Source organism: Bacillus sp. B25(2016b) (assembly GCF_001679765.1).
GTDB classification, from domain to species: Bacteria; Bacillota; Bacilli; order Bacillales; family Bacillaceae_G; genus Bacillus_A; species Bacillus_A thuringiensis_K.
Map to the genome: position 1 here is coordinate 3141951 of NZ_CP016285.1, position 57671 is coordinate 3199621.

Below are 57671 nucleotides of genomic sequence, written 5' to 3' on the forward strand. Positions count from 1 at the left end.
CATTCCCATTATTTCCTTGTTGAGGTCCTCTTCCGTTGTTTCCTTGCTCATTCCCATTATTTCCTTGTTGAGCTTCTCTACTGTTATTCTCCTGTTGATTCCTTCTATTTTCTTGCTGAGATCCTCTTCCATTGTTTTCTTTTATTTGCTTCGATGGCTGTTCCTCTGTTTTCTTTTGTTCTTTATGCTCTTGCTTCTCATACTTTTTTTCTTGTACGGGAGACAAATCCATTGTTGCATCAGGAGATGACTCCGGTTGCGATTGCACCTCTTCTTCGTTTTCCACCGGATTAGACGGCGTGGCAGGAGGCGTAAGCGATTTGTTCTTCTCATTCTCTTGCTTTATATAGACACCTGTGCCAATTCCAGCTTTTCTAGCATTCTCTCGTACTTGCATTGTGCTACTTTGATATTCAACTGTAATATGTTTTAGCTCATATTCTTTCTTTAATTCTTTCATTGCCTTTTCCAAAAGTGGTTCTAGTGCCTTGTCCTTTGCAACAGCTGTTAGCATAACTTGCTTATCATTCGTTAAATACTTATCCTCTTGACTTTGCTTTATAATAGTACGTATTACTTCTTGCAATTGTTTATTTTCCCATTGCTTCAATTCTTTTAAAATACGCCTTCCATCATCATTACAAGCCTGCAAATCTATAACACGAAAATCCTTTGTTACGCTCACCTCTAAACTTGGATTTATATCAACTGAGACGTAAGCAAATACTTTTTCTTCTGGTTGGTTGTAGAAAAACAGCACTGCAAATAGAAAACAAGCAACAAGTATTGATGCAGGCTTTAAAAAGGAAGGGATTGAAAAATACGATGCTTTTTGTTCTTGCTCATCAAATGAGATTTCTTCCCCGATTATGCAAGAATCCCCTTTTCTTTTACACGTAATAAACTCTCCATTTGGAGTTAAAACAACTACGCTATGCTTTTTTATATCCATCACAATTCCTTTATTCATCATGCTTCCCTCCCTTTATATAATCAAGAATGTATGTATAGTTGTTTGCAAAGATAATACACATTGCAATGATATATTTTCTATGACGCTCCAATGTTTTGCGACTTACCCTAACACGCGGTTCAATATGTTTAAGCGGTAACTTTTTCTTTCGGAACAGCTCTTCCATCATTTCCTCTTCTTTTATAATAATTTTCACAATTTCTATTAAGTGCTCACGTGTATCACGATGCTTAGGAGATTCTTTAGCAAGCTCTGAGAATGTGATTTTAAACTCAGCTAGCACACTTTGAAAATGAAGAATTTCCTCCTTACGGTTACTATTTTCCATCTCTTTCATATACTCCGTAAGCGACACTTGCATTTCTAACATTTCCTCTTGCTCATCTTCTTTTAAAAAGACAAAGTTATGTTTAGACTCCTTACGTATATAGTCAATTACATCTCTTTTTATAAGAAGATCAGCAAACGCTAAAAAGGATTTTCCTTTTGTATATGAATACTGTTCAATTGCTTCGTTAAACGCAAACAATCCAATGCTATATTCATCATCCTGTTCTGTAATATATCGGCGGCAGACAGATGAAATTGATTTTCTAATAAAAGGCTGATACTGTACGATAAACGCTTCTTTATCTTCTTCGTTGTTTTGTATGTTACATACGATATCTTCTATTTTCGGTTTTCTTAAGATCTTCATTACTAAACTCAACACTTGTAATCTCCCAGCCTCCTTCAAATAGCAAAATGGCTACTGCACAAGTGACCATTTAACCAGATTTTCTTGGTACTTTTCTTCGGTCTTGTTTTCTTGCTGTTAATTATATTTTTCGAGTCTAACTTTTCCCAACGTTTTCTTAATGATTTTCCTTTTCTCTCAGCACTAAAGTTAAGGTTGTATTTTTATCTACTTTCTTATTTTCTACCGTTCGTTTTGCTTATTCTTTTTCTATTTTATCTGCAATTCTTGAATAACTCTCCTCTATACCATTGGTAATTTCATCCTTTTTTTTGGATGCCCACTTAATCTAGTAATTTTATTAATACTTCTATATTCTTTCATAGTCATTTTTCTTCTATTTATTTTCTTCACTATACATATTCGGAGGAATACATAGTTTTATGGGGGTCAAAAAATATTTTTATAAAAAATACATATTTATTTCAAAAATAAAAACCATCAATTTGAAAAAGGATAATCAAATTGATGGTTTTCTTATAATATCTATTAAATTAAGTTGGATTCTCATCATATCTAAAAAAAGTACTAGCTATCCTCTGCCGCTTTTCTCCACTTTTATCTTTCTTGGTTATCATAATATGTCTTATCTGCGTATTTTCTATCATTTCCTTTTAGATAAGCTAAAATTACTTTTGGATTTTTAAATAAAGTCCAGTCTCCATATGTATCAAATCTTCTGCATGAAGTTATCATTCCATTTTTAATAGTACCGAATTTCTTATTATTTTTCTTTCCCCACTCTTTTAAACGTTTTGCGAAATCTGCATCTTCTGCCATAAGCATGTTTTCATTAAATCCATTGATTGCCATAAAGTCTTTTCTATAGCACCAAAAAATCCCTACAGATATAGCTCCGTACTTAAAAAGTAAAGGGATTATGATTAACATTGCGGAGAGAAATATTCCTAAAGATATTCTTTCAAACTTCCCATTCACCCCACCACCAATGTATTTACCTGAAGCTAAATATTTATCTACATTAGACAACATAGACTCTGTCATTATCGTATCAGCGTCTATAGTAACGATTATTTCTCCACTGGCTATTTTAGCCCCTGCATTTCGAATTTTAGATAAGTTTTTATCGTTATTTTTCAATGTAATACAATTATAAGATTTTGCTATTTCCTCTGTTTTATCTGTACAACGATTTAAAACAACTATAACTTCCGTTTGCTCTTTATATGCCTCTGATGCCTTTGCAATTGAATCTAAACATTTTCTAATGTACTTTTCTTCATTGTGTGCAGGAATTATAATAGAAAACTTCATATCTTTTTTCAAATTGACTCCTGAAGATTCATTTGTCTCAGTCATAATATTCCCCCCTTATTTTATAAGGTTAATATCTACTATACATAAATTATATTAATATTTATTAGGTTATATTATAGAAACTGAAGGTAAAGAGGCTCTTACTGTCGACGTTCAAAAGCAAGACGTACAGCAAGCACCGTTAAAACACTTGCCATAAGCCAACGCTGTACTCGTAGCCACGTCGGGCGTGTGCCAAACCATTTTGCAATTTTACTTGCTGTACATACAATTACAAGGTTAACTATAAAGCTAACAGTGATTTGCGTAAGCCCCAAAACTTCACCTTGAAAAAGCAGCAATCCCTTCTCTGGATCTTAAAATTGAGGTAGAAGTGATACACACAAAATGGAAATATTTAGATTCAAAAGTAACCTATCCGTAGAGCTACTAAAACTACTACGAATAAAGCAAAGCAACATGTAATATTTCGAATCCACTTTTGTATATCACCAAAATACCTTTCTATAAATATAGCGTTGATAGTAAGCATAAGAAATAAAACAAAGAAAGGCAGCGAGGTATAGGTCCATTTTTATCTTCATGGCTGGAATTATACTCCTTACCAAATTTCTAAATGAAATGTATAGCTGAGTAGTTACCTTATTTTTCAAAAAGACATTCTGGTTATTTCTTTTTCACTTCTTCTACAAATTCCCATGTCTCTCCGTTATCTTTTGATTGATAAAGTGCACTACTATCGCCATTGTAGTCTCCATCTGCCCCTTGTCCAACTAACATATTAAAAACCCCATCTTTCTCATATGGCATACTAGGAGAATCAAAAGGACTTATTGTGGACTGTGTATGATCTAATTTCACTTCATGCGGCGGATATTCTACCTTTTTGAAAGATACTCCCCCATCATCTGTACGATATAACTCTCCTTCATTACCAGAAGGCCTGATTGCTCCTAAAAACCCAAGTTTATCATTTATAAAAGTGATTCCTGATACACTACCAATCCCCCCATTAAATGGGTCTGGATTGATAACCTCCCATGTTTTCCCTTCATCACTAGTCTTGCTTAATGAATAAAAGGCGCTCCCTAATGCTTTATCTGTCATATTTAGTTTATAACCAACTTCTTTCGATAGGAAAAACTGTTCTTTTTCATTCTTTAAATCTTGTTGTTCCTTCTCTTTAAGCCTATCTTCTTTTGGAGGCGTCTTTGATTTACTCCAACTTGCGTCACTTATTAAATTATATCTAGCAGGGACTAGCTCTTTCTCTTTTCCAGGGACAAATATAGATACAGTATATCCAATGATATCAGAAGCTGCTTCTTTAAGACTCTGCTCCTTACCATCCTCAGTAATATTAATAATTCCCTCTGTATTGGATCCCCAATTTCTTTTTCCATAATAAATCAACCCATACTTACTTTCATTCCATTTTTTGACCGTTTGCTTAACTGGGATCGCCTTAACCGTTTTAATTAAAGGTTCTACTAATTTATCATCATTATAATCAGGCTTTGCGTATCCATCTCGTATTATAGTAATATCTTCTGATTTCTTCTTATTATAAGAGATTAAATAAGTTTCTTCTTTCCCATCAACATTTTTCCCATAAACAAATGTATCAAACGCTGTGATTGTTCCATCTGAATGAAACGTAAGATCAAAATCAGTTGCCATATACAATTTCTTTGGCAAAGGATATTTTTTATTTATATCTTCAAAAATACCTTCTACTCCAGATTTATATATATTATTATGTTTAAGTTTAACTGACCTTTCATGTTTTAACTTTTCTATAAACCATGCCAATTTGCCATTGTAATTTATTGCACTTTTATAAATCTGCATCCCATAAAATGATGTAATTGCAACAATAACGATAATAGAAATGGATCTCCATGCCATTGAATTTGTTAATTTTTTAGATTTATATTCTCTATTTTTTATCACCCGCATTGTAGTAAATGTAGTTATGGATATAAAAAGTACTATACATAATAACAAAATGTAAATATTATAATTCATTCTTCCGTACTTACAGTATAAGGCCAACTCATAACAAAAAATCCCGTATACAATTATTAGTATTGGATTTGTTACTAATGACAGAAGTATCCTTTTTGTATTTTCTCTAAATATAGAAACCACTCCTAATTATATGAATTACTGATATTAAGTATACTTTATTGTAAAGTAACAAAAAAGCTATTTAATCTTGTCGCAAAAAATACAATAGACATATGAATATTATATTCATGTTAAAAAGGCCAACAATCCAAGATTGTTAGCCTCTACTTCCCATATTCGTATCTTTTATCACTTTACTTCCTTACAACTGGAATCCACATTTCACCAAACACTAAGCCGTTTCTTTTCCCCATCTCAACCGTCGTATTTGGTCCACCAACATAAGCAAACTCATTTGCATCTGGTAAAGCTTGACCGAAGGCGATGCCAGTCAACTTATTACTTAACTCTTCAGCTGTTTTGTCTTCCCCTTTTACTACTAAGTATTCTCCCCTCGGAAACTGAATCACTCTAGATTCTTCTTCTATTTGTGCTTCTGTCATGACACCCGCATAATACATCATTTTGTTATTCACCGCTTCGCTCACAGAAAAAATGTATTCATTTGTCGCTAAAGCTTTTAAAGTGTCCAGCCTTCCATCTTCTTTAACAGCCGACCAAAAGTCTTCCTTTTCTTTATTTATTCCAGCAAAGTCTGTGTACTCACTCTTAATTTCAGTTCCAATACCTAACACAATAAAGCTATCTTTTTCTTCTATAGTATAATTTTTCATATACAAAACCTGCCTCTTTTTTTATTAATCAAACGATTTATCTTTTCATCTGATACGTTTATAATATCTTTAAACCATGTCAAAAAATGATACTGTTTAGGAGACCAAAATGAAAAAAGTTGAACGGATCAATACAATTATGCGATATATTAACAACCGCTCTCACTTTACAATTTCTGAAATCATACGAGAATTTAACATATCACGATCGACAGCTATTAGAGACATTAGAGAAATTGAAGCTATGGGAATGCCACTTGTCGCTGAAGTTGGGAGAACGGGTGGATATTTTGTTATGCATAATTCTATCCTGCCCGTTGTTCGCTTTACTGATAATGAAGTGAAAGCTCTTTTTATTGCCTTTATGGCTACGAGGAATCAACAACTTCCCTATCTAAAAAGTCGTCAATCTTTAGCTGAAAAACTACTAGGACTCATCTCAGAAACCCAGCAAGATGACCTCGTTCTTTTAAATCAACTCTTGCTGTTCCAAGGAACTAATCCTCATAATCCCGATCTACTTGAGCTTTCTGATCTCCCCCATCCTATGTTAGAAAAACTCATTCAAATCCTTCTTTTAGATAACCATTTATTGATTACTATCAAAGAAGATGAAGAAATCAAGTCTTATCCAATTTATCTATTGCACCTTTATCAAGAAAAAAGCCATTGGATCATTGAAGGATTTGACTTAAAAGAAGAAAAGAAGTTAATGTTTCCTGTCGATGCTCTCATCAATATCGAACCGTACACGACGAATAAAAGGCTCAATAAGAAAAAGATTTTAGAAAAACTAAGTAAGAAGGCTGAAGCAATTAACCTTGTACTTGAACTTGGTCCGACAGCAATTGCCCAGTTCAAAAAATACCATCCTTTAAAAATTTCAATATCTTATACTAATCCTTACCAATCCACAGCCATTTTAAAAACTTTTATCAATGTTAACAATCCCGATGAAGTGACGGAAATAATAAATTGGCTGCTTTTTCTAGGGAAGGATATTAAAATCAAAGAAATACCCGATGAAGTATTAGCAGATTTACAAAAACGAGTGTGCTTATACATTCCATAAGCAGTGAGCCTCAAATATTAAGCTTTATCACTGGATAATTATCCTATTTTTAAATACCATTTCATTTACTACAATGAGAGCATGATAAATAATAAAAGCACGGAAAATCTCCCGTGCTTTTCTAAATATATATTATTCCTGAAGGTTTCGTTTATCTCGTTTCTTACCCTAACTGACGTTTAAATGCTTTACTGGCGAAAAAGTAAGAGATGACCATTATACCTACGCACCAAGCGAGTGCAATCCAAATATCGTTACCCACAGTTCCTTCATATAAAAGAGCACGAATCGCATTCACGATTGAAGTTACAGGCTGATTCTCTGCAAACGCACGAACAATTTTTGGCATCGTTTCGGTAGGCACAAAGGCCGAACTAATAAATGGAAGAAAAACTAGCGGGTACGAGTAAGCAGTCGCCCCTTCCATAGACTTCGCTTTCAATCCTGGAATGATAGCTAGCCATGTTAGCGCCAGCGTAAACATCCCAAGTATTCCAGCTACCGCGAGCCACTCTAGAATATTAGCACTGGAACGGAAACCCATTAATAATGCAACAAGAATAACCACCACGATAGTAAGTACATTAGCAACAAGAGAGGTTAAAACATGAGCCCACAATATCGATGAACGCTTAATTGGCATCGTAATGAAACGTGCCATCAGCCCACTCTTTACATCCGTAAAGAGTCGCACAGAAGTGTAAGCTACACCGGATGCGATAGCCATTAGCAAAATTCCCGGCAATAAATAATTGACGTAGTTATCTGTTCCTGTCTTTATAGCCCCGCCAAATACGTAAACAAATAATAGCATCATCATAATCGGCGTAATCGCTACTGTAATAATTGTATCCGGGCTGCGCATAATGTTACGCATTAAACGACCTAATAATACACCTGTTTTACTTTTCATTTACATCTCCTCCTTTTTGCCAATGATCGCAAGGAATATTTCTTCCAATGTCGGTTGCTTTTCGATATACTCCACTTTTGCCGGTGGGAACATCTCTTTCAGTTCAGCAAGAGTACCTGTCGTAATAATTTTTCCGCCATGCAAAATAGCGATACGGTCTGCCAGTTGTTCTGCTTCCTCCAAGTACTGAGTCGTAAGCAAAATAGTTGTACCGCTACCGGCAAGTTCCTTTACTGTATCCCACACTTCGATCCGCGCTTCTGGATCAAGTCCGGTCGTTGGTTCGTCGAGAAAAATAACTGCTGGCGCCCCAATCAAACTCATTGCGATATCAATCCGGCGCTTCATCCCTCCTGAATACTGATCTGCCCTCTGGTTGGCCGCATCAGTCAGGCTAAATCTTGCAAGTAGATTATCAGCAACTTGTGCGGGATTGGAAACACCACGTAACTTAGCGATCATTATCAAGTTTTCTTTCCCCGTCAACATGCCGTCTAAAGCTGCAAACTGTCCTGTCAAACTGATACTTTGACGAACTTGATCTGGTTGGCGCTGTACATCAAATCCACAAATGCTTACCTCACCGCCATCTTGCTTCATTAGCGTCGAAAGGATATTGACCGTTGTCGTCTTTCCCGCTCCATTTGAGCCTAGCAGCGCGAAAATTTCTCCACGCTGTACATCAAAATCCACTCCCTTTAACACTTCTTTGTCTTTAAAAAATTTTTTTAATCCTTTTACAGAAATCGCTGCATTGCTCATGCTTTTTCCCCCTTACAAAAATAAATTACCTATACCCTCTATTTAGTACCACTGATATTCTGTAACACTTAGTACTGAGTTAAAAATATAACTGAATAGCGATGGCGGTAGTTCACATTTATGACCAGCTAATCAGTCGGTATTACGTATTGCATTTATTTTTTTCTCAATTTCTTCATAATACTTTCATTCAAATCTTCACGATATTTGGAGACATACGTTTTAGCGTTTGCCACTAGTTCGTCAGCAAAAGATGCCACATCTTCCCCAGTAATATCTAGCACTTGTCTACCTTCCGCTGCACCGGCTTCAAACAAATCGATTAATTCGTACTGAATGTGCAGCATATCCATCCCGTTTCCGGTCGAAAAATTCCACATATAGTTTTGAATTTTCTTAAACACAAACTGATAGTCCTCTGGCAGTGCTGCAACACGTGCCATCATCATTCTGTACTCTTTTTTATCACCGATTAATTTTTTGAATATTTCCAACATGTTATTTTCCTCCTTTTTATAAAGCAGAACAAGAAACTCTCCAAATATGAGCCGAAACATTTTATATTATGAGGCTAGTTTGACTTCAAGACGTTAATTTTTGACGATACAAAATCCCATTTTCTCCAAAATAATTCAAGCTCCTGACGACCAGCTTCATTTAATGAATAAAACTTACGAGGCGGCCCCATATCTGATGGTTTCTTTTCAATATTCACAAGCTTTTTCTTCTCTAGTCGTACGAGAATGGTATACACCGTTCCTTCCACGACTTCGGTAAACCCAAGATCATTCAAGTGGCGAGTAATCTCATAACCATACGTTTCACGGCGGCTAATGATTTCCAACACACACCCTTCCAGTGAACCTTTCAACATTTCAGTTAAATTTTCCATGTTCTGATCCTCCTTTACCCCCTATTCTGTCTGACTTATATTCAGTATTACAGAGTACTAAGGCGAATTTTTCACTGAACAGTTTTTGTGAATTCGAACTATTCAGTATCACTTATTACATCTACATTGTATGACTAAGTAGCGATAGAAGTCAACTGATTTTCAAATTTTTTCTAAAATCCGCTATTACCTATTGTCTGCTGAAAATATTTTGAGAAACAACACTACTCAGTATTGCTTATTACAAGTACATTGTATGACTGAGTAGCGATGAATGTCAACTCGATTTTTATATTTTTTTCTAAAATCAACTATTACCTATTCGATACAGTCTGTTTTCTTTTTTTTAATTTCCCCATACCTATCCCACTAAGAAAAGAAAATACCCCAAAATAAAAATTCTACATTTTTGTTTTGGGGCGCTATACTATACCAAAGTTAATGAATATGGCTAGCTCTTCTTATTTAATAAGACAGATCATTTTTTGTTACGATAACATCATAGCCATATCTTCTGCTACATTTGTAATTAGTTTTAAACCAAATGTTTCTTGTAATACATCAAGCACGCCAGCTGAAATAAATTCAGGAGCCTTTGGACCGATGCGAATATCTTGAATCCCAAGACTAAATAGCCCTAGTAAAATGGCAACCGCTTTTTGTTCAAACCATGATAGGACAATACTTACTGGCAATTCATTCACTTCACATTGAAAAGCATCAGCTAAAGCAGCCGCTATTTTCACTGTAGAAATTGAATTATTGCACTGTCCTAAATCAATGTAACGCGGAATTTCCGTACCAGGTACAACACCGTAATCCACATCATTAAAGCGGAATTTCCCGCAAGAAGTTGTTAAAATAACCGTTTCTGGCGGAAGTGACGTTGCTAATTCACGATAATATTCTCCGCCTTTTCCCGGTGCATCACAACCGGCGATAACAAAGAAACGCTTTATTTTCCCTTTTTTTACTGCGTCAATAATTTCTGGAGCTAATGATAATACTGTATTATGATGAAACCCTGTCACTAACTGTTCATCCGACTCCATATGTACTTCTGGAAGTTCTAGCGTTTTTTGAATTAACGTTGTAAAATCATCATTTTCAATTTTTTGTACACCTTCTAAACCTGCAATGTCATATGAAAAGAATCGATCAGAGTACGAGCCTTTAATTGGCATAACACAGTTCGTTGTAGCTAATATGGCACCAGTAAATTTTTCAAAAAGGCGTCTTTGATCATACCATGCCTTACCGATGTTTCCTTTTAAATGTTTATATTTTTTCAGCTGCGGGTATCCGTGTGCTGGTAGCATTTCAGAATGCGTATAAATATTAATGTCTTTTCCTTCTGTTTGCTTTAATAGTTCTTCTAATGCAAATAAATTATGGCCCGTAACTACAATTGCTTTACCTTCTACACGATTTTGTGTAATTTGTACAGGTTCTGGCACACCAAAATGATTCGTATGTGCCTCATCCAATAACTCCATCACCCGTAAAGCTGATTTCCCAACTTTCATAGCCATATCAATATGCTCTTGTTCGTTAAAATTAGAATTTGTTAATGTCATATATAAAGCTTCTTGTGTTGTAGCATCTACAAATGCATCCGTATACCCTAGCTGAGCAGCATGTGTGCGATAAGCTGCAATTCCTTTTAGCCCAAACACAATCGTATCTTGTAAACTCGCAATCGTTTCATTCTTACCACAAACACCCATCACTTTACATCCGCCTGTTGGCGTTTGTTCACATTGATAACAAAACATATCATCCCACCCTCTCCCAATCATTCATTACACCTTAAGCATAATACCCATTGAAAAAAAGTGATGTGATATCAATCACAATAATATATAAAGATTTGTGACAGTTCATATTGTTGACATAATATTTTTATTGACACTAAAAAATGTACATTAGTGTGCACACATCTTTCGATACTTTTAAATAGCTAAATAATTAATTTGGAGAAATATATACAACGAAAATTTTTTGAATCCTTATACAAATAGTTGCAATTCATCACATATGAAAATAGACATACAAAAACGCCATCCTTTTCTATCATTCAATAGAAAGAATAGCGTATTTTTTATTTTAAGAAACTATCATTTTTTATTAAAGCCTTTATTGTAAAGCTTTTTATTTACAATACATTTACACTATCTTAACATTACTTACATTATTTATATGATATATTTATATAGAAACTACTTAAGAAATTTCATATACATTTTATCTTTATGATCTCTTATCTAATCAATAAAAAGATCATGTTATATTTTTATAACAGGGGTGAATTAGAATGACTGAAACTTTAAAAACACTTATAATGCTTGATGCTACTTACGTTGTTATAGCAATTATGACAGTTCTAGTATTTGTATACTTGGAATTAAAATCTCAGTAATACATGCTGGCGTAATCGACAGATTCAGCATTTAAATATAGTTAGAAGAAAGAGAGGAGAAAATTATTTCTCCTCTCTTTTGTATTTCTACAATTTCTTATTTTAATAAATCCAATGTATGTAAAAGTAATCCTCTGTCTCCTACTTCTCCATGACCAGGTACTACCGAATTTATATTTCCATATCGCTTCAGCACATTCTCAATCGATGTAGACCATTCATTTACATAAGCATCCGCAACGTTTCCTAAATCTTTCGCGGACGTAGATTTCACTAAACAGCCTCCAACTAAAATATTGTATTGCGGTAACCATACGACAATATTATCTTCTGTATGCCCTTTCCCTGGATAAAATGTTTCTACTTTCATATTTCCAAACTTCAAATTTGTAACGGTTTGTAAATCTCCAAATGGCTCTTCATATCCACTTTTCTTTGCTAGTTCTGCGGTTAATGCTGTACTATGCGCTTTAATTCCTCTTTCTTTCAACGTTTTTATTCCGCCAATTCGATCAGCGTGCGCATGTGTAATAATGACATCCGTTACACGCTTCTGAAATTTCTTTTCTACCATTTCTATTAGTTCCTTCGTTAATTTGTCATCCCAAGAAGAATCCACAAGTACTAACCCTTTAGAAGTATTAAGAACTAGACCGTTCGAAGGAACTGCTTCTCCATTAAAAGAACCTAACTCCGTATGAACCCATACATTGTTGTTTAACTGAGATATTGAAATAGTTCCTGTCTCATTTTTTATAGCTTTATGCTCTAGCTTTTGTTCCGCTTTCACAGAAGAAACTGTACTAACAAATTGAGTTACTCCTAGTAAACTAACACATACCCCTAATTTTAATAATGTATTTTTCATTTTCTCCACCCTTTCTTTCAAACGAAATAGTTATTACCTATATTAGACAATTCACCTTAACAGTTTGTTCCATCTTTTTTTGCATATTTTTCATACCATTAATAAAAAGCGCACAAATTTTGTACGCTTTAATTTTGTTAAATTATAACATTCATACTATAATTTATTTATAACCCTTTAACGGAGGTGTTTTCAATGACTCTCTTTGCTTCCCCCTCATTATTCATACTAGCAATTATTTCATTTGCACTAACCTATTTCATCGGAGTTAAACAATACACTTGGCTCTTATCAGGATTCAATGAACGCCGTGTGCCAGATAAAGTTAGGTTATCAAAAATAGTTGGTCTTTATAATTTAACTGCTGGTATTATCGCCACAATTGGTAGTGTCTTCACTACTCCTAATGTCAAAATCTTATTTCCTATCATTATAATTGGCCACGTTATAATCGCTGCTTATGTAAATACACGCATGGTGCATTGAAAAAAGATCACCCAAATGGATGATCTTTTTTATAATTTATCAACATATTGCTTCGCTTCTAATAAGGAAAAACCAAAAGCCTCTCTTACTCTCTTAACTGCTGTAACTGTTTTTCCTTCTTCCATAAGCTGACGTAACTCTTTATTAATTTCAGGTTCTCTATCTACAATTCCCATTTCTTTCGAAATTAGCTGTAATCTATCTTCCATCCTCTTTAAACGTGCATCCGTTTTCTTTTCGATTCTATTTAATTTTTCAATGATATAAATAAACCCAAGGACCGCTATCGGTATGATCATCCAAAATTCCATGACTATCCCTCCTTATTAGCTTTCATTTGTTTTATTTCACTAACTTGTGTAAATTTTACCACTAAACACATTTAATGTATAATAGTAATATACAACACTGTTAATAAAACCTTTTATTTTAGGGGGACACATTATGAAAAGATTTTTTAAGACGTTACTACAATTTATAGTTCTTTCATTTGCACTACATTTATTATTTGATATCGTTGGCTGGCTTGTTTTCAATGCGCCAATTAAAAATAAACAAATGATTATTTCCTTACTAACAACCTCATGGCTTATGTACATGTACCGAGACAAATTTTTTAAAACATTCACTTCGAATTAACTAAAAAAACTTCATCGATAAAAGATGAAGTTTTTTCTTTTTCTCTCTATTTACTACTGTATAATAGAACTAACATTCTGTCTTTTTAAGAAAGGAGCCACTATGAACTTAAAAAGTAACAATATATACGAAAAAATGAACCAATATTCCGTTGCAGGTTTAAGCCTTGCTATTATACGTGATGGCAAACTAGACGAAACGATTGCCTTTGGAACGCTTGAATCTGGAACAACTAGAACTGTCACTACGAATTCTATATTCAACTCTTGTTCAATTAGTAAATTCATCACTACAACGCTCGTACTAACGTTATCAGATCAAGAAATCATACATTTAGATGAAGACATAAATGATAGACTCACATCTTGGAACATACCTACCAACCTATTTACCTCACAGAAAAAAGTCACCCTGCGAAATTTATTAAGTCACCAATCTGGAATTATTGATCCTCCTAATAGTTTTGGACATTATACATTTGCACAAGGGCGACCAAACATGTCTGAACTCCTTGCCGGTAAAACATCCTATTGCCCAGTACCGATAGAAATAACTTATAAACCAGAAAACGAATTTCACTACTCCGATGCAAACTTTTGTATTATTGAACTACTACTTGAAGATATTACAGGAAGATCATTTAGTCAGTTATTAGAAGAACACATCTTCCAGCCACTACAAATGAAAAATAGTACACTTTTCTCTCCAAAAGACATAGATAAAAGCGATGTTTTTGCTTGCGGACATAATAAAGATAGAACTGTAACAAATGAGAAGTATCCATTTTATCCATTCGCAGCTGCTTCAGGTATTTGGACAACACCAACTGACTTGCCAGCTTTAGTTATTGAAATCATTCATTCCTTACAAGGAAAGGGTAAACTAAAACTTTCTCAAAAATTAGTAATAGACATGATTTCTCCTCAAGGTTGCTCAAAATGGACTGGATTAGGTGTTTTTCTAGATGATTCTAATGAAGAATTACAGGTTTATTCACTCGGATGGGGCGTTGGATTTCAATGTATGATGGTTTGTTATCCATACTGCTGGAATGGTGCTGTTATTATGACCAATTCCGATTTAGGTGTTCATCAAATGGAAGGGATCATTGGTGAAGTTGTAAAAACGTTACCCTTATAATGAAAATAAAGAAGCTGTTCCTTCCAGCTTCTTTATCTATATAACATTTTTCGCAACAATTTTTATATGTTCTGGTGCGATAATTTCCGTTATGCTTTCTTGGAAATCTTCCCCCAACATTTCTTCCAAATGTTCTAACTGCACTTCAACATGAGTGCATTCTAAATTATGTATATTTAACAGTGCATAATGATCTTTTTTCTTAATTACTAAATATTGATTTTCCTCTGTCACAAGTACAGAACCTAATCGGACTCCTAATAAGCGTTGATCATCAAACTTCATAATTACTTCTCCTTCCCTCATATAAACGAAACTACAATGAAAATAATTACATTTATGGAAAAACACGCTTATTTAGACTATATCATAATTTACTAAAATAGAAATATCTTTTTCTGTTTCAATAAAAATCCCTATTTTTTCATATATTTCGATACAAAAAACTTTCTCAACATGAAATTAGAATTTTCAGTTTTTAATTCTATGAAAATCTATTATAATAAATTTAATAAATGTTTGACCTCTCCTAATTCATGTACATATGGATGATCAGTAGTTATCACTACTGATCTATTTTTTTGATTTCAGAAAGCAAATATGCTGCATCCTTTCCTACACCACAAATAAGTGCGGAACCCCTTTGAGATTGCCACGGTAATCCGATATAATACAATCCTTTTACTGGACTGATTCCCCTTATATGATTAGGAAATCCTTTCTCATTCACTGCCTGTTCAATTTTAATCCAATTATAATTTTGAACAAAACCAGTTGACCATATAACGCTTTCTGCACTATAAATATCACCATTCTGAAACATAATGTTATTTCCTGATGCACTTACTGCTTTTTCTTGCAGTTTAATTGCTCCATTACGAATAAGTTTCTTACCTTCAAAACCGAAAATAGGGTCCTTTCTCTTCTGAAACCATCTTCCCCTCTTTGTATTTATTTCAGCGTACAATAAACCCACTTTTTCTAGCAGATTAAAAATACTTTTTCCGAAAAGTTGTAACGGTAAAAACGTTAAAGGATGACTAATAGACACCGTAACTTCATGCGTTTTTGCAAGTTCTACTGCTATTTGCATCCCTGGATTTCCGCCACCTACTACAAGTACCTTTCCCTGTGGAATTTGCGATGATGATTTATATTGTGATGAATGTATTTGAAAAATATGTGATGATAGATTTGCTGAAACTGAGGGAATAAATGGTTGCTGAAAACCACCTGATGCGATAATAACTTTTTTCGTTTGTAAAATTTCTGTAGGAGTATGTAATTCAAATATTTCTTTTTCTTTCTTTATTTTTAGAACTTCCGTTTGTAATTGTACCGGTAATTGAAAATGTCTTGCATATTCTTCTAAATAAGTTGCAATTTCATCTTTACATGGAAATTCATTGTTTTCACCTATTAACGTCATACCCGGCAAGCTACTGTAAGACCTTGGGGTAAAAAGCTTCAAAGAATCATATCGATTTCTCCATGAATCACCAACTCGTTTTCCTGCCTCAAGTAATAAAAAATTATACCCTTCTTGCTTCAAGTAATATCCCATTATTAATCCAGCTTGACCCGCTCCGATAATAATTAGGTCTTTCATTCTAATCCCTCCTTCTTTTACATATGAATATTTGTTCATATATTCATATGTTTCCATAATCATAACATTTTATTTTTATATAATTCAATATCTACTCAAAATAAAAAAGAGCAGTTTACCATAAAGTAAACTCCCCTTCATTCTATCTTCCCAGTCTTTAGCGCCTGTGCCCAGTCATATCTCTCTTGTTGAACAGCCAATCCAGCAGCTTCTTCCCAATTATAAGGAACTGAAATTTGTTCAATTGTCCATTCTCCCAAAACCTTTTCTATCACTACATATTTTGCATGCGGAGTTCCTGATTCCATTTTATGCATAACAGGTAACTCATCTTTGTATGCTGGAAGTCCTACACTTCCTGGATTTATAATGATCTTTCCGTTCGCTAAATAAACAACTCTAGGAATATGTGTATGACCACATACTATTATTTTTTGTTCTATATTTTGGAGTTGATCCATTATATTTTTTTCATTCTTTAATATTGCACCATTCTCATTCATCTCTTCTAACAAATACACTTCATCTGAAGTTGGCGTACCGTGACAACATAACATATCGTCTACAATAAATTGTGAAGGATGTTGTTTTAACCAACCTATATGATAATTTGTTAATTGATTTTGAACAAAAGTTAGTGTAGCAGATTGCTCTTGTATAGGTTCCCAAAGCATGCGATCACAATTGCCTTTAATATGTATCATCTCGCTACTCATTAATATTTCAATTGTCTCTAAAGGATTTAACGGCCCATACACACTATCTCCTAAATTTATTATCATTTCGACCTTGCGACGTGTAATATCTTTTAATACCGATTTTAAAGCGTGACTATTTCCGTGGATATCTGAAATTATAGCTATTTTCATCTTAATCCCTACTTTAATATATTATTTATAAACATCTGCAGCTAATTCCCTCAAAACTTCTACATTCACTACTTCAAAACAACCATTGTTTTTCTTGATTATATTTTTATCACAAAAGAGATTCAAAGTACGTAATAAATGCCGATAACTCGTTCCTAACAACTCCGCTATTTCCGTTAAATTCCCACTAAACACAATTCTATTTTCATGCTGAACTGCTCGTTCTCCTGCTGCTAACATGTAACTCGCAAGTCTATTTTCAAGTGGATATAGTAAATTAATTGTACTATTTTTTGAAAGTCGATTTAACTTATGTGCTAACGATCCACAAATACATCTTAAAAATTTCGCATCATGAAATAGCTGATTTCTCACTTTCCCTAAAGGTAAAGCAACACAATATGAATCTGCCATTACTTGTACGTTTGAAGCAGTCTTTTGAGAATGAATTAACTCCACATCTCCTAACAGCTGCAAACTATCATAGAAACATAGCAATACAGATTTCCCGTTACTTAATGTATTAAACGCTTTCGCTTTTCCTTCAACGAAGAAAAATAAATACTCTATTTCTTCATTCTCTCTACAAATAAACTCATTCTTTTTAAAAAATATAAGTTCCATATACGGCTTCATATCATGACTAAAAAATGAATCAATATTATTTTGCTTCATATACTCTGCTAGTTTAATAGAATTACATACTTTCTTCATAGTCCCCCACCTTTACAACTCATCCCCATTGTAATCAAAATTTTCTTCTTCCACTATGACATATGTCATAGTAATACACAATTTCAGCATGATACAGTCATTACAAATATGAAAATTAAAGGGGATATTACATTGTATAACTTTCTTTCTGTCTTTATTGGTGTGCTCATCGCCGTTATGCTTCCACTGAATGGGATTTTATCTGAGTTAATTGGGAAGTATACAGCAAGCGTTGTCATTCACCTTGTCGGTTTAATTGCAGTTATCTTCATTTTAATCATAAACAAAAATAAAATTCATTTTGATAAAAGTATTCCACTTTTTCTATATAGTGCTGGTGCGATTGGAGTATTCACTGTCCTTTTTAATAATATAAGTTTCTCCGTCCTTGGTGCTTCTATTACGATTGCATTAAGTTTACTCGGTCAATCTATCGCTTCCATCGTTATTGATCATTTCGGCTTATTAGGAATGAAAGTTGCAAAGTTTGAAAAGAAAAAACTAATTGGATTATGTTTCATCTCTTCCGGAATTATAATCATGACAATTTATTAATGGAGGCAAAAAAATGTTATATATTACGATCGCTATTTTAGCTGGTGTTTCTATCGTTGTTGCTAGAATTATAAACGCGAATTTAGCAGCAAAAATTGGAAATTGGGAAGGCACGTTTTTCAATTATATTACTGGATTATTTTTCTCTATGTTATTTTTAATTTTCAGTTCAGATTCATTGTATATTCCAATGCAGACGTTACAATCTATTCCCATCGCTGTGTACTTAGGCGGATTAGTAGGCGTTATCGTCATTTCACTATCGAACTATATCACTCCTAAAATATCAGCATTTTATTTAACATTACTCATCTTTATCGGACAATTATTTGCGGGGACTATCATTGATTTCATTTTGTCGCATAAACTCTCAATGGGCAAAGTTATCGGTGGCATTTTCGTACTAATTGGTCTCACTTACAATTTACTCGTAGATCGCCCTGTAAAAACTGTGAAGCATAACCAAGTTCAACTATAATACTTTGCGCCTCCCTATCATATATTAATAGAAAAGCTCTTCATACGAAGTAATAGAGAGGAGAATATTCTATTAAGAAAATCATTTTACTGCTCGGTAGCGTATTAATTATTTCTGGAATTGTATGGTTTGTAAACTCGGGAAAATCTATTCAAGATCTGTATACTGCAAATAAGCCGAAAAAGAAAGCTACTATTATTTCAAGCTCGCGAGATCCAAATGAGCCTCCTGTTTTTTTAGGAAAACAGGAAATAAAAGATATACATGTCGAATCAATTAAAACAAAAAAGAATATCTTTCTCACAAAAACAGATGAATTAAAAACGTTTATTAACAGTATGAATACCGCAAAAAAAGGCAAATTAACATTAGATGAAGAAGGATCAGACTTAATAGATTGTGATATGTGGATTACTTTCGAAGATGGAACTTATAAAAAATATTTCATATGGGTAGTTGATCATCACAGCAGCGAAGTGATGATTGCTCAGCAAGATACTCCTGATGATATAAACCTTACGTACTATCAGTTAAACGAAGATAGTTCAAAAAAAGTTTATAATTTATTTAAAAAAATTATTTAAACGAAAAAGTCATGAGCACGCGAACTCATGACTTTTTGCACTATATATACTCCGGGAACACTCTACAACCCTTTTCCTGCTCTATATCATGACCAAAGAAAACAATTGGTTTCTCTTTCGCCACAACTCCTTTTAAACGTTTAATTGAAGATAAAGCTAATTCTGGATCAAATCCTGCGAACGGCACTTCATCTTCAAAATTCTCTTTCGTGTACGATGCATCAATCGTTAATAAAACTGAACCGGATTGCTCCGTCTCAATGAATAGCGACTGATGGCCTGGAGAATGACCTGGCGTATACAATAATTGAACACCTGGTACCACTTCATAATCCCCTTCAATAATTTTGTAGTTCAAATGCGGTAATATACATTCTTTCATATATTCTTCTCTATGAAGTGCTGCCTCATATTCCGTTCGCTGCACAATAATCGGTGTATTTGTAAAAGCACCGTTTCCTCCTGCATGATCAAAATGTAAGTGAGAGCTAATAATATATAAAAGGTCGTCTGGCTCATACCCTACACGCTTTAATATATTCACGATTCTATCTTCTTCAGTCATTTTCGGTAAAATCTGTCCTTCAACAAATGTACCGTTAAAAAGCCCTTCATTATTAACTGCACTTTCTGGCATACCTGTGTCTACTAAAATAGGACCTTCTTCCGTCTCCAGAAGATAACACCACACCGGCAAGTTTAATAGTTTCCCTGGTGCTAACGCACTGTTAACAGACGAATGATCCAACATGCAACGACCTGCTGAGATGAAATAAAGTTTCTTTACTGTCATTATGTATCCACCTTTACATTTAGTTTTGGATAAAGTAATACCGTAAAAAATTCTTCTTTTTAGAAATAAACTCCTTCTAGACTATCAGTACAGCTTACATAAAAAAGAGGGTATTTTTTTACATAGCAGTATTTCACCATCTATAATATAGAGGTAAATGATTCTTACTTTAATGGAGGGATTACAAATGAAAGCAATTGGTTTACATGAATACTTACCTATTGAAGAAGAAAACAGTTTAATTAATCTGGAAATTGAAAAACCTGTTGCCACAGGAAGAGATATACTCGTGAAAATTAACGCTATTTCCGTTAACCCAGTTGATACAAAGGTCCGCTCTCCGAAAGATAAAAAAGAAGATGCACCAAAAATACTTGGCTGGGATGCTAGTGGTGTTGTTGTACAAACTGGCGAAAGTTGTACATTATTTAAAGAAGGAGACGAAGTATTTTACGCTGGAAGCATTACGAGACAAGGTACATATAGTGAATATCATTTAGTTGATGAAAGAATTGTCGGTAAGAAACCAAAAACGTTACATGATGCTGAATCCGCCGCAATTCCTTTAACAGCGATTACAGCATGGGAAGGTTTATTTGAACGTTTAGGCATTGATCATACTAAAAAAGATACGAACTCATTTAAAAACATTTTAATTATCGGCGGAGCTGGTGGTGTCGGTTCAATCGCAATTCAACTTGCGAAATGGGCTGGACTAAATGTAATCGCAACTGCTTCCCGCGGCGAAACGATAGACTGGGTTAAAAAGCTTGGAGCTGACCATACAATTGACCATCATACCCCTTTAAAAGAGCAATTACAAAGCCTTGGATTCAGCGATGTAGATTATATTTTCTGCTTAAACAATACAGATCAACATTGGCAAGCAATATGTGACCTTATTAAACCACAAGGCAAAATTTGCTCTATCGTAGAAAATGAACACCCTCTTGAAATGGGTATTTTAAAAAGTAAAAGTGCTACACTCGTTTGGGAGTTTATGTTTACAAAAGCGATGTATGAAACTGGCGATATGATTACGCAGCACGAACTATTAAATAAAGTAAGCGAACTACTAGATGAAGGCATTTTAAAGACTACTTTAAATGAAACATTCACACCAATTAACGCTGAAAACTTAAAGAAAGCACATGCACTACTTGAAAGCGGGCACACCATAGGGAAAATCGTATTAGAGAAATTTTAATCATGATAGTGACAGATAGTATGTGAAATTATATTAACGATTTTTCGAATATATCTATCATAACGTACAATATATCAACGATTTTTCAAATATATCTATCATAACGTACAATATATCAACGATTTTTCAAATATATCTATCACAAATCAAATTATATCAACAATAAGAAAAGGCTGTTCCAGATGAACAGCCTTTTCTTTATTTACTTGAAATCTCTTTATTGTTTTGAACGTCTAACGGAGCTCGCTTCCCTATTCCAAAAGCATAGAAACTAATTGTAACGATAGCTAAGAAAATAATACCTACAACTAGTGAAATACGAGTATCATCGTTAAACCACATTCCGATTAATACCATAATTAAAAAGGCAATCGTTAAATAGTTTGTAACAGGAGCAAACGGCATTTTGAACGGATGATCTTTCATCTCTGCTCCCTTTTCTTTCCTAAAACGAATTTGACTAATTAAAATGACGAACCATGGTACCATACCAGGAAGTACACTTGCGCTGTATACATATACGAATAAGTTTTTCGGTGCGATATAACTTAATACAACACCAACCGCCAAACCAATAATTACACCAACTGTACCGAATAAAGGTACACCATTTCCAGAAAGTTTTGTGAAATATTTTGGTGCTTGTCCATTTATCCCTAACGTATAAAGCATACGTCCAGCACTATAAATACCACTATTACAACCAGACATTGCCGCTGTAATTACAACGAAGTTAATAAGTCCAGCTGCTGCCGTAATACCAACTTTCGCAAAAGTCGCTACGAACGGGCTACCAATTGTACTTAATTGATCCCACGGATACACAGTTACAATAACGAAAATAGCACCAATATAGAATATTAAAATACGCCAAATTGTACTTTGAATTGCTCTTGTAAGTGTCTTCTTCGGATTTTTCGCTTCACCAGCAGTAATCCCGATTAATTCCACACCTTGATATGCTCCAACTACAAGTGATAATGCAAAGAAGAATCCTGAAAAACCACCTGTAAAGAAACCGCCATTTGACCAAAGATTAGATATACCAATCGCTTCTCCACCGTTACCAATTCCGAAGAAAATAAGACCAAATCCCGCAATAATCATTAATAGAATCGTAACGATTTTAATCATCGCGAACCAAAATTCGAATTCACCAAATGACTTAACTGAAATTAAGTTGGCTGCACCAAGAATAACCATTGCAATTATACCTGGTATCCAAGCTGGTAAATCTGGGAACCAATATTGCATATACGCTCCAACCGCGATAATTTCTGACATCCCAACGATAACCCACTGGAACCAGTTACTCCACGCTGTCATATAACCAGCTAGTGGATGAATATACTTATGACCGAATGTCGCAAATGAGCCTGTACTTGGCTCCATATACAACATTTCTCCCATGGCACGCATGATGAAGAAGATGAAAATACCTGCAATTGCATAAGCAAGCATTACTGACGGACCTGTCCATTTAATCGTGCTGGCTGAACCCATAAACAAACCAACACCAATTGTTCCGCCTAAAGCAATCATTTGAATATGACGTGCTTCTAAACCTCTTTTCAATTCTTTGTTTGCCACTTCACTTCCCCCTCTTAGATGATTCATAGTCGTCGCATTTTAAAACAAGATGCTTTCCCCTAATTCCCTTTGGCCCTGAAAATGATGAAGCAAACGTCATTTTACACTAGCTTTAAAGCTATCCTAAAATCGTTTTGCGCTCCTAATAAAATTCTCAAAACCTTTCATCTTCCAATATTCTATAAATCTTAAAATTACTTACCTTATATTAATTCATTAATCTGAAAAATTCAATTATTTTTTCAATAAATTATTATACATAAGTCTGATTAATTTTTAACTAAATTAACAATAAAATACATCTATTCAATATGATTCCGGCATGTATATTATTACAATATAAATAACCGAGGAGAACATTTTTTCCTTAGTTTCATATCTTAAATACTTCAGCCTTTATTGTTAATAACGTAATTTCCCACACATTCAATTTATATACCAATGAGAAATTTAATATATTAATAAACTACTAACTTCTTTACCCCAGCCAAATTTTGAGGCAGAAACCTTTCTGCCTCAAAACAACGGAATAAAATATAAAAGAATCTCATTAAAAAATGAGACTCTTTTATGATTTCATATTTAAATCGATTTCGAAGTTTGCTTACCAAAGATAAACACCCTAGTAAACACTGCCATTATAACTACAATAACCAGAAAATAAAGTGGCATCACCATTAATGAGCCTGTATGCAGCTGACTCATTCCCCAAATTGTCATCGTTACAATTACATAGTACCCTAAGCTAAACAATGCACCTGCTGTACCAATGACATCTTGAAAATCTACTAACGCTAAACTTAAACAGTTAGGTAACGCTATGCCAATTCCTAATAGCAATATAAACATCGCTATTAAAAATACAACCATATATATTACATTCGGATTTGATCCAACAAACGTAATAACAGATAAAAGGATAGCTCCCCCTGTCATTACAAGACAACCGATATATATAATTTTCTCTGGTTTATAAGTAGCAAGTAAACGCTTTGAAACTTTCGCTCCAACAATAGAAGCAGACGCAACAACAATTCCTAAAAACCCATACGTACTAGGTAATAACTGAAAGTATTCAATAAAGATAAACGGTGCTTCTGCATAATAGCTAAATAAAACACCATTTGCTCCTCCAATTAACAGCCCATATGTTATCACTTTCGGATTTGTAATTAACCTCTTCAAGACTGAAAATACATTTATTTTATTCGTTACTGAGCCCGTTTTTGTTTCAGGAAGAGAAACAAACGTATACAGAAAAATACCGATACTCATAACTACTAAACTTAAAAATACTATTTTAAATCCAAACATTTGATCAAGAAAGCCACCAATTAACGGTCCTATCGCTGGTGTAAAAGCAATGACTGCCGAGATTTGAGCAAACATAACATGCCTCTTATGCCCTTCTACACTTTCACGAAGAATCGTTTGCGTCACAACTGATCCTGCACTTGCTCCAAACGCTTGAATAAAACGACTTACCAATAAAACTTCAATGGAATTTGCAATAAAGCATAAGAAACTCCCAGCGCCATATACGACAATTCCAAATAACATTGCCCGGCGACGGCCAATTATATCTGATAGCCATCCAATAAAAAATACACCTAAAGCAAATCCAGCAAAATACACACTAAGCGTTAACTGCACCTCATTATTACTTACATGTAACGCCTTTGAAATGTCCGGTAAAGACGGTGTGTAAATCGTTTCACTAATTTGCGGAAATGCGACAAGAATAATCATTAACAAAAGTGATGGTACTGAGACTTTTTTCATTTTTCATACCCTCCTATAACTTTGAAAATCTCAGAAATAAAAAGACTTTCCTTAGCTACGGAACAGGAGGGGCCATTATAGAAATCCGGTCATAAAACAACAAAGAAAACACCTCAATTACGTATGTTAATATTAATACTTATAGGAGGGTAATATTAACATCGATTTTTAAATATACTTTTTCAATTATATTACATATTACTTTTATTTTTCTAGTATTAACGTTCAAATGTGCTTTTTATATTAGTGAACAACTTGATACAAACACCTTATTATGGAATAATTAGAAATAGTTTGAATCTATAAACCTAATTATAAAATGATATACTCATATATTCCTAATGTCATAAAGCTGAACAAGTAGGAGGACTTTCGTAATGATTGAAATTTTAAGGACAGTAGTAAACTTTCTAATTTCTCTATTCTCAGGAGAATTACCATTTGTATATTATGTATGGATTATTACCCTATTCCTAATTCAAATAACCCAATCTACTCTAAACTATAAACTCTTTAACAAGAAAGACAATTTCAGCACTTATATATTGGAAGGATTACTTGCTTTTATTATTTTATTGTTTGGAGGAATATTAGTATCTAAGTTACTTGCTTACATAATAGACGATCCTACTATTAATATGACGAATTTAACACATTATTTTGTTTCTCTTATCATATTAACTATATTTGTCGTAATAACCTGTGTTAAAGACTTTATAGAGACATCTATAAAGAATAAAAATATATCTCTTTTTAGCTTTTTAGTAATTTCCTTCATAACAAGTATACTTTCATTCAAGTTTTTATCACCTTTAATTGAAGGTTCTTTTTCTCTTTCTAAATCTTTTATCACCACTTTAATCATTCTTGTAACTATATCAATCCCTCTATTAATTTCCTTAGAGGATAAGTATGCAGACGAAAAGGAAACGGAAAATTTATAGTTTCTCATTTACATAAAAGAAAGAGGGAGCTCCCCTCTTTCTTTTAAATCATCCCTTTTAATATCAATCCTAAAACTGACATTATTATCGCGCTAATAATAATTCGCAAAATCCAAGTAGTGTTTGTACTTATTTTTTCTAATTGCTTATTGATTGTTGCTATGTCTTTCTCATTAATAGTGGTACGCGTTTCTAAATTTCGAATGTCTCTCATAATTTCTTTTTGCTCCGCCTTGAGACTGTCAATTTTAGCGTAAACATCTTCCATATATTCACACCCTCTGTTCATCTTTATAGAAAAATCTATATATATTATGAGACAACCCTCTTACCTGTGAATACATTCCGTATATCAGCGTACCAAATTATTTGTACAATCTAATTGAATCACTCACATGTTTCCATTCTTCTATTTATGAATTAGCGTTAAGATACATTAAAATTAGAAAAGGAATCCCCTGTTTATTTAACAACAAACAAGGTGCAATCCAACATTCGGGAGCACCTACGATAATTTCTATTGTTTTCATATTTACAACTTAATATAATCAGTATGATTTTCTGAAGAATCCACTTTTTGAACTGCTTAAAATATACTAATATGAATACGAAATAGCTGTATTGATAAACTCTCTAGAACAATAAATATACTGGCTGAAACGGATCTGTATCCAATATTTTTTCCAGTAACATGAATGGTTATTTCTGATAAATGCGTTTGTACATCATTGTTTTCAAAAATTTCATTCTCAACCTTTACAATATCTGCTTCACAATCTACTTCTTTAAAAGTTTTCAATAATTTTGTTTCCAATAAACTACAATCAAAGCTCTCATCTTTTATTACGGCAAATTTAACCTTCATATCGATTTCCCCATTTTTAACAAACTAAAATCATTAAATCAATATAAATATATATTATTCTATTAAATAATTCAAAATATACGCTTCTTACATACATTATTAACAATCAGTTCTAAAGAATTAAATACAAAAAGAAATTAAATAGTAGGCGTTCCACTAATCTTTAGTATAATTCGTCTCTTAATTATTTTGCTCATTGCGCTTTTTTTATGTTCCTCCCTATTTCAACTGAACTTTGTGTAATAATGCATATCCCAAATACCTTATTTCCTTTCACTCATACTTTTATCATTGAGTTTTTATTCACAAATTCGTAACACATATATATGAGTTATCATGCTAAAATTAGTTTATTCACAAGAAGAAGTTATTCTTAATAAATCAATAATTTTTAATACCCTGTTTAAAGCCTTGCCCCCCTGCAAGGCTTTCTCCTATTTAACTAGCGTAGTAGTTATCTCTCCCCTTTGTTCCTTACCCTACAAATAATACTGAATATTCATTTTAATTTTTCAGCATCCACACTCACTCTGTTCGAAGGCTCTTTACCAAATATTCAATCTAATGATAAAATTGACCAAATTAATAATTTCATGCATCACTGTATCAATAAGTACAATAAAGTGAAACTTTAATCAATCGTGCTTTTACAGGTAGCCTGCCCCCACCTAACGTCTTTGCTTCCGCTGAATTTTGAGGTGCGGGTCTTACTGCCCGGCAAATAGCGGGATAAAGACACAAATAGTACTCTCACGATTAAGTAAACGCGAGCTTTTTCTTCTATAAACTTACTATTTAAGGTTAATAGTTTAGTAACAAGATTTAAAAATTCGACTTAAATTCATTGATGAATGGAGAGGTTTATATGAAATTAAAAGACAAAGTAGCAATCATAACTGGTGGTGCAAGTGGAATTGGCAAATCTACTGTTCGTCTTTTTATCGAAGAAGGTGCAAAAGTAGTTATTGCTGACTTTTCTGAACGTGGAAAAGAACTATCAGATGAATTGAATGCACATGGATATACTACGTTATTTATTAAAACTGATGTAACAAAAGAGGCAGATATTAAACAGCTAATTCATGAGACAGTAAGTACATACGGTAAATTAGATATTATGTATGCCAATGCCGGCGTTGCTGATGATGCACCGGCAAACGAATTATCCTATGAAAAATGGAAAAGAACTATTGATATTAATTTGTCTGGGGTATTCCTTTCTGATAAATATTCGATTGAACAATTTCTTAAACAAGGTACAGGTGGTGTCATCGTTAACGCTGGTTCGATTCATAGTTTTGTTTCATTACCTACCCCAACAGCATACTCCTCTGCAAAAGGTGGTGTGAAACTATTAACTCAAAATTTATGTACTGCCTACGCTAAATATGGAATACGTATTAATGCGGTGTGCCCTGGTTATATTGACACCCCTTTACTAGGTAGTGTTAATCCTCAACAGAAAGAATATTTAGCTTCACTTCATCCGCAAGGCAGACTTGGAACACCAGAAGAAGTCGCTAAAGCTGTCTTATTTTTAGCAAGTGATGATGCTAGTTTTGTTAACGGTACAACACTTCTTGTTGATGGAGGCTATACTGCACGTTAATTTAAAAATTTTGAAGCACCCTAAAAAATATATAGTCTTCAACAAGAAAAAGCGCCATCACAAGTGACGGCGCTTTTTCTATGTAAGAGCAACTAGAAGGTATCCTTCTAGCCTACTCCCATTTATAAGTCCAAAATTGTTCAAGTTGCAGCCATTTTAATGTTGCTGCATCTTTGTTTTTTATTTTTGCATGCGTATCTTCCAGCATTGCTTCTGTTTGTGAACGGTGCGCACCTAATGCAGTTAATTTATGATCAAATACTTCACTAATGTTATTTACAACATCCGGTTCTCCTAATACTGCTTCACGATTTTTCGTAATCGCAACAGCATGGATAACTGGGCGCTCTTCTTTTGGCATACGTGATACAGCGCGAACGACAGCGCGGCCAAATGCATTATGATCTGGATGTACACCGTGCTCTGGATAAAATGTAATAATTCGAGATGGATTTACTTCTTGAATGATTGCTTCAATTTTGTCAGCAACGAAATCAACATCTTCAAATTCTAACGTTTTATCATGGAAGCCAAGCATTCTTAAATCTTTAATGCCCATCGCTTCACAAGCATCTTTCAATTCTTTCTCACGGATATTTGGAATCGTTTCACGGTTAGCGAATACGTTCTTACCCATGTTACGTCCCATTTGTCCTAGAGTACCACATGCATATGTTACAGGTACTCCTTGATCTGTTAATAAGCGAATTGTTCCTCCCGCAGCATATGCTTCATCATCTGGATGCGGAAATACAACAAGTACATGTCTCTCCATAAGTTTCCCTCCTTCTTACTTAAATGGTGTTAAGCTTAACTCAAGTGCAACTGCTAGACGACCTAAATTATCATGTCCAGCTAGTAATAAACGCTCTTGACCATCTACTTCCCAGTGCGTAATACCTTCAGCATATACCCAACCGTGATCCATTTTTAGACCAACTCGGTATGGATTTGTTCCAGTTATCTTCCCGCGTTCAAAACGGATAATTGCATTTCGAATGAAAGCACCAACTGTCATCATCTTTTCATTTATGTGTGATGCATACGCTCCGTTTGTCGTTTCTAAATGAATATATACATCTTTATTTACAAAACGTTCAATTTCATTTTGAATAAGAGAACTATCTTTTACTATTTCCATCGGAATTCACCTCTTTAAACCATTTTACGCAAAAATAATGTAAATTGCTATCTCTATATTAGAGGACAACGCTCACTTTTCCTAATAATTTGCACTGTGTTTTTTATATTTTTTATATGATATGTAAAAAATACATTTTTTCCTTCACTTTGTTAAATAGTTTTCTTTCTTTTTTGAATTTGCTACAATATATTTTATCCCGCATTATTGCAGCGAGATACATTTCGACAATTGAGTACATAATTTAAAGAAGGTGACATGGTTGGAACAATCAGCACATGAAGTAGCAAATTGGCAATATTATTTTGCAATTGCCGTATTTTTAATCACGTACGGATTTATTATTTCTGAGAAATTGAATCGTGCTGTAATCGCACTATTCGGTGCTGCTATTATGATTATTTTTGGAGTTGTAGATTTACATACTGCTTTCACATCACATATTCAATGGGAAACGATTACCCTTTTAATTGGGATGATGATTCTCGTACATATTACGAGTCAATCAGGCGTCTTTGAATTTGTGGCCATTAAAGCGGCAAAAGCAGCTGGCGGAAAACCGATTCGCATTTTATTATTACTATCCCTATTAACTGCTGTCGGATCAGCATTTTTGGACAATGTAACGACTGTTTTATTAATCGTTCCTGTTACATTATCCATTACACGTATTTTAAAAGTAAATCCTGTGCCTTATTTGATTTCAGAAGTGCTGTTTTCAAATATAGGCGGAACAGCAACATTAATCGGTGATCCACCTAATATTATGATTGGATCAGCAAACAAGCATTTAGACTTTAACGCCTTTTTACTTAACTTAGCTCCAATCGTAATTATTATTTCTATCGTGACACTTGGCATTATTTACTTCATGTATCGTAACAAACTAAAAACAACACCTGAACAAATCGAAAAACTAATGGCATTAAACGAAAAAGATTACATTAAAGATCAAAGCCTCCTTTTAAAATCTATTTCGATTTTAGGACTAACTATTTTAGGCTTCGTACTTCATTCGATTATTCATGTAGACGCTGCTGTTATCGCGATGACAGGCGCTACACTTCTTATGTTAATCGGCGTGAAAGAACATGATATTGAAGATGTATTTGCCCACGTTGAATGGGTAACCATTTTCTTCTTCGCCGGACTATTTGTTCTCGTTGGCGGGTTAATTGATATCGGACTTATCTCTTCACTTGCAAAAGAAGTAATCGGCGTAACAAACGGTGACATCGGATTCGCAGCTATACTTATTTTATGGGTATCTGGCATCGCATCTGCGACAATCGACAACATCCCATTTGTCGCTACGATGATTCCTCTTATTCAAGACTTAGCTACAGGACTCGGACTATCTGTCGATTCTCCGCAAATCGAAGTACTATGGTGGGCGTTATCTCTTGGAGCTTGCTTAGGAGGAAATGGAACGCTAATCGGAGCATCTGCAAACGTAGTCGTTGCTGGTATTGCAAAACGTGAAGGACATGCTTTCTCTTATATGGACTTCTTAAAAATTGGTTTACCATTAACTATTGTTGCACTCTTGTTATCACATGGTTATATATATTTACGTTATTTAATGTAAAAGTTGTATTGCATGAAATTATATCGTCAAATACAAAAGGTTTGCAGCATCGTGCTGCAAACCTTTTTTCATCACCAAAATATACCGATAATTGCTAACCCACCTAAAATCATACCACCAATTTGTCCGACAATTGTTGGTGATAATTGAACACCTTTTCTCACTTCAACAACTGGTCTTTCGTGCCTTAGTTGCTGCACTTCGCTTTGCAGTTGATGTACACTTCCGTGTAACTCTTTAATTAGTTCCTGTAATTCAGCGACCTCTTCATTTACTGGTTTTGCTTTTTCTAAATTCATTTTACATAACTCCTTATAAATTCAATCAGTTCACTGTGAATTTTCGCCAATTATCATTATATCTCCTGCATACTACATATATAATATTGAATGTATTTGCTAATCTTGCAACCCTATCCATTCATCCCGCAATATCCCCATAATGATACGATCAAAACACTTCCCATCTCTTTGAACCGCTTCTCTCATACACCCTTCCATCTGAAAACCTATCTTTTTATACAACGCAATGGCTGCTTTATTATAAGAAATCACATCCAGACCGACGCGGTGTAAATTCAATTCATAGAAAGCATATTTTAAGATAAGATGGATTGCTTCTCTTCCATATCCCTTTCCTCTATCATTTGCATCTCCTATACCAATGGCTAATAAACCCGTTCTGTTATTCCACTCTATGCCATGAATTGCAACAAAACCAATTAAGCAATCATCTTGAACTGCCCTTAACATAAAAGAAACACTATTCGATCTCCGTCCCTTTAATAGCCCATCACTTGCTATTTCTTGTATCGATTGCGGGAATGCTACATCTGTATCTACATTCCTTAAATACTCACTATCTTCTTGCCACATAGCCATTACTTCAGCATCTGCTTCTCTAATAGCTGATAATTTAATCGTTTTATTTTGAAAAAGATTCATTGTCATTTCAAACTCCCCCTTTTTTAATAACAGGGATAATTATTAGCCTATTTATCCCCTTATTCTATAAACTGCTTTATACACGGGATACTTACAATAAGCGCTGACATTGGCACATCTCCTCTACACGAAATTAACTTCATTGTATAATTTTTCGTTTATTCTAACAATAATAAAAAGCCCTCCAAATTTAGAGGGCCTTTCCTAATAGCGAAACTATATTATTTCGTAAACATTTTCTCCGCTTCATCCATTGCCATTTTGTTACCTAAAGCAGAATAGTCAAGCCATGGTTGGTCATTAATAATGTATACGTGCTTACCTTTAACAGCTTTTAAGTCTTTCCAAATTGGTGTTTCTTGAAGTTGTTTAAATGCAGCTTTCGCTTTATCATCTCTGTTAACGACAACGAAAATAGCATCTGCATCAAAGTCAGGTAATACTTCTTGTGAAATGACTTCGAAAGGACGGTTTCCATCAATTTTCTCTACACCATTTGCAGGTTGTAATCCTAAGTCTTGGAATAAAATTGGTCCCATCGGTCTTTTCGTACTAAATACTCGTAATTCTTTTGCAGTAACGCGAATTGCCATTACTTTTTCGTTATTACCTAATTCTTTATCTATTAAACTTTTTACTCGTTTTGATTGCTCTTCGTAATCTTGAATATATTTATCCGCTTCTTTCTCACGGTTTACAAGTTTACCAACTTGTTTTAACTGATCTCTCCACGTGCCTTCATCTAAGTTGAAAGAATGTGTTTTTGCAATTTTTTCGTATTTCGCTAAATCTTTACCCGCGTATTTTTCATCCACATAAATGTCAGTTGGCTTCAATTGAAGTAACGCTTCCATATTCGGATCTGTTACAACACCAAGTTTCTTCGTATCTTTCAACTGCTCTTTTGCGTGTGGTAAGAAATCTTTTAAATCTCCGCCAATAACAGAACCTACTGGTGTAATTCCTAATGCAAGTAAATTATTTGTTAAATGAATGGACATAGAGGCGATTTTTGGATCATTACTTTTTTCCGTTTTTTTCGTTGCCTCTTCATTAGCTTTAGTTTGACCACATGCTGATAATACTAAAATACACATCATGCTAAATAAAATAGTAAGTTTCTTTTTCATATGTTCTCCTCTTTGAAGTATTTATTTTGTTTTTGTAAGTAAATAAAGAAAATACGGTGCTCCTAATGCCGCCACTACTACACCAGCTGGAATAGAGTTTGGCTCAAATATAGAACGACCTATCGTATCTGCTAGCACTAAAATAATCATTCCGATAATGCTAGCTAAAGGAAGAAAGTGTTGATATGTAGTACCTACTAACTTCCTTGCGATATGCGGAGCAACTAAACCGATAAAACCAATCCCTCCTGCCATCGATACACTTGCGCAAGATAATCCAACCGCTGTAGCTAAAAGTAATAACCGTTCTTTTTGAACAGAAACACCAAGTCCTGCCGCTACACTATCACCTAGTGACAATGCATTTAACGTTTTAGATTTTAGCCACGCATAAGGGGTTAGTATGAAAATCCAAGGTAATAATGCAAGGACATGAATCCAATCCCTTCCCCACACGTTACCAACTAGCCATCTAGAAGCGAATGTATACGTCTCATCATTTAACTTGAGAGAGAAAAATAACGAAATTGCACTAAAACCAGCTGAAACTGCAATACCAACGAGAATAAGTCTAATGGGAAGTAAACCATTTGACCGATCACTCGCAAGTAAAATAATAAGAAATGCAGCTAATACTCCTCCGCCAAATGTAAATAACGGTATTAAAATAGATGCACTTTCATTAATAGAATGAAAGAATGTAACGAATATAATTAGCCCGAAAGATGCACCTGAATGCAGTCCAAGAATACCAGGGTCTGCAAGTGCATTACGGGATAATCCTTGCAAAATCGCACCGGAAATCCCAAGGCCAATACCGGCTAACATTGTGATTATAATTCTTGGCATACGATAATCGTATAGCACGGTTGCACTTTCAAAATCACCATAACCGAAAAGCGTTTGAATTACTTTGAGCGGTGCAATGCTAAGTGTCCCTGTATTTAAGCTAAGTAAAATGACAGCGATACTAATACAACCAAAAATTGTAGTTACAGTAATGGCTCTTTTTTTATCTGTGTTAATAAGACCCTTCACTTATAGCTCCCTCCCAACTTTACGTGCTATATAGAGGAAGAACGGAACTCCAACAAGAGCTACCATAATTCCTATCGCAAGTTCTTTAGGAGGGTTTACTGTTCTTGCCCCTAAATCAGCTAAAACTAATAACATAGCTCCTAATAACGCTGACATAGGAATAATGAGTCTATAATTCACACCAACTAATTTTCTAGCAATGTGGGGGATAACTAGTCCTACAAATCCAATAGAACCAACAGCTGAAACAGAAACACCTGCTAGAATAACTACTATAATCATCCCTAGTATTCTCGTTCGGTTCGTTTTCACTCCTAAATTTGTAGCAACATCATCCCCCATTGATATGAGTGAAATAGATCTCCCTAACACTATTGCAAAAATAATCGTTATAAGAATAATAGGGACTAAAAATTTCAAGTGTTCCCACTTAACCCCTGCAACACCACCAGCATACCAAAACGCTAAATCTTGGCTTAAATCATAATAAATCGCAACACCTGAACTTAATGAATGTAAAAGCGCTGCCATAACAGCTCCAGCAATCGTTAACCTCATTGGTGTTAACCCACCTGATGTTGCTGATCCAATAACAAAAATAAGTACTGTACTTAAGACTGCTCCAATAAAGGAAACAATCATTAAATAGGAATACGGCATATGCGGAAAAAAAGCAAAACTAAGTGCTACTACAAACATCGCTCCTGCATTTATGCCAAGTACACCTGCATCAGCTAAAGGATTTCGTGTTACTCCTTGCATAACAGCTCCAGCGACCGCAAAAGCTGCCCCTACAACTGCTGCTCCAATTACTCTCGGGAGCCTTAATTCATAAATAATTTGGTGCTGCGTTAATTTCGGATTGTAATCCAAAACCGCAGTCCACACCGTTTGTAAATGAATATCCTTTGCACCAAATGAAATGGCTAAAAATATAGATCCAATTAAACATAAAATTGTTAAGCTCATGAAACATATGAACTTAATATGTATCCAGCGGTTATTACCAGCATGTACAGTAGACTTATGTAACATGTTTCATTTCATCCTTTATATTCAGTTGTTTTTTATAATTATTTTTTATTTGTAATTATTATTGATAATAATTATCATTTTCATCTAGATATTATATCCCCACCTTTTTTAAATAGCAAACTATTTTTTTACTTTGCTACTTGTTTTCTCTCGCACATTTGTACAATTTTCATTACAAGGCGTTACATATAAAATGCCACTCGTTCTCTCCTTTTTCCTTATCGGATTTTTCATTTGGATTGCAGAGAACATCGCAACATTTTTCGGAGCATGGCAATATCCAAATCAACGGGAAGCATGGAGTCTCGTTCACTTAAGCAAAATTAGTTCATGGTTTTTACTCGTTGTTATTAGCATTATGATTGTCACGCAGCTCAAACATTTGAAGGAATCAAAAAGATAATGCTGATTATGTAAAAACAGTTAGCCCATCACTCATTAGAGAGTGATGAGCTAATTGTTTTTAGTAATATTTTTTAAACCGTCCTTATCAAGGGAGTTATAATTTACAAGAGTATAAGCAATTACACATTATGAACTGCTACTAGCAGAAGATGTTGCTACAGATGAAGCGGCAATCGTTGCCATCATGGCTGCCTGTTGTGCTTGTATGAGGACTTCTATCATTGTTTGTAAACCTGTGTTAGTAGCTTTACTTTCCTCACCTTTCTGACTTACGAACAGTTGAATAGCAATAAGAATATTTGTATCTGTATGCCAACGGAACAATTTATCCCCCTGCAATTTTTCAATAAATGCTCGAATAGAATGAATCTCTTTTTCTCCGTCCTCGAGTAACGCTAGTAGCCCGATAGCTGGGTAATGCATCTGTTTTACTTTTACCTTTTCTTGCTTTAACAAATTCCATATATTTGTGCATTTTGCAACTAATAGTTCTTCCCTGACATCCTTCTTTAATGAAAGAATATGACTCAAAAATTGAAGATCATTCCCTTTACGTAAACCAGCTGTCGCTAGTTTCTGATAAAGACGTTCCACTCGGTCCATAAGTGTTTCTACATTCTCTGATTGTCCTGCTAATAAAACCGCGAGCGGATAATCATTTGTACTTGTAAGAAAGAGGTGATCCTTTTTCATGCGTTTATATACTTGCATCGAATGCTGAATGTGCGCGCCATGCTGTTCATTTTCTTCTGTTAAAAGCACAGCTGCTGCGAGATAAGTAAATATACTCCGGCTAAAGCCACCAGTGACCAATTGTTCATATAAATCTAAAAACGTGCGAAAAGCTTCCTTGTAATCTGTAAAGTGAATATCTAATGTTGCGGCCACTACAAAACGATGATAAGACTTTAAGTATGAAAACATCCCTACCTCATTCTTAATATAACTACTAATTTCTAAAAAACGTCCGAGATCAAACAATTTATCACTACCTGCATACATAGCAGCAATCATCATTCCTGTTCGAGAATCACTCGTTTTCCATTTTAGTTCTCCCTTTAACTGTACATATGTATGTTTATATTGCTCCAACTTTTGTTCTAATGTAATCATAGTATTCACCCCTATTTCTAGTTCTTCTCTATTATTATACGTATATTCCATATTTAGGAATACTATAATTAATAATCACAACATAAAAAATTATAAAATTCTCTAATCCTTCAAGAAGTTATACAAAAAAGGTAGATAATAATTTATCTACCTTTTTTGTATATATTATTTAACATTACACCTGTATTGCTTGTTATATGCAATTAAGAACTAAAGAACTTTAATAATACGTTCCATCGCCTTCATTTGCCCAATATGATCAGCTTCATGATAAAGCATCATACCGTAAAGCTCACCAACTGTTTCTAGTCCTAAGAACGGCTCTGGCAGTTTATTTTCAAATGCTTCTGCTGGAATTTCGTTAATACGTTTTGCTTGTTCTTTTAATTGAGCCATTAACACGTCTAATGATGGTCCTTCTGTTTTCCATTTAGACGGTCTTGATCCATTCCCAAACATACCTGGATATTCAGTTGGTAATTGTTTAAATTCTTTTCCAAACATGAAAACTTCTGCTGCCGTTAATACATGACCGATATGCCAGCGAATTGTATTGTTAAAACCCTCTGGCTGTGTATCTACAGTTTTATCGTCTAACGTCTCCATAAATTTAAGCAATTCTCCACGCGTTATTTCAAATTGTTTTAAGCCAACTAGTCTATTCATTTGATCGTTCTCCTTCTTCATGTACCATTTATTATGAACTAAGAATGTTCAACTTATTAAAGTTTCACCTTGTTTAATCTATCAGAAACAATGAAGAAATACACCTAATATGCCTAGTAAAAATAATAAAAAGGTTCACCTCTCGTACATATAGAATTACTTACTAGACAAATAGTTAAATAAATAAAAGAGGAGTGTTAATTGCATGTTTGATGTTTTAAAACAACAATATAATCTTATTAGCTCTACAAGAGAAACTCTATTTTCGTTTTTAGAAGAAATCCCATTAGAAAAGTTACATAACGCTGTTCCTAACTTCGGGAGCGGTAGCATTATAAAGACACATATTCATGTAGCTGATTGCTATCGATACTGGCTTGGATCATTTGCATTCAAGCAAAAAAGGGCAGATTTTTCATTTGCTAGTGATGATGAGATTGAGCATGCTGATGTCGAGAAAGTCCGTGCTAGATTTAAGTTAGCCGATGAGACTGTACAACGTTTTTTAGATGAATACAATGAACGTTGGCTCGAAAATATAGCAAATGAAGTGAAATGGCAAAAAGAACCTTGGAGCACAACACCGCTATGGCTTTTAACTCATACTGAAACACATGAGTTTCATCATAAAGGGCAAATTGTATCTATGGCTCGTCACCTTGGGTACACTCCTCCTCATACAGACCTTATTAGTTGATTACCTAAAAGCTTAGAAGGAATATAGATCGAGCATGCTTTGAAACCTAATCAAAACATGCTCTTTAAATAGGCTATCTTAAATTTTTTATAATATGATCAATACCAAATAGTCTCCGCATAATTATATGCATCACTATTTGGAATAGCATGTTTCCCTTGCGCTTGCGCCTTTCTTGGATCTAAATCATATACCATTGGTGTATAGCATGATGTTTGCCCTTTATTCACAACACCATTTCCTCCAGCACTCCCGCAAGTATATGCCTTTCTATCTGTTTTTCTTACGATTCTTGCATCAGCTTCGTTATTATATACTGCTGCACGAGTTACTGTAACTTTTGCCCACGCTGTCTTACACGTTGTGCTAAATTTTAATTCCACATAAGAATTGGAATCAATCCACTTCTTTTCTTTCGTTACTGCTGATTGATCGCAGCTATTGTAATATGGACTTTTCCCATCATATGAATGGTCTTCTGCATATGCTTTATCATTATTCGTAGTGCTAAACATACTAGTTAAAACGAGCAATGATAGACAGAAACATGTACTTACCTTTATTAAAAGTTTCATAGCACTCCGCTCCTTTTTAATAGCGTCCTGTTTTTCCATAACCGTTATTAAAAGTAACTGCTTCAGCATCTGCTGTGTATCCGAAATCAGCAGTTAAATCAAATACCATTCCTGTATACGTACTCGTTTGACCTGTTTTTATTGTCCCGTTCCCCTGATTGGAAGTGACTGATTTTTGGAATACACCATTTTTATATTTATTCACAACAGCGTACGCATACACTCCTCCAGAAACAGCTGGTGCTGGTTGATCTAAAACAAACTTAGCCCAAGCTGCATGACATTTATTACTGTAACGTAAATACACTGTCCCTACTTTTTTACTACCTTCGTACACCGCTGTAGACTTTGCATTAAATCCATCTGCATCACACGTTGTACTGCCTCCGTATACTTTCGTTGTTGCTGGATTTTTCCCGTCATAATAACTACTTAAATCAGTAGCTGCAAATGTACTTCCTTGGAAACTAAATAATACCCCTACACTCGCTACACTTAATACACATACTTTCATTAACTTTTTAAACATTTTCAATTTCCTCCCTCAAAAAAAGTACGTATAATAAAGACAATCTATCCCCTATGTACGCCCCTCCTTTCATGCTTCCTAGAGGCATCTTACAGAAACGAATAAACGTTGTAAATTTCCTTATGATTATTGGAATATACGAAGAAATTTACGTAATCGTCTAAGAAAAAAAGTTGAGAAATACACATGTTATAGCATTCTTTATTTAAAACATAAAAGAACCGATACTCGTTTCATGCAAGCATCGGTTCTTTATACAAAATTGCCATTTTTACTATTATATAAAATAAATATTTCTCCACTTAATCCGTTGTAAGAAACTCCCTCGTTACATCAATAAATTGCTGCAGTGGCGCTGTCATCCATTTATCTTTATGCCAAGCAATTTGTGTATAAATCGGTGAGATTTCATTTTCTAAATGTAACTCTTTTATCGTCCCCTCTCGTATATCTTTTTCTACTACTATTGCTGGTAACACAGCTATTCCTAAATCTGCAATAACACATTGTTTAATTGCTTCGACACTAACGAACTCAATTTTATTTGCTGGATACACATCTTCTGTACGAAATAGCTCTTCAAATAAAGTCCGGTACGAGCATCCTAGCTCTGTTAGCAATAACGTCTCACGTTCTAAATCTTTTGTAAAAACGGAAGCTTTCTCGAGTAAGTGATGTCCTGAAGCAGCTACTACTTTTAATTCTTCTTTCATAAGCGGCTCCACATGTAAAGCATCTTCTGTTTTACATTCGTCCAAAATAAAGGCAAGATCGACTTTTCCCTCCATCAATTGTTCCTTCGCATCTTTATTGGAATGCGCTGGTTTAAATATAAGCTTTATTTGAGGAAATTGTGCTTTAAACCTCTTTAATATAGAAGGAAGTCTATATGTACATTGGCTTTCTTGCGCACCAATTATTAACGTACCTGCTATTTCTTCATCATCTTTCACAGCCATTTTTGCTTCGTTGCTGAGCGCAATCATCTTGTCGGCATATAGTTGAAACTTCCTACCTGCTTCAGTTAAGAAAAGACGTTTTCCTAATCTTTCAAATAACGGCGTACCTAGCTCAGCTTCTAACGTTTTAATTTGCGCTGTCACACTCGATTGAGCAAAGTTTAATTTCTTCGCAGTTTGTGTAAAATTCAAAGTATCCGCCGCTACTTTAAATGTAATTAATTGTTTTATCTCCATTTATCATCCCTCTTTTCAATCGATATTCCCGATTGATTTCATCGAAATAATCCTCTTTGTCTATTGATATTTGTATTGTATGATAAAGAGCATCTACAAACAATAAAAATGGAGGTATTCCATATGAAAGCAATTTGTTTCGAACAGTTCGGAAATCCGGATGTACTACAATATAAAGAACTAAATGATCCAATCATAAATCCAAATGAAATTTTTGTCCGCACGAAAGCAATCGGTTTAAATTTCGCCGACATTTATAGACGTCGCGGTGATTATCATCTCGGTGGCAACCCACCGTATATATTAGGTTATGAAGGGGCTGGCATTGTAGAAAAAGTAGGAGCTGACGTTACGAATATTAATCCTGGAGATCGTATTGCATTTGCTGACGTTCCATTTGCAAATGCAGAACTAGTTGCCGTTCCATCGAAGAAAGCAATTAAGCTTCCAGATTCTATCTCTTTTAAAACAGCCGCTTCTGTCTTATTACAAGGATTAACAGCACATTATTTAACGAAAGATAGCTATCAAATAAAACAAGGTGATATAGCTTTAGTACACGCTGCTGCTGGAGGTGTTGGGCAACTTCTTATCCAAATAATTAAACTACTAGGCGGAAAAGTAATCGGCCTCACGTCATCAAAAGAAAAAGCACAAATAGCTACATTAGCTGGTGCTGATCACGTATTTTTATATAAGGAAGCATGGCCTGCGAAAGTACTTGAAATAACAAACGGTGATGGAGTAAATGTTGTATATGAATCAGTAGGTTCTACGCTAGAGGAAAGTTTTAGCGCAACTAAAACTGGTGGTACTGTCGTATTTTACGGAATGGCTGGCGGTAATCCTACGCCCGTTGATCCGCGTATGCTTATGGATACTTCGAAAACTTTAACTGGCGGAGACCTTTGGAACGTGCTTACATCTTATGAAGAGAGAAAAGAACGCTCCTCTCAATTATTCGAATGGATTACGACCGAAAAATTAAAGATCGCAAGTCCTACTACCTTCTCTTTACAAGATGGTGCCCGTGCTCATGAATTATTAGAGAACAGAAAAAGCACAGGGAAGATTTTATTAATCCCATAATTATTCCAATAAAAAAAGGAAGCTAGAATGTATTTCTTTGCTTCCTTTTTTAACATTATTTATGTTCAATCTCGCTTCTTTTCAATAACCCTGTTATTTATATTTTTTCTCTACGCTTCTCTTTCTAGGCCCCTCATTTTTAAGTTTATATAATAAACGAATCTAAATATTAAAGGAAAGAACAAACCTCCTAATATCAACGATCCAATAAATACAGTATCAATAAAAGAAAGAATCCCAAATAATAGCATTCCAAAAAAATAAAATACAACTGCACTCCAATAAATAAAACGTGGAAACTTAGTTTAGAACGAATCACCTTTTTCACACGGTTTTCCAAATAACAAATGAACCAATTTAATCAACATAATCACTTCTCCATATAATTGTTAATATTCTTTTCTTCTTAGAACTGAACATAAATCACATACCATGTACCACCCATATTCACACATTCCTTACTTTTTTTATTTCTCGTATACTTACTTTAGATTCCGAGATGAAATGTAAGGCTAATGTCCCTCCAATACACTGCAAACTAATTTGTTGTTCCTACTCTCTAATTATACCATTACAATAATTTTCATAGTTCATTTTTAACGGAATATTCCGATTCAAATTAATAAATGATATATTAAAAAATAAGGAAAGGAAGCTAGATTTCTCTACCTTCCTTTCCTTATTTTTATATTTCCACACTTTCTTTCCCTTTTGCAACATAGCTCATATCTCCAACCGACTCGACTGTGTATGTTCCGTCTTTATATACAATCTTCGTCACACTAGCATTTTCTACTCCAAGTTTTGTTTTGCTACTGTCTAACATTTCTATTAAGGTAGTAATCAAAAGCCCATGAACGACAACTAAAACGTTACCGCCACCATTTGCAGCAGATTCTTCACTAATTTTATCAATCTCTGCTTTTATACGAGTAGAAAATAATTCCCAATCTTCCGCCTGTTTTGTAGGGTCCGCTGCTCTAATAAGATTAATCACTTCTTGAATAGAAAACTTCATAAGTTCTTCTGGTGATGCAACGCCCGCAGCTTTTCCAACCACATCCCACATATTTTCAAGTTTTTCACCTTCAAAAATACCAAAATTTAATTCTCGTAAATTTTTTCTTTTCTTAAGTTTTAACTTTGTTTGCTCACTATATTTTAATACTAAATTAGCAGTTTCAATCGCTCGGCCGCTATCACTACTATATGCATTCGCAAAATGAACATCTTTTAATCCCGTTCCTAAATTAGAGGCAACTTCCACACCTTTTTCTACTAACGGAGAGTCTGCCCAACCTTGCGCGCGATGGTTCGTATTTAATATTGTTTTACCGTGCCTTGTAACATATAACGTAACTACATTCTCATTGCTATCTGTTTCTCGATTCTTCATTCAATTCTCTCCCTTTACATTTCTATATCAATTTTACCACCTTAATTATTCATTGAGCAAAATATACGTAAGTAGATTTACTTAATAAAAAAAGCTATCTTTCTGTATATCCCTACAAAAAGATAGCATCTTTTATGATTATATTTTCAACCAATACTCTTACTCAGCAAAAGCACTCGAATATTGCACAACTCCTTCTACACCTTGCAGAGCGTTCTCGCTTAGCTCAATCACCATAAACACTTCATCTGGCACTTCAAATGGTGCTTTTATATTCCACTCACTTGCTTTCTTAAAGCCAAATTTCGGATAGTACCCTGGATGTCCTAACACTACAACTGATCCGTATCCAAGTTCTTTCGCTTTTTCTAAAGCAGCTACAATAAGCTTCCCACCAATTCCTTTTTTCTGATGGCCCCTATCAACTGAAACCGGTGCAAGTGCTAACGATTCTACAGAAGTTCCATCCTGTTCAATCGTAATTTTGGATAACATAATGTGACCAACGATTTCCTCATCTACTGCAACGATTGATAATTCAGGAATAAACGCGTCACATTCTCTAATACGTTTTACAAGTGCATGTTCTGTTTTATCACTAAATTCTTCATGTAAAAATGCTTGTTGTACCACTTCTTCTGTTTTTTCATAATCATTTTATTGTTCTTGTCTAATCGTTACCAATTTAACTTATCCTCTATTCTTTCTTATTTCTTTTTGGATTTTACGAAGCGCTTTTTTCGATCCGCGCTCTATATCATGTTGCATTTTTCTTTCTTTATAATCGACAAATAGTGTATTTAAATCATATCCCTCTGGGTATAATTCCTTTGCTGCTACCTCTAACGTAATACGTTTTACATTCACTTCAACAAATTCACCGTTACAATATACAACGACGTTATAGAAATTATCTATTTCCTTATAGATAATACCAAAATCATCATAATCTAATATATTTACACGATCACCGATTTTGTACTCGTAATGGTTTTCTCTTTTTTCTTGCACGAACTTCGGTTTTCTAATTTTACTTTCATTCACTTTTTCTAGAGCGTACTCTTTATTTTCCATATACGCTCTCGCTCTTTGCAGTACACGCTCTCTTACGTTCATTTTATTCGCAATCCAAAGTGCATTACTTTCACCTGATTTACCAATCACTAATTTATAAAGCGGTTCTAGTGTCTCACTATTAAATTGCATCGCTGCGTTCATAAAATCATCATGCATTTCTGAGAAGCGTTTAATTTCACCGTAATGCGTACTCGCAACTGTAATACATCCTGCAAGATAAAACTCCTCTAAAATAGAAATTGCAAGTGCTGCCCCTTCATTCGGTTCTGTCCCGCTTCCTATTTCATCAAATAATAGTAACGTATTATTATTTGACATCCTCATAATCTCAGATAGATTTTTCATATGAGATGAAAATGTACTTAATGCATTTTCGATACTTTGATTATCACCAATATCTACAAATACATTTTCGAAAATAGCAATTTCTGTTTCTTTATCTCCGGCAATGTGCAAGCCTGACATTGTCGCTAATGTTAACAATCCAATTGTTTTTAACACGATTGTTTTCCCGCCTGCATTTGGTCCTGTAATAATTAAACTACGGTAATTTTGACCGATTTCAAAGTTTAACGGTACTACTTTTCCACTTAAAAGCGGATGCTTACAATTTACTAAATGCATGTAGCCATGATCATTTAATTTCGGCTCTATTCCATCGATTGATTTACTAAACTTCGCTTTCGCAAATACCATATCATATTGGCTAATCAATTCCATGTTAATTTTTATATGATAAATATTTTCTACTACCATGCCTGATAAAGTCGCTAAAATTTGATACTCTTCCATCGCTTCTTCTGCTTTCAAACTTGCGAGTTCCACATTTAACTTTGTAACCGTGTGTGGTTCTATAAATACAGTAGAACCTTTAGCAGACGCTTCAACTATACTTCCCGCAACTTGATTTTTATAAGAAGATTTAATTGGAATCGTATACTTATCATCCTTCTTACTAATAAAGAATTCTTGAATATACTTCTTATTTGCACTACTATTTAAAAACTTCGTTAAACGTTCTTTTATTTTCCCGTCTACCGAATCGATGTTATTTCGAATTCGTTTTAACTCTTTACTAGCAGCAGAATCAATGCTATTTCCTTTTATTGAAAAATTAATTTCCTCTTCAATACTTTTAAATTCAGTCATCGAATTTGCATAAGAAGCTAATACTGGCGCAAAAAATTCTTTATCTAACATAAACTTTTTAATCTTTCTACATCCGCGTAAAAAGTCTGAAACACTGACTAATTCTTCTGGATCTAAAATCATCCCTTTTTCTAATTTTTGAATTGTACTAGCAATATTAGAAATGCCGAAGAAAGGAACATGCCCTTCTGCATCTAATATAGCTCGTGCTTCTGTCGTTTCATTCAAGCGATTTCTCACTACTTTTATACTCGTACTAGGCTCTAATTTGTTTAATAATTCCTTACCTAATCCACTTACACAATAAGATTTCACTATATCCTTTAATTCGTTATATTGTAACTTTTCAAAAGTCATCGTATTCATTTTGTTTCTCCTCACTATGATTGATTTTTATCATAAATGAAGATACCTACTCATTAGATTCCAATGAGCCATATATAAAATTCCATAATTATACAATAAAAACATATACAAAAAAGCTGCGGGGATACCGCAGCTTTTACATTTACAAGGCATGTGTAATAACATATGAGGAAATAAGCCATAAAAAATAGATGGCAGTCCCTTATTACACGCTTTATAAAGTATTGTAGGTATCTTCATAGGTTTTGAAATAAATGCATGACAAAATTAGGGGTATGATGTACATAAAAATCCCCTAGTCTTATCCGATTTATTTCATTAAATTTTTCCTATTTAATACCTACCGCACTCACAAAAAGCACCTCTCATTAAGTTATATTATAGTCATTGAAATCTAATTTATTGAAATCATCATACTATATGTTACGTGAGAAGTAAAGGTGCCATACTTCAGTAGTACGCAACTCTACACTTCAATATTTCTTAAATTAGACCTATATTCGCTGAGGAGAAATTATAAGAAGCGCCTCCGCTATTGCGAATGTCATTTCCTTCCCCTAATACATTTAATAATTATGACAAGCAATGATAGGAGGTTACTATATGAATGAAGAATATAATATTTTACATGGACCTGCTCTGGAACCAAATTTAATCGGTCCCACACTACCATCAATTCCACCATTTACTTTCCCTACTGGACCTACTGGAATCACAGGCCCTACCGGTGCGACAGGTTTTACCGGAATTGGAATAACTGGTCCCACTGGGGTTACTGGTCCTACCGGAATCGGAATAACTGGTCCCACCGGGGTTACTGGTCCTACCGGAATTGGAATAACTGGCCCCACTGGGGTTACTGGCCCTACCGGAATTGGAATAACTGGTCCCACTGGGGTTACTGGCCCTACCGGAATTGGAATAACTGGTCCCACTGGGGTTACTGGTTTAGGGATTCTTCCCGTATTTGGAACAATAACTTCTGAAGTAGGAATCGGTTTTTCAGCAGTAGTTAATACAAATGTTAATTTTACAATCCCAGGACCTGCTAATGGAACTACTCTAAATCCATTAAATAATTCTATTACAATTGATACCACTGGCGTGTACTCTGTATCCTTTTCAATTGTATTTGTAATACAAGCTATATCGTCTAGTATATTAAATCTTACAATAAACGATTCCATCCAATTCGCAATTGAAACGCGAGTTAGTGGTGGTTCTGGGGTAAGATCAACATCTGCCAGAACTGATTTACTATCTTTAAATCAAGGGGATGTTCTTGGAGTACGAATAAGAGAAGCCACAGGTGATATTATTTATTCCAACGCATCTCTCGTTGTTTTAAAAGTCGACTAATTCGTTTATGAAAATAAAAATTTAAGAATGATAACAATATAAAAAGAAGAGGAAAACTTATATTTCAGTCTACCTCTTCTTTTTCATCACAAAATTACTGTTGAACATATATGGAAACTGATCCTCCACTTACTTGGAACTGCCCCCACCCATCCTTATTAATTGTTACAGTATTTGTTTGATTACCCGTAATATCGTACCATACTTCCCCTGCGTTATTCTTTCCAACATCCATCCACTTTGCCCCTCCTGGTCCATCAGAGATTAATGTTGCTAAACCAGAATTAGCATGTACACTATCACCTTCTCTTGTCCAGCCAATCACATCTGGATGGTCAAAATAATCACGCTGCGTACCATATGCAAAGTTTTTTCGTGCCGTCAAAATCGGATCAATTTTGTCCTTTAACGCTGGAATTTCATAGTTACTATTTCCTTTTGTACCATAGTAATCACCATAGAAAACAGAAGGATACCCCTCTGCACGCGTTAAAATAAATGCATATGCCAGCGGCTTGAACCAAGGGCTCACTACAGATTCCAATGACTGACCAGGCTGTGAATCATGATTTTCAACTAGAGTAACCGCAAGTGTAGGATGATTCGCAACTACTGTTCCTTTTAAAATATTTCTCATATCATAATTTCCATTTCCTGTTGAAGCATAATGAAAATTATAATGAAGTGGTGCATCGAACACAGATTGATTATAATTAACCTTCGCTAAATAATTATTTAAAGTCTGGATATCATTTTGCCAATATTCAGCTACTGTAAACATTTCTTTCCCTGTTTGCTGTCTAACGTGATTTACCCAATCGCGCAAATATTCATGATCAATATGTTTAACAGCATCTAAACGAAAACCATCTAAATTTAATTCATTCGCATACCACGTTCCCCATTTTTTCATTTCATTCGCAACATCTGGATGATCAAAATCAAGATCCGCATACATCAAATAATCATAATTCCCATTCTCGCTAGACACTTCCCAGTCCCATGCTTTACCTATGCCCCTAAATTTATAAATTCGGCTTAATTTCCTTCCTTCATCCCAATCCGTTCCGTCAAAATGATACCATTTCCATTTGAAATTAGAATAAGAATCTCCACGCCCTGGAAAGTTAAATCCCGTCCACGCACTAATTTCATAATCACCTGATACTTCAATATTCCGATTGCTCGGGTCTACCTCAACTGCTGTGACATTTTCTGTATAATCAGCCCCACCTCTATGATTCATAACTACATCACCGTATACATCGATGTTTTTCTTATGTAAAGCGTCAATTGCAGATTTCAATTGTGCTTTCGTCCCATATTTCGTCCGCACTGTGCCCTTTTGATTGAATTCCCCCAGATCATATAAATCATATGCTCCATATCCTACGTCATTTTGCGTAGTTCCTTTATATGCAGGTGGTATCCAAACAGATGTAATTCCTTTTTCCGCTAAATTTTCAGCATCAGTACGCAAACGATTCCAATGATTCCCATCATTCGGAGCATACCACTCAAAATACTGCATTAACGTTCCATTGTTAACTGTGTCTGCATATGCTTTACTCCCCTCATATATACTAGGTAAAAACATAAAAACTGACAATCCGACTATTGTTATTCTTTTAAACATCTGTACACCATCCCCTTCTAAGAAAGCGTTTGCATAGTTTATCAGAATTATTATAATATTCGTCCCACCGTTAGTAAAGTAGCAATCTCTCACTCTCCCATATTATTTTTAGTCTAATTTCAAATATTCAACGTAGTTTTAATTTCACATCCTATTCAAGATTGTTTACAATTTACCTATAAAAGCATAACGGAGGGATTTCGATGACAGACTTTCAAAAACAATTTTTCGCACGATTACATATAGAAGAAAAAGACACAGTTTCATTTGAAGATTTATCTAACATTATGTACGCAATGGCACAAACTGTTCCTTTTGAAAACTTAAATATTCTCGAAAAGAATTTTAAAGAAATATCAAAAGAAAATTTGAAAGAGAAAATTTTAGTAAATAACCGTGGCGGTCTTTGTTATGAACTCAATCCTACTATGTATTACTTCCTGAAAGATTCTGGATTCGATGTTCATCTCGTTTCAGGAACAGTTTATAACGCTGCAAACTCCATATGGGCTGTTGATTCTGGCCATATCGCAATCGTTTTAACACATCATAATGAACTTTATTTAATTGAAGTAGGATTCGGATCATACTTACCTCTTGCCCCTGTCCCTTTCTCAGGTGAAGTCATTCACTCTGTTACAGGAGATTATCGTATTCGTAAAGAAATGACCGAAAAGGGAAACTACATTTTAGAGATGCGGAAAAACAATGAGTTCTTGGATCAATCTTCTGCTGATGATTGGACGTTAGGCTATGCATTTTATATAGAAGAAGTGGATGAAGAAAAAGCAAATACAGCACAAAAAATTATCGTTGAACATGAAGAATCACCCTTTAATAAAGTACCTCTTATTGTAAAACTAACTGAAGATGGGCATGCCTCTTTAACGAAAGATAGCCTTACAGTAGCGAAAAACGGTAAAAAAACGAAAGAAACCGTTACAAACATGCAATATACAAACCTTTTACATTCAAAATTCGGAATTACACTATAAGTAAGTAAGCCTTGTTATTTTAGCAAGGCTTTTCAATTTTCAGCAGGGATTTTTTGCAATTTGTTGTATTTCATAGTTATATAGAAATATAACTACATGTTTAGAAAGGAAATGATTATGACAGAACTTAAAGATCGATTACAAGTAGCTGATATAGAAAAATGGGATTTAACAGACATTTACCATACAATTGAAGATTGGGAAAGTGATTTTCATAAAATTGAAGTATTAACGAAGGAATTACACGAGTTTAATGGAAATATTCACGACGGCAATAGTTTATTAGCTTATTTAACGAAGAGTGAAGAAATTTCTAGCATAATATCTTTAATGTTCGCTTATGCACGATTACAATCTGACCTTGATACACGCGATACTGACGCGCAATCTCTTGTCGATAAAGTATCACAATTACACGTGAAAGTAAGTGCAGCGAAATCTTTCTTTTCCCCCTTCTTACTTAGCATAGACGAAAACACATTACATTCTTACATAGAAGAAACAGAAGGCTTACAATATTATAAAGAAGACTTATTTGAATTATACCGTTATAAAAAACACGTATTAAATAAGGACCAAGAAGAAATTTTATCACAAATGGGTGAAGCTCTTTCTTCTCCACAGCACACATTTGGTATGTTAAATAATGCAGATATATTATTTGGTGAAGTGACGACTGACGATGGAGAAAAAGTGAACTTAACACGCGGAATGTATGCAAAGTTAATAGAAGATACGAATCGTGAAAAGCGTAAAGAAGCTTATAAAGCATATTACAAACCATATGTTCAGTTAAAGAATTCCATCGCATCTACTTTATCCGCTGCTATTAAAAATAATGTTACTGTTTCGAAATTAAGAAACTATCCATCAGCGCTAGAGAAATCATTATTTGGCGATATGGTTCCGAAAGAAGTATATGAAAACCTAATTGATACAACGAAAAAAAACATTCAAACATTACATACATACAATGAAATTCGAAAAGAAAAATTAAACGTAGATGAACTAAGACAATACGACTTAGGCGTCGATTTAGTAGAAGGTGCAAAACAAGACATCCCATATAGTGAAGCATTTGACATTATGATTGCATCACTAGCTCCTTTAGGAGAAGAATATATTGAGACATTAAAAAGTTTTAAAGATAAAAGATATATAGACGTAAGAGAAACACCAGGGAAACGTTCTGGTGCTTATAACTTCGGTGTATACGGCGTTCATCCTTTCATTCTTTTAAATCATCACGATGATTTAAACAGCCTGTTCACTCTTACTCATGAATGCGGTCACGGTATGCATACGCACTATTCACATGGATACCAACCAAGAATTTCTGCACATTATTCTATCTTTGTCGCAGAAGTCGCTTCTACAGTAAATGAAGTGTTATTAATTCACTATTTATTAAAAGAAGCAAAAGATACGAACGTGCGTAACCATTTAGTTAACCATTTTATTGAGAAATTTAAAGGTACTTTCTTTACACAAATTATGTTTGCAGAATTTGAAAAAATCACACATGAAATGGCTGAACAAGGTAAACCATTACATGCACAAGTCTTCAGTGAAATTTATGAAAAGCTATTTAAAGAATATAACGGTGATTCACTTGTATTTGATGAAGAAGTAAAATACGGATGGGCTAGAATCCCTCATTTCTATCGCCCGTTTTACGTATACAAATATGCAACTGGATTCGCATCTGCCATTCAAATCGCTGATAAACTATTAAGCGGTGATCCGAATGCTCAGAAAAATTATATTGAATTCCTTAAAGGCGGAAGTTCAGACTACCCATTAAACTTATTGAAAAAAGCTGGCGTCGATTTAACAACGCCAGAACCGATTGAAAGTGCATTGAAACAATTCACTCAACTTGTTGAGGAGTTTTCAGCTCTATAAAAAAGAGCCTCTCGCTAGAGGCTCTTTTTTATATTCCCTTTCCTTCTATTAAATCATTCGCCATTTTCCTAAATTCTTGATTAAATGCATCATTCATACCATTTTGGACGTTAGAAAATAATATGACAAACGTTCGTTTATCCCAGTTAAAATTATTAAAAGTGTTCCAGCCAGCTAATACACCGTGGTTATGATAATAATCTGGGTAAATATAGAAACTAAATCCATATTTTCTTGCAGGTGATGCAGAAAACATATCTGATACACTTTGTTTAGAAAGTAGTTTACCATCCATAATAGCTTCATCTAACTTTTTCATATCTTCAACAGTCGTATACATTTCACCACAACCATACAGCCAGTTCATTTTTAAGCGAGGTGTGGCTATTAACTTATTATCTTTTTTCGTATACCCTTCTGCTAAGAAAATATCCTCTGGAAGTGTTGCGCCCATTCCAGATTCATGCATTTCAACAGGAGTCAAAATATTTTCTTTCACATATTCAGCAAGTGGTTTATTCGATATTTTTTCTACAATATATGCAAGCACCATATAATTATAATCTGTATATTTCCATCCTGTCCCTGCTGGAAATTGTAACGTTTGTGCCCCAATCCACGTTACTAATTTTAACCGTGATGCTGCGTCAACACTACCTTGTCCCTGTTCTGGTAATCCAGACGTATGTGTTAACAAGTTTCGTAACGTAATGTTTTTATCTGCTGGAAACGATGGGATATATTTATTTACATTGTCTTCAATGTTCAACTTCCCTTTTTCTTTTAATTGCATAATAGATATTGCAACAACTGTTTTCGTAATAGAACCAATGCGATATTTCGTTCTTGGCGTTGTTAATACTTGATCTTTCACATTCGCATAACCGTAGCCTTTTCGTAAAATGACATGATCTTTACTTGCTACAAGAACACTCCCATTAAATCCTTTATCTTTTAAATACTGATCTAATTTTCCAGCTGCAATTTCATAACGCTTTTTCTCATTCGCATCAACTTCCTGCTTAACATCTTTTTGCTTACTATTTACATTAGAAAATGCCTTTGCATCATATTTTTTTCCTTTATTTGCATGTATTAGTGTAACAACACTTCCACAAAAAACAGCAAAAATAAAGAAAATGATTAACCATTTCTTTAACATACTAGGAACCCTCTTTTATCTAGTTTCACTTAACGTATATCCATTCTATGTTTTAATTATCAAGTATATTATAATATTATTTAATATTCACTCTGTTAAAACTAGATTCCTTTTTCTCATTTTCAATTTTGACTACTCTCTATTGTATTTCTTTCTTGCAAAATTTCCAACATACAATCGGATGCATTACACTATAATTTCAAATTCTTTTGTAACATTTGTTACATACTAAAAAGAATGGAGATGTAATATGAAAAACACCGATAAACGCAATCGTTTAGATGATAAGGTGTTTCATTATCGGATAACAAAAAATAACATGGTATTAATTTAATATTACAGAAAACAGATTATGATATTAAAAGGAAATGATGCTGAAAAACTTTTAAATAAAATAAATCATGCAAATAACGATAATGAAAAACAGCTAATTATGGCTAAAATTACAGGTAATTTCAAAAGAGGCAATGAACGAAATTGAAAATGAATCTCATTTACATTTTGATTATACAACAAATAAAAAAAGAAATGTCGGTCATTCAACATTTCTTTAGACTTTCTTCATAAAAAATTTACATTGCTAACATTCCTTCATTTTCTATACTTCCTATATAAGCTGACCGCTGAAATAGTTAGTAATACAACTATGCATAACCACGCATACGTATATCCCTTCTTATCTACAATATAACCAAATAAAGCAGGCGCAGCAATAATGGCAATTTGATTTAATGTAAGTGCAAAACTCACTGTCATCCCTACCGATTCTTCACTTGCTGATTCTGCAACTTCAGTTATAAAAAGACTAAACCATCCAATTGAAAAGAACCCTAACAATGCACTTACACCATACAATACATTCGTTATTGTATGTATGCTCATTACTAATATTAGAATGAAGAAAATAGAAATACAAACAGTTATAAATAAGAGGGTACGCCTATTCCCCTTATAAAATAAATCACTAGTAGCTGCTAATATAACCCTACCAACCATTCCAGAAAAGAACATAACGGAAAATACTTTTCCAGCTAAAATTGGCGTGATTGATTGTTCCAATACTAAAAATTTTATAAAGTGTGCAACTAGAACCATTTGCAATGAAATCATACAAATGCCAGTTATATAAATTGCATACAACTCTTTTTTACACATCACTTCTTTTAACTGCATCCAAAAAGAAAGTTTACTACGTTCTTGTTTAACTTTCTCTTGAGTATATGGTTCCTTATAAAATATAAAAAATAAAAGCCCTCCAATTATACAAATGCATGCAATACTATTTACCGCATAGGCCATATTATATTTTATTGTAAGAAACGGGATCAATACTCCCGCTAATGTACCACCAATCGGTATACCGGCTTGTCTAATCCCCATCGCTAACCCGCGATTTTCTTTTGAGAACCACTTCATTATCACCTTACTTCCTCCTGGCTGCGAAACACTATAAAACGTTCCTACTAATAAAAGTACAAAAAGTAACCCATTAAATCCATTGACCATATTAGTCAGTAAAAACGAACCTCCTAGTAAAAATGAACTTATCGAAATTAACAACTTTTCATTGTATTGATCAAGTAGCCGCCCGACAAAAAGCATACAAAATAGCGGTCCTATATTTACAACACTTACTAACAATCCAATCTCCGTATTCGTAAGTGCATATTCTTCTTTCCAAAATAAAGCAAACGCTCCAACACCATACGTTATAAGTGTCGCTGTTGTTTGAGCAACCGTCGCAAAAATTAACATAACCCACTTATAAGTACTATTCACCCTTTCTTCCATTAACACAATAATCCCTCCACCCCCTTCCATTGTATGAAAGTTCTGATATCATATAAAATAAAGATTTATCATGTGATCCATCAAAAAAAATGATACCTTTTCTGGAGGGATGATACTTGGATATAAAAGATTTAACTGTATTTTACGAAGTTGCGAAAGAAGAAAACATATCTCACGCAGCTAAAAATTTAAACTATGTACAGTCTGGCGTAACAATGCGTATGAAACAACTAGAAAACGAATTAGGTGTGCCTTTATTTTACCGAAACGGAAAAGGTGTAACTTTAACTTCTAACGGTGAGATTTTATTAACATACGCCAAACAAATTATCCACTTAATGGATCAATCTGTTAAAGCAGTTCAAAGTAATGGGATCGAACCAAGAGGCACTTTAAAAATTGGATGTACAGAATCTACAACCGCTGTAAGACTTCCATCTATATTAACGGCCTATTATGAAAACTATCCAAAAATCGAATTGATTTTAGAATCAAATACGACGGAACAATTGATTAGGCTTGTACTAGAACGAAAACTGGACGGAGCGTTTATAGCTGGCTCTACTCAGCATGCCGAACTTCATACAAATATATTTCGTGAAGAAGAATTAGTTCTCATTAGCAAAAAGCCTTTATCTTCCTTTAAAGACATAGGAGACATGAATTTACTTGCATTTAGTCACGGGTGCTATTATAGAAATTTATTAGAAGATTGGCTTCAAGAAGAAGGAATTTCACCTAAGCGAGTATTAGAGTTTGGAACAATTGAAGCGATACTCGCATGTGTAAAATCAGGTATGGGCATAGCAATTATGATGAAGTCTATTTTAAATGGTCATCAACATGACATATCATTCAACCCTTTACCAAATAGCTTCAAAAAAGTTCCTACTACTTTTATTACTAGAAAAGATATATATCACTCTGCTGCATTACAAAAATTTATGGAGATGACTCACAATGCGTGAAAAGAAAATATGTGGTATGAAACGAAAAACAAACACTGTGATAAAGCGAATTGAGGAACATACAAAAACGTTCCCTTCTACTTTCTATAACGATGAATATTGGAATATGCTATTGCCAGTTTCGCAAGCTTTTATTGACTCTCGTAAAACACCTAGAAAAGTAAAACGGTTATGTATTCAAACCTTATTAAATCAAGCAAATCATTTAATAAATATGAAACCGAGCGATACACATACATATCGAGTTGTTGTTTTGATTTCTATAAATAATTTGTGGGATTCGCAAATCATTATATTTAAAAATGAGGACTACTTTCATAATTTCTTTAATAGAGATAGTGAATTTCAAAAATGGATTCTTCTTTCAAATGAAATTGATTTTTGGGAGACATGGGAAATTTCAGTTTATCATTCCTTCAAAACGCTTCATTTTCAAGAAATTATTTATGATGCAGATGAATGCTATGAAAAAGAGATTACGTTTATCGGGGAGTTAGATTAAAAAGGGTATACCTAAAACACTGGTATACCCTTTTCCACTTATTTTTCCTTCAATACACTATGTAATCGATCCGGATAATTTGTAAACATTCCTGTAGCACCCCATTTGATTAACAGTCTCATATCTGGTTTCTCATTAATTGTATAAGGGTGAATTAACAGTCCATTTTTCCTAGCCATTTTCATATATGACTCATCAATAATTAGTTCTCCGTTATCATTACGTAAGTTTGGTCCAATACCAGCTGCATACTTTTTAATTTCTTGAAAATCATCATTCGTTACACTTTTCGGTTCATGTGTAATGCCAGACCATTCAACAATTTCATTGTTTTCATTTGGATAATACCAAAGCAATTGAACTAACGGAATATTTTCATTCATACTATGAATCTTTTTCAAACTATCTTTACTAAATGATTGAATCATAACACGGCTAGAAGACATGTTTTGGCCTACTAAATTATATTTTTGTAACAACGCCAACAATTTCTCTTCCATTCCTGGATACACATCTGGTGATTTTGTTTCAATATAATACTTCATACTTCTTCCATACTTTTGGAAGATTTCTTCAAGAGTTGGAACCTTTTGCCCAACATACTCTTGCTTAGCCTTTTCTGGATACGCTTTATTAAACCATGATCCAGCATCTAAACTCTTTATTTCGCTTAACGTTTTATCGCGTACTTCGCCTGTTCCATTTGTAGTGCGATCAACTGCTGTATCATGCATTGCAATTAATTGGCCATCCTTTGTTAATTGAATATCTAACTCTAAATAATCCGCTTTCATTTTTTTCACTAAATTATAAGAAGCAAAAGTATGCTCAGGTGCATGTCCACTTGCTCCGCGATGTGCAATATTTAAAAGCTTATTCGTATTCCATTCATGCTTTCCTTCTGCTTTCGCATGAACAGCTCCCCCAGCAAAGATACTTCCCGTCATAAAGAAAATAACTAAAACGCTAATAATCTTTCTCATCCTTCTAACCCTTCCTACGTTGCAAATTTCAACAAGCTAATGAGATTTACACGAAATAGAAGACACACTTTCATTATTTTTATAAACCTATATTAAAATTCCAATCTTACAAATATACTTTCTCTATATTATTAATAAACTAGTATTATCCTATTTAATTTCTATAGCCCTCCTTTTCACATGTAACTCCCTATTTTGTACGGTTCATTCAATAAAAAAAGCCATAAATTATTTAGAATACACTCCTGTGTCCCTAAATAAATTTATGGCTTTTCTCAAATATCTCCGGCCTCTATTAACTTGTCGAATTTAATCATATCAAACCTATTGAAATTTGTGAATATTTTTTTCAGTACAGTGAAGCACATAAAACAATATTTCTGTAGTTACTTAAAAATCACATAATAAATTTCTCATTACCTCTTCCAATACTATATCTGGATTTACTACCGTTTTTTCCGAACGCCATCCGATAAAGCCATCTGGTCTAATTAATACAGCACCTCCATTCTCTATACCATATAATTTGCTAAAAATATCTTCTGGAGCAACAAAGTCTCCACTTAAACCAACACGATACCCTTTTATATTTATTCCTAATTTAGCTGAAACAGTATGTGCTGCCTCAGCCCAAGAACTATTTTCTACTCCTGTA

General features: G+C 34.1%; 59 protein-coding genes and 4 pseudogenes (1 of these 63 only partly in view). 20 read left to right on the top strand and 43 right to left on the bottom strand.

The window, feature by feature from the left end:
* From BAQ53_RS16000 to BAQ53_RS16030, 7 genes and pseudogenes are all read right to left on the bottom strand, one after another.
* Nucleotides 1-973: anti-sigma factor domain-containing protein (locus BAQ53_RS16000; RefSeq protein ID WP_208905843.1), on the bottom strand; the 973-nt coding region annotated here is incomplete at its 3' end.
* Nucleotides 963-1685: an RNA polymerase sigma factor SigI gene (gene sigI / locus BAQ53_RS16005; RefSeq protein ID WP_002181307.1), complete on the bottom strand. Its 723-nt coding sequence runs from the start codon at nucleotides 1683-1685 to the stop codon at nucleotides 963-965. The genes sigI and BAQ53_RS16000, both read right to left, overlap by 11 nt.
* A 582-nt stretch (nucleotides 1686-2267) precedes the next feature.
* On the bottom strand, nucleotides 2268-3029 hold the full coding sequence (locus BAQ53_RS16010; protein WP_000141001.1) for a glycosyltransferase family 2 protein: 762 nt from the start codon (nucleotides 3027-3029) through the stop codon (nucleotides 2268-2270).
* A 98-nt stretch (nucleotides 3030-3127) separates the two neighbouring features.
* A pseudogene (locus BAQ53_RS16015) lies at nucleotides 3128-3397 on the bottom strand (LysE family translocator); the annotation flags it as partial.
* Nucleotides 3391-3546, bottom strand: a pseudogene (locus tag BAQ53_RS16020) (DUF3963 domain-containing protein); the annotation flags it as partial. The pseudogenes BAQ53_RS16020 and BAQ53_RS16015, both read right to left, overlap by 7 nt.
* Nucleotides 3547-3653: 107 nt before the next feature.
* Nucleotides 3654-5138, bottom strand: a complete 1485-nt coding sequence (locus BAQ53_RS16025; protein ID WP_347876351.1) for a WD40/YVTN/BNR-like repeat-containing protein — start codon at nucleotides 5136-5138, stop codon at nucleotides 3654-3656.
* A gap of 173 nt (nucleotides 5139-5311) precedes the next feature.
* On the bottom strand, nucleotides 5312-5791 hold the full coding sequence (locus tag BAQ53_RS16030) for a GyrI-like domain-containing protein (protein ID WP_000801038.1): 480 nt from the start codon (nucleotides 5789-5791) through the stop codon (nucleotides 5312-5314).
* A gap of 109 nt (nucleotides 5792-5900) precedes the next feature.
* Between BAQ53_RS16030 and BAQ53_RS16035 the strand changes: the two genes are divergently transcribed.
* A complete protein-coding gene (locus BAQ53_RS16035; protein ID WP_086406939.1) occupies nucleotides 5901-6863 on the top strand; it encodes a helix-turn-helix transcriptional regulator in 963 nt (320 codons plus the stop codon).
* Between the two features lie 163 nt (nucleotides 6864-7026).
* On the opposite strand, the gene BAQ53_RS16040 is transcribed toward BAQ53_RS16035, so the two are convergent.
* From BAQ53_RS16040 to bla2, 6 genes are all read right to left on the bottom strand, one after another.
* A complete protein-coding gene (locus tag BAQ53_RS16040; protein ID WP_000837801.1) occupies nucleotides 7027-7776 on the bottom strand; it encodes an ABC transporter permease in 750 nt (249 codons plus the stop codon).
* Complete coding sequence (locus tag BAQ53_RS16045; protein WP_208905845.1) at nucleotides 7777-8538, bottom strand: ABC transporter ATP-binding protein; 762 nt, start codon at nucleotides 8536-8538, stop codon at nucleotides 7777-7779.
* A 155-nt stretch (nucleotides 8539-8693) separates the two neighbouring features.
* Nucleotides 8694-9035 carry a DUF1048 domain-containing protein gene (locus tag BAQ53_RS16050; protein ID WP_000889650.1) on the bottom strand — a complete coding sequence of 114 codons (342 nt, stop codon included), beginning with the start codon at nucleotides 9033-9035 and terminating at the stop codon, nucleotides 8694-8696.
* A gap of 74 nt (nucleotides 9036-9109) precedes the next feature.
* A complete protein-coding gene (locus BAQ53_RS16055) occupies nucleotides 9110-9430 on the bottom strand; it encodes a PadR family transcriptional regulator (RefSeq protein WP_000429484.1) in 321 nt (106 codons plus the stop codon).
* 488 nt (nucleotides 9431-9918) lie between these two features.
* On the bottom strand, nucleotides 9919-11205 hold the full coding sequence (gene hcp / locus BAQ53_RS16060) for a hydroxylamine reductase (protein WP_151522769.1): 1287 nt from the start codon (nucleotides 11203-11205) through the stop codon (nucleotides 9919-9921).
* Between the two features lie 741 nt (nucleotides 11206-11946).
* A complete protein-coding gene (gene bla2, locus BAQ53_RS16065; protein ID WP_208905853.1) occupies nucleotides 11947-12717 on the bottom strand; it encodes a BcII family subclass B1 metallo-beta-lactamase in 771 nt (256 codons plus the stop codon).
* Between the two features lie 195 nt (nucleotides 12718-12912).
* Here bla2 and BAQ53_RS16070 point away from each other — a divergent pair, with 195 nt between their 5' ends.
* Complete coding sequence (locus BAQ53_RS16070; RefSeq protein ID WP_208905861.1) at nucleotides 12913-13203, top strand: DUF3784 domain-containing protein; 291 nt, start codon at nucleotides 12913-12915, stop codon at nucleotides 13201-13203.
* A gap of 29 nt (nucleotides 13204-13232) precedes the next feature.
* Here the strand turns inward: BAQ53_RS16070 and BAQ53_RS16075 are convergent, their stop codons facing one another.
* Entirely contained in the window at nucleotides 13233-13514 is a 282-nt protein-coding gene (locus tag BAQ53_RS16075) for a hypothetical protein (protein ID WP_086409462.1), read from the bottom strand.
* 133 nt (nucleotides 13515-13647) lie between these two features.
* Between BAQ53_RS16075 and BAQ53_RS16080 the strand changes: the two genes are divergently transcribed.
* A complete protein-coding gene (locus BAQ53_RS16080) occupies nucleotides 13648-13842 on the top strand; it encodes a hypothetical protein (protein WP_196478567.1) in 195 nt (64 codons plus the stop codon).
* A 102-nt stretch (nucleotides 13843-13944) separates the two neighbouring features.
* Nucleotides 13945-14982, top strand: coding sequence for a serine hydrolase domain-containing protein (locus tag BAQ53_RS16085; RefSeq protein WP_208905870.1), 1038 nt, complete (start codon nucleotides 13945-13947; stop codon nucleotides 14980-14982).
* Between the two features lie 36 nt (nucleotides 14983-15018).
* On the opposite strand, the gene BAQ53_RS16090 is transcribed toward BAQ53_RS16085, so the two are convergent.
* The 4 genes from BAQ53_RS16090 to yeiL form a co-directional block, all read right to left on the bottom strand.
* The gene (locus BAQ53_RS16090) at nucleotides 15019-15267 is read right to left on the bottom strand and encodes a hypothetical protein (protein WP_208905872.1); all 249 of its coding nucleotides are present in this window, start codon (nucleotides 15265-15267) and stop codon (nucleotides 15019-15021) included.
* Between the two features lie 280 nt (nucleotides 15268-15547).
* The gene (locus BAQ53_RS16095; RefSeq protein WP_208905875.1) at nucleotides 15548-16591 is read right to left on the bottom strand and encodes a flavin-containing monooxygenase; all 1044 of its coding nucleotides are present in this window, start codon (nucleotides 16589-16591) and stop codon (nucleotides 15548-15550) included.
* A 137-nt stretch (nucleotides 16592-16728) separates the two neighbouring features.
* Nucleotides 16729-17460, bottom strand: coding sequence for a metallophosphoesterase family protein (locus BAQ53_RS16100; RefSeq protein WP_089148896.1), 732 nt, complete (start codon nucleotides 17458-17460; stop codon nucleotides 16729-16731).
* A gap of 21 nt (nucleotides 17461-17481) precedes the next feature.
* Nucleotides 17482-18174 (bottom strand): transcriptional regulator YeiL, encoded by a 693-nt coding sequence (gene yeiL, locus BAQ53_RS16105; protein ID WP_208905877.1) that lies wholly within the window; start codon nucleotides 18172-18174, stop codon nucleotides 17482-17484.
* Nucleotides 18175-18282: 108 nt separating this feature from the next.
* Between yeiL and BAQ53_RS16110 the strand changes: the two genes are divergently transcribed.
* The 3 genes from BAQ53_RS16110 (at nucleotide 18283) to BAQ53_RS16120 (ending at nucleotide 19791) form a co-directional block, all read left to right on the top strand.
* Nucleotides 18283-18729 carry a DMT family transporter gene (locus BAQ53_RS16110; RefSeq protein WP_002181299.1) on the top strand — a complete coding sequence of 149 codons (447 nt, stop codon included), beginning with the start codon at nucleotides 18283-18285 and terminating at the stop codon, nucleotides 18727-18729.
* A 13-nt stretch (nucleotides 18730-18742) separates the two neighbouring features.
* Nucleotides 18743-19207 (top strand): DMT family transporter, encoded by a 465-nt coding sequence (locus BAQ53_RS16115; protein ID WP_208905879.1) that lies wholly within the window; start codon nucleotides 18743-18745, stop codon nucleotides 19205-19207.
* Between the two features lie 89 nt (nucleotides 19208-19296).
* The gene (locus BAQ53_RS16120; protein WP_208906962.1) at nucleotides 19297-19791 is read left to right on the top strand and encodes a YhfM domain-containing protein; all 495 of its coding nucleotides are present in this window, start codon (nucleotides 19297-19299) and stop codon (nucleotides 19789-19791) included.
* A 40-nt stretch (nucleotides 19792-19831) separates the two neighbouring features.
* Here the strand turns inward: BAQ53_RS16120 and aiiA are convergent, their stop codons facing one another.
* Complete coding sequence (gene aiiA / locus BAQ53_RS16125) at nucleotides 19832-20584, bottom strand: quorum-quenching N-acyl homoserine lactonase AiiA (RefSeq protein ID WP_208905881.1); 753 nt, start codon at nucleotides 20582-20584, stop codon at nucleotides 19832-19834.
* Between the two features lie 187 nt (nucleotides 20585-20771).
* On the opposite strand from aiiA, the gene BAQ53_RS16130 reads away from it, so the two are divergent.
* Nucleotides 20772-21791, top strand: coding sequence for a zinc-binding alcohol dehydrogenase family protein (locus BAQ53_RS16130; RefSeq protein ID WP_000643784.1), 1020 nt, complete (start codon nucleotides 20772-20774; stop codon nucleotides 21789-21791).
* A gap of 198 nt (nucleotides 21792-21989) precedes the next feature.
* On the opposite strand, the gene BAQ53_RS16135 is transcribed toward BAQ53_RS16130, so the two are convergent.
* Together BAQ53_RS16135 and BAQ53_RS16140 are read right to left on the bottom strand one after the other, a co-directional pair.
* Nucleotides 21990-23381, bottom strand: a complete 1392-nt coding sequence (locus tag BAQ53_RS16135) for an amino acid permease (protein WP_001284408.1) — start codon at nucleotides 23379-23381, stop codon at nucleotides 21990-21992.
* A gap of 582 nt (nucleotides 23382-23963) precedes the next feature.
* Nucleotides 23964-25163, bottom strand: a complete 1200-nt coding sequence (locus tag BAQ53_RS16140) for a multidrug effflux MFS transporter (protein ID WP_000757995.1) — start codon at nucleotides 25161-25163, stop codon at nucleotides 23964-23966.
* Between the two features lie 377 nt (nucleotides 25164-25540).
* Here BAQ53_RS16140 and BAQ53_RS16145 point away from each other — a divergent pair, with 377 nt between their 5' ends.
* Entirely contained in the window at nucleotides 25541-26107 is a 567-nt protein-coding gene (locus BAQ53_RS16145) for a DUF5823 family protein (protein ID WP_000570039.1), read from the top strand.
* A gap of 43 nt (nucleotides 26108-26150) precedes the next feature.
* Here BAQ53_RS16145 and BAQ53_RS16150 read toward each other — a convergent pair whose 3' ends face one another.
* Both BAQ53_RS16150 and BAQ53_RS16155 read right to left on the bottom strand, forming a co-directional pair.
* Nucleotides 26151-26375 (bottom strand): hemolysin XhlA family protein, encoded by a 225-nt coding sequence (locus tag BAQ53_RS16150; protein ID WP_000390462.1) that lies wholly within the window; start codon nucleotides 26373-26375, stop codon nucleotides 26151-26153.
* Between the two features lie 318 nt (nucleotides 26376-26693).
* The gene (locus tag BAQ53_RS16155) at nucleotides 26694-26972 is read right to left on the bottom strand and encodes a hypothetical protein (protein WP_000865020.1); all 279 of its coding nucleotides are present in this window, start codon (nucleotides 26970-26972) and stop codon (nucleotides 26694-26696) included.
* Nucleotides 26973-27837: 865 nt separating this feature from the next.
* Between BAQ53_RS16155 and BAQ53_RS16160 the strand changes: the two genes are divergently transcribed.
* Complete coding sequence (locus BAQ53_RS16160; RefSeq protein WP_000768028.1) at nucleotides 27838-28581, top strand: SDR family NAD(P)-dependent oxidoreductase; 744 nt, start codon at nucleotides 27838-27840, stop codon at nucleotides 28579-28581.
* Nucleotides 28582-28693: 112 nt separating this feature from the next.
* Here the strand turns inward: BAQ53_RS16160 and bshB2 are convergent, their stop codons facing one another.
* Together bshB2 and BAQ53_RS16170 are read right to left on the bottom strand one after the other, a co-directional pair.
* Nucleotides 28694-29356, bottom strand: coding sequence for a bacillithiol biosynthesis deacetylase BshB2 (bshB2, locus tag BAQ53_RS16165; protein WP_000439487.1), 663 nt, complete (start codon nucleotides 29354-29356; stop codon nucleotides 28694-28696).
* A 15-nt stretch (nucleotides 29357-29371) separates the two neighbouring features.
* Nucleotides 29372-29722, bottom strand: coding sequence for a YojF family protein (locus BAQ53_RS16170; RefSeq protein ID WP_000407046.1), 351 nt, complete (start codon nucleotides 29720-29722; stop codon nucleotides 29372-29374).
* A 262-nt stretch (nucleotides 29723-29984) separates the two neighbouring features.
* Here BAQ53_RS16170 and BAQ53_RS16175 point away from each other — a divergent pair, with 262 nt between their 5' ends.
* The gene (locus BAQ53_RS16175) at nucleotides 29985-31310 is read left to right on the top strand and encodes an ArsB/NhaD family transporter (RefSeq protein ID WP_000437989.1); all 1326 of its coding nucleotides are present in this window, start codon (nucleotides 29985-29987) and stop codon (nucleotides 31308-31310) included.
* A gap of 71 nt (nucleotides 31311-31381) precedes the next feature.
* Here the strand turns inward: BAQ53_RS16175 and BAQ53_RS16180 are convergent, their stop codons facing one another.
* From BAQ53_RS16180 to BAQ53_RS16200, 5 genes are all read right to left on the bottom strand, one after another.
* The gene (locus BAQ53_RS16180; RefSeq protein ID WP_208905883.1) at nucleotides 31382-31609 is read right to left on the bottom strand and encodes a hypothetical protein; all 228 of its coding nucleotides are present in this window, start codon (nucleotides 31607-31609) and stop codon (nucleotides 31382-31384) included.
* 99 nt (nucleotides 31610-31708) lie between these two features.
* Complete coding sequence (locus BAQ53_RS16185) at nucleotides 31709-32260, bottom strand: GNAT family N-acetyltransferase (protein WP_208905891.1); 552 nt, start codon at nucleotides 32258-32260, stop codon at nucleotides 31709-31711.
* Between the two features lie 215 nt (nucleotides 32261-32475).
* The gene (locus BAQ53_RS16190; protein ID WP_000728233.1) at nucleotides 32476-33384 is read right to left on the bottom strand and encodes an iron-hydroxamate ABC transporter substrate-binding protein; all 909 of its coding nucleotides are present in this window, start codon (nucleotides 33382-33384) and stop codon (nucleotides 32476-32478) included.
* A gap of 21 nt (nucleotides 33385-33405) precedes the next feature.
* Entirely contained in the window at nucleotides 33406-34422 is a 1017-nt protein-coding gene (locus BAQ53_RS16195) for a FecCD family ABC transporter permease (RefSeq protein WP_000677271.1), read from the bottom strand.
* Complete coding sequence (locus tag BAQ53_RS16200) at nucleotides 34423-35457, bottom strand: FecCD family ABC transporter permease (protein ID WP_151522760.1); 1035 nt, start codon at nucleotides 35455-35457, stop codon at nucleotides 34423-34425.
* A gap of 133 nt (nucleotides 35458-35590) precedes the next feature.
* On the opposite strand from BAQ53_RS16200, the pseudogene BAQ53_RS16205 reads away from it, so the two are divergent.
* Nucleotides 35591-35860: pseudogene (locus BAQ53_RS16205) on the top strand (DUF817 family protein); the annotation flags it as partial.
* 128 nt (nucleotides 35861-35988) lie between these two features.
* Here BAQ53_RS16205 and BAQ53_RS16210 read toward each other — a convergent pair.
* Nucleotides 35989-37026, bottom strand: coding sequence for a DUF4003 domain-containing protein (locus BAQ53_RS16210; protein ID WP_131250829.1), 1038 nt, complete (start codon nucleotides 37024-37026; stop codon nucleotides 35989-35991).
* 159 nt (nucleotides 37027-37185) lie between these two features.
* Entirely contained in the window at nucleotides 37186-37662 is a 477-nt protein-coding gene (locus BAQ53_RS16215) for a DinB family protein (protein WP_208905893.1), read from the bottom strand.
* A 184-nt stretch (nucleotides 37663-37846) separates the two neighbouring features.
* Here BAQ53_RS16215 and BAQ53_RS16220 point away from each other — a divergent pair, with 184 nt between their 5' ends.
* Nucleotides 37847-38338 (top strand): DinB family protein, encoded by a 492-nt coding sequence (locus BAQ53_RS16220; protein WP_131250831.1) that lies wholly within the window; start codon nucleotides 37847-37849, stop codon nucleotides 38336-38338.
* Between the two features lie 98 nt (nucleotides 38339-38436).
* On the opposite strand, the gene BAQ53_RS16225 is transcribed toward BAQ53_RS16220, so the two are convergent.
* From BAQ53_RS16225 to BAQ53_RS16235, 3 genes are all read right to left on the bottom strand, one after another.
* Nucleotides 38437-38913 carry a DUF2690 domain-containing protein gene (locus tag BAQ53_RS16225; protein ID WP_208905895.1) on the bottom strand — a complete coding sequence of 159 codons (477 nt, stop codon included), beginning with the start codon at nucleotides 38911-38913 and terminating at the stop codon, nucleotides 38437-38439.
* A 16-nt stretch (nucleotides 38914-38929) separates the two neighbouring features.
* Nucleotides 38930-39442, bottom strand: a complete 513-nt coding sequence (locus tag BAQ53_RS16230; RefSeq protein ID WP_000473750.1) for a YjfA family protein — start codon at nucleotides 39440-39442, stop codon at nucleotides 38930-38932.
* 302 nt (nucleotides 39443-39744) lie between these two features.
* On the bottom strand, nucleotides 39745-40638 hold the full coding sequence (locus BAQ53_RS16235) for a LysR family transcriptional regulator (protein WP_208905897.1): 894 nt from the start codon (nucleotides 40636-40638) through the stop codon (nucleotides 39745-39747).
* 123 nt (nucleotides 40639-40761) lie between these two features.
* Between BAQ53_RS16235 and BAQ53_RS16240 the strand changes: the two genes are divergently transcribed.
* The gene (locus tag BAQ53_RS16240; protein WP_000643677.1) at nucleotides 40762-41727 is read left to right on the top strand and encodes a quinone oxidoreductase family protein; all 966 of its coding nucleotides are present in this window, start codon (nucleotides 40762-40764) and stop codon (nucleotides 41725-41727) included.
* A 685-nt stretch (nucleotides 41728-42412) separates the two neighbouring features.
* Here BAQ53_RS16240 and BAQ53_RS16245 read toward each other — a convergent pair.
* The 3 genes and pseudogenes from BAQ53_RS16245 to BAQ53_RS16255 all read right to left on the bottom strand — a co-directional run bounded on the left by BAQ53_RS16245 (nucleotide 42413) and on the right by BAQ53_RS16255 (nucleotide 45715).
* Nucleotides 42413-43123, bottom strand: coding sequence for a histidine phosphatase family protein (locus BAQ53_RS16245; RefSeq protein ID WP_000797115.1), 711 nt, complete (start codon nucleotides 43121-43123; stop codon nucleotides 42413-42415).
* Between the two features lie 159 nt (nucleotides 43124-43282).
* Nucleotides 43283-43807 (bottom strand): annotated as a pseudogene (locus BAQ53_RS16250) (GNAT family N-acetyltransferase).
* A gap of 6 nt (nucleotides 43808-43813) precedes the next feature.
* Nucleotides 43814-45715: an endonuclease MutS2 gene (locus BAQ53_RS16255; protein WP_208905899.1), complete on the bottom strand. Its 1902-nt coding sequence runs from the start codon at nucleotides 45713-45715 to the stop codon at nucleotides 43814-43816.
* A gap of 603 nt (nucleotides 45716-46318) precedes the next feature.
* Here BAQ53_RS16255 and BAQ53_RS16260 point away from each other — a divergent pair.
* A complete protein-coding gene (locus BAQ53_RS16260) occupies nucleotides 46319-47074 on the top strand; it encodes an exosporium leader peptide-containing protein (protein WP_208905901.1) in 756 nt (251 codons plus the stop codon).
* A gap of 94 nt (nucleotides 47075-47168) precedes the next feature.
* Here BAQ53_RS16260 and amyS read toward each other — a convergent pair whose 3' ends face one another.
* Complete coding sequence (amyS, locus tag BAQ53_RS16265; RefSeq protein ID WP_208905903.1) at nucleotides 47169-48710, bottom strand: alpha-amylase; 1542 nt, start codon at nucleotides 48708-48710, stop codon at nucleotides 47169-47171.
* A 203-nt stretch (nucleotides 48711-48913) separates the two neighbouring features.
* On the opposite strand from amyS, the gene BAQ53_RS16270 reads away from it, so the two are divergent.
* On the top strand, nucleotides 48914-49705 hold the full coding sequence (locus BAQ53_RS16270) for an arylamine N-acetyltransferase family protein (protein WP_000129190.1): 792 nt from the start codon (nucleotides 48914-48916) through the stop codon (nucleotides 49703-49705).
* Between the two features lie 117 nt (nucleotides 49706-49822).
* Nucleotides 49823-51610 (top strand): oligoendopeptidase F, encoded by a 1788-nt coding sequence (pepF, locus tag BAQ53_RS16275; RefSeq protein WP_061663928.1) that lies wholly within the window; start codon nucleotides 49823-49825, stop codon nucleotides 51608-51610.
* A gap of 28 nt (nucleotides 51611-51638) precedes the next feature.
* On the opposite strand, the gene BAQ53_RS16280 is transcribed toward pepF, so the two are convergent.
* Nucleotides 51639-52772: a serine hydrolase domain-containing protein gene (locus BAQ53_RS16280; protein WP_000915169.1), complete on the bottom strand. Its 1134-nt coding sequence runs from the start codon at nucleotides 52770-52772 to the stop codon at nucleotides 51639-51641.
* A gap of 352 nt (nucleotides 52773-53124) precedes the next feature.
* Here BAQ53_RS16280 and BAQ53_RS26490 point away from each other — a divergent pair, with 352 nt between their 5' ends.
* Entirely contained in the window at nucleotides 53125-53253 is a 129-nt protein-coding gene (locus BAQ53_RS26490; RefSeq protein WP_000600991.1) for a hypothetical protein, read from the top strand.
* 110 nt (nucleotides 53254-53363) lie between these two features.
* On the opposite strand, the gene BAQ53_RS16290 is transcribed toward BAQ53_RS26490, so the two are convergent.
* Entirely contained in the window at nucleotides 53364-54593 is a 1230-nt protein-coding gene (locus BAQ53_RS16290) for an MFS transporter (protein WP_003302165.1), read from the bottom strand.
* Between the two features lie 86 nt (nucleotides 54594-54679).
* On the opposite strand from BAQ53_RS16290, the gene BAQ53_RS16295 reads away from it, so the two are divergent.
* Together BAQ53_RS16295 and BAQ53_RS16300 are read left to right on the top strand one after the other, a co-directional pair.
* On the top strand, nucleotides 54680-55531 hold the full coding sequence (locus BAQ53_RS16295) for a LysR family transcriptional regulator (protein ID WP_208905910.1): 852 nt from the start codon (nucleotides 54680-54682) through the stop codon (nucleotides 55529-55531).
* Nucleotides 55524-56033 (top strand): DUF3916 domain-containing protein, encoded by a 510-nt coding sequence (locus tag BAQ53_RS16300; protein WP_208905918.1) that lies wholly within the window; start codon nucleotides 55524-55526, stop codon nucleotides 56031-56033. The genes BAQ53_RS16295 and BAQ53_RS16300 overlap by 8 nt, the downstream gene beginning before the upstream one ends.
* A gap of 38 nt (nucleotides 56034-56071) precedes the next feature.
* Here the strand turns inward: BAQ53_RS16300 and BAQ53_RS16305 are convergent, their stop codons facing one another.
* The gene (locus tag BAQ53_RS16305) at nucleotides 56072-57016 is read right to left on the bottom strand and encodes a glycerophosphodiester phosphodiesterase (RefSeq protein WP_001226351.1); all 945 of its coding nucleotides are present in this window, start codon (nucleotides 57014-57016) and stop codon (nucleotides 56072-56074) included.
* A 390-nt stretch (nucleotides 57017-57406) separates the two neighbouring features.
* A protein-coding gene (locus tag BAQ53_RS16310; protein ID WP_208905920.1) for an FAD-dependent oxidoreductase crosses the window boundary here: on the bottom strand, nucleotides 57407-57671 show its end. Its footprint extends 1355 nt past the window's final position; 265 of the gene's 1620 nt are visible here — the last part of the coding sequence; its start codon lies off the right edge, out of view; its stop codon occupies nucleotides 57407-57409.

Coding starts and splice junctions, on each gene's coding strand:
- BAQ53_RS16100 (WP_089148896.1), bottom strand. CDS start 17,460: ATGAAAATAGCTATAATTTCAGATATCCACGGAAATAGTCACGCTTTA.
- BAQ53_RS16245 (WP_000797115.1), bottom strand. CDS start 43,123: ATGAAGAATCGAGAAACAGATAGCAATGAGAATGTAGTTACGTTATAT.
- BAQ53_RS16090 (WP_208905872.1), bottom strand. CDS start 15,267: ATGAAGTTTGATGATCAACGCTTATTAGGAGTCCGATTAGGTTCTGTA.
- BAQ53_RS16185 (WP_208905891.1), bottom strand. CDS start 32,260: ATGACAATGAATCTTTTTCAAAATAAAACGATTAAATTATCAGCTATT.
- BAQ53_RS16215 (WP_208905893.1), bottom strand. CDS start 37,662: ATGAAGAAGGAGAACGATCAAATGAATAGACTAGTTGGCTTAAAACAA.
- BAQ53_RS16220 (WP_131250831.1), top strand. CDS start 37,847: ATGTTTGATGTTTTAAAACAACAATATAATCTTATTAGCTCTACAAGA.
- BAQ53_RS16270 (WP_000129190.1), top strand. CDS start 48,914: ATGACAGACTTTCAAAAACAATTTTTCGCACGATTACATATAGAAGAA.
- bla2 (WP_208905853.1), bottom strand. CDS start 12,717: ATGAAAAATACATTATTAAAATTAGGGGTATGTGTTAGTTTACTAGGA.
- BAQ53_RS16180 (WP_208905883.1), bottom strand. CDS start 31,609: ATGAATTTAGAAAAAGCAAAACCAGTAAATGAAGAGGTCGCTGAATTA.
- BAQ53_RS16305 (WP_001226351.1), bottom strand. CDS start 57,016: ATGAGAAAGATTATTAGCGTTTTAGTTATTTTCTTTATGACGGGAAGT.
- BAQ53_RS16170 (WP_000407046.1), bottom strand. CDS start 29,722: ATGGAAATAGTAAAAGATAGTTCTCTTATTCAAAATGAAATTGAACGT.
- BAQ53_RS26490 (WP_000600991.1), top strand. CDS start 53,125: ATGATATTAAAAGGAAATGATGCTGAAAAACTTTTAAATAAAATAAAT.
- BAQ53_RS16145 (WP_000570039.1), top strand. CDS start 25,541: ATGATTGAAATTTTAAGGACAGTAGTAAACTTTCTAATTTCTCTATTC.
- BAQ53_RS16155 (WP_000865020.1), bottom strand. CDS start 26,972: ATGAAGGTTAAATTTGCCGTAATAAAAGATGAGAGCTTTGATTGTAGT.
- BAQ53_RS16130 (WP_000643784.1), top strand. CDS start 20,772: ATGAAAGCAATTGGTTTACATGAATACTTACCTATTGAAGAAGAAAAC.
- BAQ53_RS16255 (WP_208905899.1), bottom strand. CDS start 45,715: ATGAATACGATGACTTTTGAAAAGTTACAATATAACGAATTAAAGGAT.
- BAQ53_RS16160 (WP_000768028.1), top strand. CDS start 27,838: ATGAAATTAAAAGACAAAGTAGCAATCATAACTGGTGGTGCAAGTGGA.
- BAQ53_RS16235 (WP_208905897.1), bottom strand. CDS start 40,638: ATGGAGATAAAACAATTAATTACATTTAAAGTAGCGGCGGATACTTTG.
- BAQ53_RS16085 (WP_208905870.1), top strand. CDS start 13,945: ATGAACTTAAAAAGTAACAATATATACGAAAAAATGAACCAATATTCC.
- BAQ53_RS16300 (WP_208905918.1), top strand. CDS start 55,524: ATGCGTGAAAAGAAAATATGTGGTATGAAACGAAAAACAAACACTGTG.
- BAQ53_RS16095 (WP_208905875.1), bottom strand. CDS start 16,591: ATGAAAGACCTAATTATTATCGGAGCGGGTCAAGCTGGATTAATAATG.
- aiiA (WP_208905881.1), bottom strand. CDS start 20,584: ATGACAGTAAAGAAACTTTATTTCATCTCAGCAGGTCGTTGCATGTTG.
- BAQ53_RS16045 (WP_208905845.1), bottom strand. CDS start 8,538: ATGAGCAATGCAGCGATTTCTGTAAAAGGATTAAAAAAATTTTTTAAA.
- BAQ53_RS16210 (WP_131250829.1), bottom strand. CDS start 37,026: ATGGAATATACGTATAATAATAGAGAAGAACTAGAAATAGGGGTGAAT.
- BAQ53_RS16200 (WP_151522760.1), bottom strand. CDS start 35,457: ATGTTACATAAGTCTACTGTACATGCTGGTAATAACCGCTGGATACAT.
- BAQ53_RS16035 (WP_086406939.1), top strand. CDS start 5,901: ATGAAAAAAGTTGAACGGATCAATACAATTATGCGATATATTAACAAC.
- amyS (WP_208905903.1), bottom strand. CDS start 48,710: ATGTTTAAAAGAATAACAATAGTCGGATTGTCAGTTTTTATGTTTTTA.
- BAQ53_RS16040 (WP_000837801.1), bottom strand. CDS start 7,776: ATGAAAAGTAAAACAGGTGTATTATTAGGTCGTTTAATGCGTAACATT.
- BAQ53_RS16110 (WP_002181299.1), top strand. CDS start 18,283: ATGAAAATTAAAGGGGATATTACATTGTATAACTTTCTTTCTGTCTTT.
- BAQ53_RS16260 (WP_208905901.1), top strand. CDS start 46,319: ATGAATGAAGAATATAATATTTTACATGGACCTGCTCTGGAACCAAAT.
- hcp (WP_151522769.1), bottom strand. CDS start 11,205: ATGTTTTGTTATCAATGTGAACAAACGCCAACAGGCGGATGTAAAGTG.
- bshB2 (WP_000439487.1), bottom strand. CDS start 29,356: ATGGAGAGACATGTACTTGTTGTATTTCCGCATCCAGATGATGAAGCA.
- BAQ53_RS16225 (WP_208905895.1), bottom strand. CDS start 38,913: ATGAAACTTTTAATAAAGGTAAGTACATGTTTCTGTCTATCATTGCTC.
- BAQ53_RS16050 (WP_000889650.1), bottom strand. CDS start 9,035: ATGTTGGAAATATTCAAAAAATTAATCGGTGATAAAAAAGAGTACAGA.
- BAQ53_RS16280 (WP_000915169.1), bottom strand. CDS start 52,772: ATGTTAAAGAAATGGTTAATCATTTTCTTTATTTTTGCTGTTTTTTGT.
- BAQ53_RS16240 (WP_000643677.1), top strand. CDS start 40,762: ATGAAAGCAATTTGTTTCGAACAGTTCGGAAATCCGGATGTACTACAA.
- BAQ53_RS16115 (WP_208905879.1), top strand. CDS start 18,743: ATGTTATATATTACGATCGCTATTTTAGCTGGTGTTTCTATCGTTGTT.
- BAQ53_RS16070 (WP_208905861.1), top strand. CDS start 12,913: ATGACTCTCTTTGCTTCCCCCTCATTATTCATACTAGCAATTATTTCA.
- pepF (WP_061663928.1), top strand. CDS start 49,823: ATGACAGAACTTAAAGATCGATTACAAGTAGCTGATATAGAAAAATGG.
- BAQ53_RS16010 (WP_000141001.1), bottom strand. CDS start 3,029: ATGACTGAGACAAATGAATCTTCAGGAGTCAATTTGAAAAAAGATATG.
- BAQ53_RS16030 (WP_000801038.1), bottom strand. CDS start 5,791: ATGAAAAATTATACTATAGAAGAAAAAGATAGCTTTATTGTGTTAGGT.
- BAQ53_RS16290 (WP_003302165.1), bottom strand. CDS start 54,593: ATGGAAGGGGGTGGAGGGATTATTGTGTTAATGGAAGAAAGGGTGAAT.
- BAQ53_RS16055 (WP_000429484.1), bottom strand. CDS start 9,430: ATGGAAAATTTAACTGAAATGTTGAAAGGTTCACTGGAAGGGTGTGTG.
- BAQ53_RS16080 (WP_196478567.1), top strand. CDS start 13,648: ATGAAAAGATTTTTTAAGACGTTACTACAATTTATAGTTCTTTCATTT.
- yeiL (WP_208905877.1), bottom strand. CDS start 18,174: ATGAAGAAAGTATGTAATTCTATTAAACTAGCAGAGTATATGAAGCAA.
- BAQ53_RS16150 (WP_000390462.1), bottom strand. CDS start 26,375: ATGGAAGATGTTTACGCTAAAATTGACAGTCTCAAGGCGGAGCAAAAA.
- BAQ53_RS16075 (WP_086409462.1), bottom strand. CDS start 13,514: ATGGAATTTTGGATGATCATACCGATAGCGGTCCTTGGGTTTATTTAT.
- BAQ53_RS16140 (WP_000757995.1), bottom strand. CDS start 25,163: ATGAAAAAAGTCTCAGTACCATCACTTTTGTTAATGATTATTCTTGTC.
- BAQ53_RS16190 (WP_000728233.1), bottom strand. CDS start 33,384: ATGAAAAAGAAACTTACTATTTTATTTAGCATGATGTGTATTTTAGTA.
- BAQ53_RS16230 (WP_000473750.1), bottom strand. CDS start 39,442: ATGTTTAAAAAGTTAATGAAAGTATGTGTATTAAGTGTAGCGAGTGTA.